We start from the raw sequence: 56824 nt of genomic DNA, 5'->3' as shown, positions 1-56824 counted from the left end.
GCGACGCGATGGCCTCCGTGCCGACATCACCGCTCTGGACGCCGACGAGCGTGCGATCCGCTGGGCCTCGGCGCACGACGACGGCGCGGGGATCCGCTATCGCCATGCGCTCTCCGGCGACCTCGTGGCGGCGGGCGACACCTATGACGTCGTGCTCTCCAACCACGTCCTCCATCACCTCGACGCCGCAGCACTGCGCGCGGTGCTCGACGACTCCCGTGCGCTGGTGGGTGACCGAGGACTCATCTCCCACCACGACATCGCCCGCAGCCGCCTGGCCTACGGGGCGTTCGCGGCAGGAACCTGGCCGTTCGCGCGGAACCTCCTCGCCGGGTCCTTCATCCGGGTCGACGGTCTCCTGAGCATCCGCCGCTCCTACACTCCGCAGGAGCTCGCGGCGGTGGCCCCGTCGGCCTGGGAGGTGCGGTCGCACCTGCCCGCACGGCTCGAGCTGCGCTGGGAGGGCGCAGATGGTCGACCATGACGTCCTCGTGGTGAGAGGCGGTCCGGTCGGGCTGCTCCTCGCCTGCCTCGTGGCGCAGGACGGCCGTCGGGTGCGCGTGTGCGAGCGTCGCACGGACCAGGGCACGCAGACGCGCGCGATCGGGATCCACCGTCCGGGGCTCGATGCCCTCGATGCGGCCGGGGTGGGCACCGCGGTGCGCTCCGAGGCGCTCCGCCTGTCCGGCGGGGAGGTCCGCAGTCGCGGGCGGCGGCTCGCCGCCCTGACCTTCCCGTCCGAACGCCCGATCCTCACGCTCGCGCAGCCGCGCACCGAGGAATTGCTGCGGGGCCGCCTCCGGGCGCTGCGACCCGATGCGCTGCAGTCCGGCTCCGTCGTCCGCTCGGTCCGCGACGAGGGGCCGTTCGTGCGGGTCGGGATCGACGGCGAGCACGGGTGCCGCGAGGAGACGGCGTCGATCGTCGTCGTCGCCGACGGCGTGCGGAGTCCTCTGCGGGCGGCGTTCGGTGCCGGCTGGGACCCGCGGTCGGGGAGCGCCGACTACGCGATGCTCGACGTCGACGCCCCGCAGACCGACGATCGTGCCGTGCTGTACTTCGAGCCGGACGGCCTCGTCGAGTCCTTCCCCTTGCCGGGTGGGCGGCACCGCTGGGTGGTGCGCGAAGACCGTGGCAGGACGGTGACCTCGGCCGCTGAGCTGGCAGGTCTCGTCGCGCAGCGGACGGGGCACGCCCTCGACGTGGACCCCGCCGCGCCCATGTCGTCGTTCCGCGCGGCCCAGCACGCCGCGCGACGGCTGCACCGCGGACGGATCGTCCTGCTCGGGGACGCCGCGCGCGAGGTGAGCCCCATCGGCGGTCAGGGCATGAACCTCGGCTGGGCGGATGCGCTCCGGCTGAGGGACGCGTTGCGCCGGACCGACCGGGGCGCCGTCCCCGTCCTGGACGGCTTCGCCCGAGAGGTCCGGAGGACCACGCGGAGGGCGCATCGCCGTTCCGCGTTCTTCATGGCGATGGGGGCTCCGGCGATCGCGCCGGTCGTCGCCGTCCGGGAGGGGCTGGTCGGCGTGCTCGGCTCTACGCCACTGCGCGGGTGGACGACCGGCCTCATCACGATGCGCGGCCTGTGACGCGAGAAGGCCCGGTCCGCGATGCGCGGACCGGGCCTTCTCGAGGCGTCGGATCAGAAGTTGATCATGTGGCCGGCCAGGCCGTGGAAGCCCTCCTGCAGCGCCTCCGACAGCGTCGGGTGCGTGTGCACGTTGCGGGCCAGCTCGAGAGCCGTGAGGTCCCACTTCTGCGCGAGCGTGAGCTCGGGCAGCAGCTCCGACACGTCGGGACCGATCATGTGCGCGCCGATGAGCTCCAGGTGCTCGGCATCGGCGATGAGCTTGACGAAGCCGACCGGCTCGCCGAGGCCATGCGCCTTGCCGTTGGCCATGAACGGGAAGGTCGCGACCTTGATCTCACGCCCCTCGTCCTTGGCCTGCTGCTCGGTGAGCCCGAACGATGCGACCTGCGGGGAGCAGAACGTGGCGCGCGGCATCATGCGGTAGTCGCCCAGCGTCTGGGTCTCAGCACCGCCGATGGTCTCGGCCGCCACGACGCCCTGGGCCTCGGCCACGTGGGCGAGCTGCAGCTTGGCGGTGACGTCGCCGATGGCGTAGATGCCCTCGACGTTGGTGCGCATGTGGTCGTCGATGTCGATCGCGCCGCGCTCCGTCAGCTTCACACCGGTCTTGTCGAGTCCGAAGCCCTCGACGTTCGGGGCGAACCCGACCGACATGAGCACCTTGTCGGCCTCGATCGACGCCTGCTGGCCGTCCTTGCCGGTGTAGGAGACGGTGACGGAGGAACCGTTATCGACGACCGACTCGACCTTGGTGGAGGTGAGGATGTCGACGCCGTAGTTCTTGTACTGCTTCGTGATCTCCTTCGACACGTCGGCGTCCTCGTTGGGGAGGGCGCGGTCGAGGAACTCGATGATCGTGACCTTCACGCCGTAGTTCGTCATCACGTAGGCGAACTCCATGCCGATGGCGCCGGCGCCGACGATCACGATGGACTTCGGCAACTCACGGGAGAGGATCTGCTCCTCGTAGGTCACGACGTTGTCGCTGAGCTGCACACCGGGAAGCAGGCGGACCTTCGATCCCGTCGCGATGATCGCGTTGTCGAACGTGACCTCCTCGGTGGAGCCGTCCGCCTTCGCGACCGAGATGGCCTTCGGGCCGGTGAAGGTGCCGCGGCCGTCGTACTCGGTCACCTTGTTCTTCTTCATGAGGAAGTGGATGCCCTTGACCCGGCCGTCCGCGACGACGCGGCTGCGGTCGAACGCCTTGCCGTAGTCGATCGTGAACTCTCCGGAGATCCCGAAGAAGTCGGCCTTGTGGTTCAGGGTGTGCGCGATCTCCGCGTTCTTCAGGAGCGCCTTGGAGGGGATGCAGCCGACGTTGAGGCAGACACCACCCCAGTACTTCTCCTCGATGATCGCGGTGGACAGGCCGAGCTGTGCGCTGCGAACCGCAGCGACGTATCCGCCAGGACCTGCACCAAGGATGACGACGTCGTAATGTGGCATGTCTTAAGCCTATCGCTCAGAGGGGGCGTCGGAATCGGTGGGGGCCGGTCCCCGAGGGCGGCGCACGATGAGCCAGACGACCGCGCTCAGCGCGGCGAGCACGCCCAGGATCACCAGCACCCAGATCCATGGGGAAGCGGCTCCGGCGTCGTCTCCCGCGTCCGGTGCCGTCGTCGCGGTCGCCTCGGGGGTAGCGGTCTGCTCCGTCGTCGGCGCCGCGGTCGGGGGAGCGGTGGTGGGCTCGCCCGTCGCGGCGCCCTCGTCGCCGACGGTGACGGTGAAGGAGAACTCTCCGGACGTCGGGTGGCCGTCGCTCGAGACGACCTTCCAGACGACGCGGTACTCCCCGGCGGGGCCCGAGCCGGTCAGGGGCTGGGTCACGATCGCCCCGTCGACCGTGGGGGCGCCGTCGATCACGGACTCGCCGGCCGGATCGGTGACGGTGAGCTCCGTCGCACCCTCCCCCTCGATGAGCTTGGCGCTGAAGGTGAGGGTCAGCTCCGCGGGCAGGGTCTCCACACTGCTGTCCGCCGCAGGCGACGACGACACGAGAGCGTCGTGGGCCGAAGCCGACAGCGGCGGGGAGAAGAGGACGAGGAACGCGGCGAGGAGGGTGGCTACGAGGGCGATCGGGGCCGCCGGGCGGCGCAGAGCTGTGGTCTTCACGAGTCCAGCCTATGAATCCCCGGTATGGGACCGCTGAGTGCGAAAGCGGCCTCCCGCGCACCCCTTCGTATCGGATAGTCTGGACAGCCAGGAGGGCACAGTGACAGACAGCGACAGCCGACCGGCCGGTGAAGCCGCCATCCATCGCTCCGGCGAGCCGAGACACGATGTGACGCAGACGTTCGGACACGATTCCGATCTGTCGTTCGTCCCGTTCGGCGTGGAGTTGACCGATGTCGAGCAGTCGGCCATCGCGGCGCTGCCCTCGGGCTCGGCTCTGCTGCTCGTCCGTTCCGGAGCGCTCGCCGGTGCGCGGTATCTCCTCGACACCGACGTGACCACCGTCGGCCGCCACCCGGAAGCCGACATCTTCTTCGACGACGTCACGGTGTCCCGCCGTCACGCGGAGATCACCCGGACCGGGACGACGTTCGAGATCATCGATCAGCGCTCCCTCAACGGCACCTATGTGAACGGGGAGCGCGTGGACCGTAGCCCCCTGGCGGACGGTTCCGAGCTGCGCGTCGGCAAGTTCCGTCTGAACTTCTTCGCGTCCCCGCTCGACCGCGCGGCGAACGCCTGATGGCGGCAACTCCCGCCCGCGAACGCTCGGCGTCCGCGGGCCTGCTGAGTATCGGTCAGGTGCTCGCACGCCTCACTCCGGAGTTCCCCGACCTGACCTCCAGCAAGCTGCGGTTTCTCGAGGTGCAGGGCATCGTCCGGCCCTCCCGCACCGAGTCCGGCTACCGGAAGTTCTCCTCCGCCGATATCGAGCGGCTCCGTCTGGGACTGACGCTGCAGCGGGATCACTACCTTCCGCTCAGCGTCATCCGTGAGCAGCTCGACGAGGCGGAGGCCTCGGGGGAGACGGCGGCCCTCACGCCGCCGCCCTCGATCGCCCCGGCCCCGCGCCGTTATCGCCGTGAGGAGTTGCTGGCTGCAGCCGGCGCGGGTCCCCAGCTGCTCAACGACGCCATCAGCACCGGGGTCATCACCGCGCAGGAGACCTACTCGGACTCCACCGTCGCGCTGCTCCGTGGGCTTGTCGCCCTCGACCGGCACGGCATCGAGCCGCGTCATCTCCGCTCCCTGCGACAGGGAGCGGAGCGTGAGGTGTCGCTCATCGAGTCGGCGCTCTCCACGTTGCTGCGCCGGACCGATGCCGCCTCGCGAGCGCGCGCCAACGAACTCGCGCCGGAACTGGCCACACGGATCGACGACGTCCGGACCTTGTTCGTGAAGGACGCACTCACGCGGATCCTTTCGTAACGAACTGATTGCGACACACCTTCGGCGTCGCACGGATGTCGTTGCCGGTGCCGGGACCCTGCTCTACCGTGGAGATAACCGTTCCAGGGAGGATTTCAGATGAATGCGGATGAGCTCGCAGGCGACCCGCGGTTCGTGACCGAACTCCTCTTCACCGACGGTCTGCCCGCGATGGACGATGAGGTCGGCTATCGCGGTGCCGTGGCGGCCCGCGCGGCCGGTATCACCTACCGTCAGCTCGACTACTGGGCACGCACCGAGCTCGTCGAGCCCACGGTGCGCGGTGCGAACGGCTCCGGTTCCCAGCGCCTCTACGGCTTCCGCGACATCCTCGTCCTGAAGCTCGTGAAGAGCCTCCTCGACACCGGGATCTCCCTGCAGCAGATCCGCACCGCGGTGGACGAGCTCCGCCGCGCCGGTATCCGCGACCTCGCAGGGACGACCCTCATGAGCGACGGGGCGTCGGTCTACCTCTGCACGTCGAACGACGAGGTGATCGACCTGGTCAGCCGCGGTCAGGGTGTCTTCGGTATCGCGGTCGGCAAGGTCCTGCGTGAGGTGGAGTCGACGCTCGTCGCCTTCGACGCCTCCGCTCCCGACCCCGTCGACGAGCTCTCCGCCCGTCGCGCCAAGCGCTCCGCCTGACGGCCCCCGCTCCACGAAGAACGGCCACCCTCGAAGAGGATGGCCGTTTCGTCGTTCCGGGGTCTCAGCTCTGCGGCCCGGTCTCCGGGACGGGGATCCGACCCGTGCGGATGATGCGGTCGAGGAGTTGGTCGAAGTCTGCGGCGAGTTCCTGCGCCGAGTCGCCGGGCCAGATGTGCAGCGGCTTCGCGGCGCCCTGCGCCTGCTGGAGGGAGGTGCGCTCCGGCAGCTGCGGCGAGAGGACGAGGGGGCCGAACATGTCCCGCAGCTCCTTGATGCGGAACTGATGCTCGATCGACTGCGGGCGCACGCGGTTGACGACGATGCCCAGCGGCTGGAGGCGCGGGGAGAGGCCGCGGCGGATCTCCTCGATCGCACGCAGGGCACGGTCCGCTGCCGCCACGGAGAAGAGTCCGGGCTCAGTGACGACCATGACGCGGTCGCTCGCCGCCCACGCGGTACGGGTGAGGGCGTTCAGCGAGGGCGCGCAGTCGATGAGCACGAGGTCGTAGTCCGCCTCGACCGCAGCGAGCGCCTCCTCGAGCTTCCACACATCGCGGACGCTCGGGTGCGGGCCGTCGAAGTTGATGGCGGACGGACTGCCGATCAGCACGTCGATCGTGCCGGGGTGGACCTTGGCCCAGCCGCTGGAGGTGATCGCCTGACGGACGGTCTTCTCCTTCGGGTTCGCCAGCACATCGGCGATGTTGAGTCGTCCCGCGACCTGGATGTCCATCCCGGTGGAGACGTCGGACTGCGGGTCGAGGTCGACGACGAGCGTCCGGACACCCCGGGCGAAAGCCGCGGAGGCCAGCCCGAGTGTCACGGTCGTCTTGCCGACGCCCCCCTTGAGAGAGCTGACGCTGAGTACGTGCACGGAGACCACGTTACCTTCCCCTAGGCTGGGGGAACACTCAGCCCCGCCCCATGTGCGTGCCTCGGCCGTGCATCGAGCTCTCAGAGGTGTGCATGTTCCAGAAGATCCTTGTGGCGAATCGTGGCGAGATCGCGATCCGGGCATTCCGGGCAGCGGTCGAGGTGGGGGCGCGCACCGTCGCCGTCTTCCCGCACGAGGACCGCGGCTCGGTCCACAGGCTCAAGGCCGACGAGGCGTACGAGATCGGCGAGCGCGGGCACCCGGTCCGCGCCTACCTGGATGTCGACGAGATCATCCGCGTGGCCACCGAGGCCGGCGCCGACGCCATCTACCCCGGATACGGCTTCCTCTCGGAGAATCCGGAACTGGCGGAGAAGGCCGCGGCGAACGGCATCGTCTTCATCGGGCCGCCGGCGAAGGTCCTCGAGATGGCCGGCAACAAGGTCGAGGCGAAGCGTCACGCCGTCGAGGCGGGCGTCCCCGTGCTCCGGTCCACCGAGGCTTCGGACGACGTCGATGCGCTCGTAGCCCAGGCGGAGGAGATCGGGTTCCCCCTCTTCGCCAAGGCGGTCGCCGGAGGAGGAGGCCGCGGCATGCGGCGCGTCGAGACGCTCGGCGATCTCGGACCGGCCCTCGCCGAGGCCATGCGGGAAGCCGGCAGCGCCTTCGGCGACCCCCGGATGTTCCTCGAGCAGGCCGTCGTGCGGCCGCGGCACATCGAGGTGCAGATCCTCGCGGACAAGACCGGTGAGACGGTGCACCTGTTCGAGCGCGACTGCTCCGTCCAGCGGCGGCATCAGAAGGTCGTCGAGATCGCTCCCGCCCCCAACCTCGATGACGACGTGCGCCAGGCCCTGCACGGCTACGCCGTGGCTTTCGCCCGCTCCATCGGCTACGAGAACGCGGGGACCGTCGAGTTCCTCCTGGAGACGGCGGGGGACCGCGCCGGCGAGGTCGTGTTCATCGAGATGAACCCGCGCATCCAGGTCGAGCACACGGTCACCGAGGAGGTGACCGACGTCGACCTCGTGCAGAGCCAGATGCGCATCGCCGCGGGGCAGACCCTCGCCGAGCTCGGACTGCAGCAGGAGAGCCTGCACCTGCGCGGCGCCGCACTGCAATGCCGCATCACCACGGAGGACCCGACGCAGGGCTTCCGACCCGACACCGGGAAGATCACCACCTACCGCTCGCCCGGCGGAGCGGGGATCCGTCTCGATGGCGGCACCGTTCACCAGGGTGCCCAGATCAGCCCGCACTTCGACTCGATGCTGGCGAAGCTGACCTGCCGCGGCCGCGATTTCCCGGCCGCCGTCGCCCGTGCGCGCCGTGCCCTCGCCGAGTTCCGCATCCGCGGTGTCTCCACGAACATCCCCTTCCTCCAGGCTCTGCTCGACGACGAGGCGTTCATCCGGGGCGACGTCAGCACGTCCTTCATCGACGAGCGGCCGGAACTGCTCCGCGGACGCGCCTCGAAGGACCGCGGTACCAAGATCCTCAACTGGCTCGTCGACGTCACGGTGAACAAGCCGCACGGCGCGCATCCCGGCGTCATCGACCCCGCGACCAAGCTGCCTCCCATCGACCTGGCGGTCGAACCGGCGCCCGGATCCCGGCAGCGGCTGCTCGAGGTCGGTCCCGAGGAGTTCGCTCGCGGCCTGCGTGCGCAGAGCGCCCTCGCGATCACCGACACGACCTTCCGCGACGCGCACCAGTCGCTGCTCGCGACCCGGGTCCGCACGAAGGACCTCGTCGCCGCCGCTCCGTACCTCGCCCGGCTCACACCGGAGCTGCTCTCTGTCGAGGCCTGGGGAGGAGCCACGTACGACGTCGCGCTCCGCTTCCTGGGAGAGGACCCGTGGGAGCGACTGGACAAGCTGCGGGCGGCCCTCCCGAACGTCGCCATCCAGATGCTCCTCCGCGGTCGGAACACGGTCGGCTACACGCCGTACCCGACGGCGGTGACCGAGGCTTTCGTCGCGGAGGCGGCGGCGAGCGGCGTCGACATCTTCCGCATCTTCGACGCGCTCAACGACGTGGAACAGATGCGCCCGGCGATCGAGGCGGTCCGCGCCACGGGGACCGCGGTCGCGGAGGTCGCGCTCTGCTACACCGGCGATCTGCTGGATCCGGCGGAGCAGCTCTACACGCTCGACTACTACCTCGGGCTCGCGGATCAGATCGTCGCCGCCGGCGCGCACATCCTCGCGATCAAGGACATGGCGGGCCTGCTCCGCCCCGCCGCGGCCGCGAAGCTCGTCACGGCGCTCCGGGAGCGCTTCGACCTGCCCGTGCATCTGCACACCCACGACACTCCGGGCGGACAGCTCGCCACCCTGCTCGCGGCCAGCGCCGCCGGCGTCGATGCGGTGGACGCTGCGTCGGCCCCGCTGTCCGGCACGACCAGTCAGCCGTCCCTGTCGTCTCTCGTCGCCGCCCTCGCCCACACGGAGCGGGACAGCGGGATCTCGCTCGCGGCCGTCTCGGACCTTGAGCCCTACTGGGAGGCGGTGCGTCGCCAATACGCACCGTTCGAGTCGGGGCTTCCGGGGCCCACCGGACGCGTGTACCACCACGAGATCCCCGGCGGTCAGCTGTCGAACCTCCGGCAGCAGGCCAAGGCTCTCGGCCTCGCCGACGACTTCGAACTCATCGAGGACATGTACGCCGCCGCGGACCGCATCCTCGGACGCGTGCCGAAGGTCACCCCGTCGTCGAAGGTCGTGGGCGACCTCGCTCTGCACCTCGCCGCGGTGAACGCCGATCCCGCGGACTTCGAGGCGAACCCCGGGAAGTACGACGTGCCGGACTCCGTGGTCGGGTTCATGGCGGGCGAGCTCGGCGACCTCCCCGGTGGCTGGCCCGAGCCCTTCCGCTCCAAGGTGCTCGCCGGCCGTTCCGTGCGAACCGGCCTCACGGCGCTGACGGACCAGGACGAGGCGGAGCTGGCCGGGACGAGCGCGCAGCGGCGCTCCCGCCTGAACACGCTGCTGTTCCCCGCGCCCACGGCCGAGTTCGCGGAGCGGCGCGAGCAGTACGGCGATCTCTCCGTGCTCGACACCAGCGACTATCTCTACGGGCTGGTCCCCGGCCAGGAGCACCTCATCGAGATCGATCGTGGGGTGCAGCTGTACGTGGGGCTCGAAGCCATCGGCGAGGCGGACGACAAGGGCATGCGGACCGTGATGACGACCCTGAACGGTCAACTCCGGCCCGTGTTCGTGCGGGATCGCTCCATCGCCGTGGATGCACACGAGGTGGAGAAGGCGGACACGTCCGTCCCCGGCCAGGTGGCGGCGCCGTTCTCCGGAGTGGTCACCCTCAAGGCCGAGGTGGGGGCGACGGTGCGGGCCGGTGAGCCGGTCGCGTCGATCGAGGCGATGAAGATGGAGGCTGCCATCACGGCCCCCGTGGACGGGGTCGTCGAGCGGCACGCCATCGCCGAGACCCAGCAGGTGGACGCGGGTGATCTTTTGGTCGTGATCCGACCGGCGCACTAATCTTGTCCGGGCGAGGCCGCGCACCCTGGGCGCATCCCGAGGCCCGCACAGGTTGGAGTGACACGTGACCGCGAAGAACAACGCCGATCCCGAGGACAGTCCGCTGGGGGTGCTCGACGACGCTGCGTCCGTCGACACCGCCGGCATCGGCATCCTCGGCGGGACCGCGCAGGTGCGGGTGACCCTGCCGGCGGAGGAGGACGACGATCTCGCCGACGACGGTGTGGTGGTGGGAGAGGTCGGCATCGATCTCGTCGTCGATGACCTCACGCTCCCCGCTGCGCCCAAGCCTGTCCTGGATCCGCCGCGCCTCGATGACGTGATCGATGCGGTCGTGGTGGAGGAGCCCGCGCCGACGGCGGATGCCGCACCGGATCGGGTCGCCGAGGAGGAGGCTGCGGCTCTCTTCCTCGCCAAGGCCGGTGCCGACCGTACGGAGATCCCGGCGGCGAAGCCGGTGCGCGCTCCGCAGCCACCCGTGCAGAAGGAGACCACGATGCCCGCATCCGACGACAAGCCCGTCGCCTCCGCGCCCGCGCGTCCGGCGCCGCGCACCGATGTGACGCTCACCGCGAAGCGCCTCGACGAGTTGGGGGAGTCCGCCCGCGAATCCGCGGACCTCCTCACCACCGATCGCCTCCTCGACCCGCATCGTGTGGCAAAGCCGGAACCCGAGGGCGGGTGGAGCCATCTGCTCTACACGTTGTCCGGACGCCGACTGAACCTCGGTGATGGACGACGTGCGCGTGAGCGCAAGGAGCTCACCGCGCGGATCGCCGCGCCGCTCGCCGGCGGGGCCCGTTTCGTGCCGGTGCTCTCGCGTAAGGGCGGTGTGGGCAAGACCACGGTCACCGCGCTCCTCGGTATGGCCCTTGCGGACGCGAGGGAGGACCGGGTCATCGCGGTGGACGCGAACCCCGATCGGGGAACTCTCGCCGACCGGGTGCAGCGCGCCGCGCACGGCAAGTCCGTGCGCGACCTCGTCCGCATCCGGGACGACGTGCGGGGCTACCACGATGTCTCCGCCATCGTCGCTCGGGATGCGACGCGCCTCGATGTGCTCGCGTCGGACGCCGATCCCCGCGTCGCCGAGGCCTTCAGCGACGACGACTATCGCGACGTCGCCGATGTGGCCGCTCATTACTACTCGCTCGTCCTCACCGACACCGGCACCGGAATCGTCCATTCGGTGATGTCGGCCACCCTCGACCTCGCCGACCAGATCGTCATCGTCTCCGGTCTCAGCGTCGACGAGGCGCGACTGGCCTCCGAGACGCTCACGTGGCTGGAGACCAACGGGCACGCGCAGCAGGCGCGGGATGCGATCGTGGTGCTCAACCAGTCCACGCCCGGCACGCCGCTCGTGCGTCTCGGGGAGCTCCAGGCGCACTTCGCGTCGCGGGCCCGCAGTGTCGTGCGTGTGCCGTACGACCCGCAGATCGCCGCGGGCGGGACGATCGTCTTCGCGAACCTCCTCCCTGAGACGCGGAAGGCGGCGCGGGAACTCGCGGCGCTCCTCGTCGAGGGTCTCCGGGCGAAGGCCGCCTGATGACGGTCCGAGAGATCCGCATCTTCGGCGATCCCGTCCTGCGGACCGTCTGCGCGCCCATCGAGGAGATCGACGACGGCGTGCGCGCCCTGGTCGCCGATCTCCTGGAGACGGTCGAGCTCCCCGGTCGTGCCGGCGTGGCGGCCCCGCAGATCGGCGTCGCGCTCCGCGCCTTCAGCTACAACGTCGACGGCGAGATCGGATACGTCCTCAACCCCGTGCTCACGGAGGTGCGCGGCGAGCCCGAGCCGACGGGGGAGGGGTGCCTCTCGGTGCCGGGACTCTGGCACGATGCGCAGCGCCACCCCTGGGCCCGCGTCGAGGGGATCGACCTCGACGGGCGGCCGGTGGTGCTCGAGGGGGACGGCTTGCTCGCGCAGGCCCTCCAGCATGAGACCGACCACCTCGACGGCACGCTCTTCCTCTCCCGGCTCGACCCCGAGACCCGGAAGATCGCGATGCGCGAGGTGCGCGAGAGCTCCTGGTTCTAAACCCGACCCACCCCCTTACGTACGAACCGGCCCCTTGCGCTCGCGCGCAAGGGGCCGGTTCGGTCAGAAGGGGGTGGGTCGACGAGGGGTGTCAGCCGCCGATCGCGACGTTGGTGGTGGCGACCGGCTCGTCGTAGATCGCGGAGATCTCGTCGGCGAAGTCGTTCATGATGATGTTCCGCTTGATCGACAGCTTCGGGGTGAGGTGGCCCGAGGCCTCCGTCCACTCCGAGTCGAGGATCGTGAACTTGCGGATGGACTCCGCGCGCGATACCCGCTCGTTCGCCGCGTCCACGGCGCGCTGCACCTCGGCGCGGACCTGCGCGTTGGTCGAGGCCTCGGCCAACGTCATCTTCTCGTCGAGGCCGTTGTTCGCGAGCCAGGTTGGCAGCATCTCCGGGTCGAGGGTGACGAGGGCCGAGATGAACGGACGCTGGTCGCCGACGACGACGACCTGCCCGACGATCGGGTTCGCGCGGATCGGGTCCTCGAGGGCGGCCGGAGCGACGTTCTTGCCGCCCGCCGTGACGATGATCTCCTTCTTGCGCCCGGTGATGGTGAGGAAGCCGTCGGCATCGAAGCTGCCGATGTCGCCGGTGTGGAACCAGCCGCCATCGCTGAACGCCTCGGCGGTGGCCTCCGGGTTGTTCCAGTACTCCTTGAAGACGTTGATCCCGCGCACCTCGATCTCGCCGTCGTCGGCGAGACGCAGGCCGACGCCGGGAAGGGCGGGACCGACGGTGCCGATCTTCGACTTGGTCGCGAGGTTGACGGTGGCGGGCGCCGTCGTCTCGGTGAGGCCGTAGCCCTCGAGGATCACGACGCCGAGGCTGTGGAAGAAGTGGCCGAGGCGGGCGCCGAGGGGCGCGGATCCGGAGACGGCGTAGACGACGTTCCCGCCCATCGCCTCGCGCAGCTTGGAGTACACGAGCTTGTTGAACAGCGCGAACTTGAGCTTCATCCCGAACGGGATCTTCTTCCCCTCCTCGAGGAGCCGGGAGTGCTCGATCGCCACGTCGGCGGCCGCCCGGAAGATCTTGCCCTTGCCGCCCGCCTCGGCCTTCTGCTCGGCGGAGTTGTACACCTTCTCGAACACGCGGGGGACGGCCAGGAGGTAGGTCGGCTTGAACGACCCGAGCGCGGGCAGCAGCTGACGGGTGTCCGGCTGGTGCCCGGTGCGGACGCCCGCGTGCACGTTGAGGATCGAGATGAACCGGGCGAAGACGTGCGCCGTGGTGATGAAGAGCAGGGTGGAGGAGCCGGGGGTCTGCACGACTTCGTCGAGGGCCTTCGCGGAGTTGCGGGAGAGCTCGACGAAGTTGCTGTGCGTGAGCACGCAGCCCTTGGGTCGTCCCGTGGAGCCCGAGGTGTAGATGAGGGTCGCGATGTCCGAGCCGACGGCGAGGTTCCGGCGCCGCTGGATCTCGTCGTCGGAGACCGAGGCCCCCTGCGCGGTGAGCGTGTCGATGGCGCCCAGATGCAGCTGCCAGACCTCCCGGAGCAGCGGCAGGTCGCCGCGCACCTCGTCGACGCGGGCGAAGTGCTCCGGCGACTCGACGAGGAGCGCGATCGCGCCCGAGTCCTCGAGGATCCACTGGATCTGCGACGGGGAGCTCGTCTCGTAGATCGGCACCATCACGGCGCCGGCGTAGAACAGAGCGAAGTCGACGAGGCTCCACTCGTACGTGGTGCGGGCGAGGAAGCCCACCTTCTCGCCGGGCTGGATGCCGGCGGCGGCGAAGCCCTTCGCGAGCGCGATCACGGCGGTCTCGAAATCGGCGGCGGAGATGTCGCGCCATCCGTCGCCCTGCGGGACAGAGAACAACGCCCGGTCGGGAGTCGCCTCGACGCGCTTCGCAAGCAGGTCGGCGACGTTCGCGTCGGGATCGGCGGGGACGATCGCGGGGACTTCAAACTGGACCACGGCAGCTCCTTCGGTACCGGTCGGGCACGGGCGTTGGTCCGAGTCTAGGGCATGGCACCGGGTCGCGGTCAGGGTGAAACTCAGTCGCTTCGGGCGTCGAGAGACGAGAAACGTGGGGCGATGTGCGACACGGCGCTAGACTTCACCTCGATGTTCTACTGGCTGATGAAGTACGTCGTGATCGGCCCCGTGGTCAAGGCCGTGTTCCGCCCCTGGATCGTGGGGCGGAAGAACGTGCCCGCGACCGGGGCGGCGATCCTCGCCAGCAACCATCTCTCCTTCGCGGACTCGATCTTCCTGCCTCTCGTGATCGATCGGCCGATGTCGTTCCTCGCGAAGAGCGACTACTTCACCGGACGGGGCCTGAAGGGGTGGTCCACCCGCTTCTTCATGAAGGCGACGGGCCAGATCCCCATCGATCGCTCCGGTGGCAAGGCCTCCGAGGCCTCCCTGAACACCGGCCTCCAGGTCCTCGGCGGGGGCGACCTGCTCGGCATCTATCCGGAGGGCACCCGCAGCCCCGATGGCAAGCTCTACCGAGGCCGCACCGGCATCGCCCGGATGGCGCTCGAAGCGAAGGTCCCCGTCATCCCGGTCATCATGGTCGACACCGACACGGCCATGCCCATCGGCCGCCGGATCCCGCGCGTCATGCGGGTCGGAATCGTCATCGGCGAGCCGCTCGACTTCTCCCGCTACGCCGGCATGGAGAACGACCGCTACATCCTCCGTTCCGTCACGGACGAGATCATGGTGGCGCTCCAGCGCCTCGGTCAGCAGGAGTACGAGGACGTCTACGCGTCGACGGTCAAGGACCGCCTCCCGGCGCGCGTCACATAGGCTCCGGGGCGCGTCTCGGCGGTGTCGCCGCCCACTAGGCTGGACGCATGCTCCCGCACCACATCGAAGCCCTTGATGCCTGGCGCTCGCTTCCCATCAAGCAGCAGCCGCAGTGGCCAGACGCCGACCGCGTCGCCGACGTCTCCCGGCAGATCTCGAGCCTTCCGCCGCTGGTCTTCGCCGGTGAGGTCGACAACCTCCGCGACCGTCTCGCCCGGGCAGCCTCGGGGCAGGCCTTCCTGCTGCAGGGCGGCGACTGCGCCGAGACGTTCGCCGGCGCGACGGCTGAGCAGATCCGGAACCGCATCAAGACGGTGCTGCAGATGGCCGTGGTGCTCACGTACGGTGCCTCCATGCCGGTCGTCAAGATGGGGCGCATGGCCGGGCAGTTCGCCAAGCCGCGCTCGAGCGACACGGAGACGCGCGGCGACGTCACGCTTCCGGCGTACCGCGGCGACATCGTCAACGGCTACGACTTCACCGAAGGCTCGCGTCAGGCCGACCCCGGTCGTCTGCTGCAGGGCTACCACACCGCGGCCTCGACGCTGAACCTCATCCGGGCTTTCACGCAGGGTGGATTCGCCGACCTCCGGGAGGTGCACTCCTGGAACAAGGGCTTCGCCCAGAACCCCGCCAACCAGCGCTACGAGCGCATGGCCGCCGAGATCGATCGTGCGATCAAGTTCATGGAGGCCGCCGGCGCGGACTTCGACGAGCTGAAGCGGGTCGAGTTCTTCACCGGCCACGAGGGCCTGCTCATGGACTACGAGCGCCCGATGACCCGCATCGACTCCCGGACGGACACGCCGTACAACACCTCGGCCCACTTCCTGTGGATCGGGGAGCGCACGCGCGAGCTCGACGGTGCGCACGTCGACTACTTCTCGAAGATCCGGAACCCGATCGGCGTGAAGCTGGGCCCCACCACGACGCCGGAGACGGCGCTGGCGCTCATCGACAAGCTCGACCCTGAGCGCGAGCCCGGCCGCCTGACGTTCATCACGCGCATGGGTGCCGGCCGGATCCGCGACGCGCTGCCCCCGCTGCTGGAGGCCGTCCGGGAATCCGGTGCGCAGCCGCTGTGGGTCACCGACCCCATGCACGGCAACGGCATCACGACGCCCACCGGATACAAGACGCGCCGTTTCGATGACGTCGTCGACGAGGTCCGCGGCTTCTTCGAGGCGCACCGCGCCGTGGGTACCTTCCCCGGCGGCATCCACGTCGAGCTGACCGGCGACGACGTCACCGAGTGCCTGGGTGGGTCGGAGCAGATCGACGAGGCGGCCCTCGCGACGCGCTACGAGAGCCTGTGCGACCCGCGCCTGAACCACATGCAGTCCCTGGAGCTGGCCTTCCTCGTTGCCGAGGAGCTCGAGAAGCGCTGATCCACGTGCGGGATGCACGAAGGGGCCGGAACGATGTTCCGGCCCCTTCGTCGTGTCGGCGTCAGCCGGCGAAGCTCATGGTGAGCGTGATGCTCGTGCCCTTCCGCTGCGGGTCGGACGGGCTGTACGACTCCACGCGCGTGTTCTCGTTCGCGAGGAGATCCCACACGGAGTCGGGCAGACCGGTGCTGCTCGTGTAGCTCCAGGTGAAACCGGCGTCGCGCAACGCGGCGGTGGCCTCATCGCGCGTCATCCCGGAGACATCGGGAACGTCGAACAGCGGCGGCCCCTGCGAGACGATCAGCTGGATCGTCTCGCCCGGGCGCCATGATCCTCTCTCGGCGCGGTCCGCGTAGCCGATGACGCGGTCCTTGCCGATGGAGTCGCTCGGGCGGTAGATGTTCTCCTCCGCCACCTTCAGTCCCTTGCCGGTGAGCGTCTCGGTGGCCTGCTTGACCGTCATGTCCGTGACATCCGGCACCGGGCCGCGCGACACCTGGATGGTCGCCGTGTCCTTCTCGTGGACCGTGCAGCCCTGGTCGCAGGCGAAGGCATCTCCGCCGGCTCGGGGGGTGATGCGGACATTGACGACCGACCCGTCCGCGGTGTCGGTGAAGTACTCCTCGTCGTCGGTGATCTCCAGATTCGCCGCCTGCAATGCGGCCCGCACATCGTCGGCCGGCTCCCCGGCGACGGGGGCGAGGTCGTGCGAGGCCGGGCCGGCGGAGACGACGACGGCGACCGTGGTGCCCTTGTCGATCCTGGTGCCCGTGCCGGGGTCCGTCTCGATGACGATCCCCTTCTCGACATCCACGGAGAACTCGTCGCGCTGGGCGGGTTCGAAGCCGGCTTCGGCGAGGTCCGCGGCGGCTTCGTCGTAGGTCTGGCCCGCTACATCAGGCACCGCGATCAGCGATCCGGGACCGGAGCCGAACCACCATCCGACGCCGCCGGCGAGGACGGCGAGCAGCAGAACGAGGGAGAGGAGGAAGGTACCGCGGGCGCGGCGCTTGGCGGCTCGCCGGCGGAGGATCGTGGCGTTGTCGATCCCCGGGGAGGTGGCCGTCGCCGGCTCGGGGAGGACCATGGTGCCCGGCATGACCTTGGTGAGGTCTCCGGAATCTGCCTGGCCGTGGGAAGCGCCGGTGGTGCGGGTCACGGCGGGAGCGACCCCGATCTCACGCTCGATCTCGCGCAGGCGCTCGAGCATCTGCTGGGCATCGTCCGGACGCTCGTCCGGAGACTTCTCGGTCGCCCACAGCACGAGCTCGTCGAGCTGCTCCGGCACCGCGGGATTGCGGACGCTGGGCCGGGGAACCGACTCCGTGGCGTGCTGGAACGCGATCTGCATCGGCTGCTCGCCCTTGTAGGGCTGCTCGCCGACGAGCATCTCGTAGAGCATGATGCCGAGCGCGTAGATGTCGCTGCGGGCGTCGGCGGTGCCGCGGGTGACGAGCTCGGGCGCGAGGTACGCGATCGTCCCGAGGAGCTGCTGCCCGGTCGCGGTGTTCGCGGTCGTCGCCCTGGCGAGTCCGAAGTCGCCGATCTTGATGCGGCCGTCCTCCGCGAGCAGGACGTTCTCCGGCTTCACGTCGCGATGGACGATGCCCGCCCGATGCGCGGCGGACAGCCCGGCGAGAACGGCGTCCATGATGGTGATCGTCTGAGCGACGGTGAGGCGCTTCTGCTCGCGGAGCAGCTCCCGCAGGGTGATGCCGGGCAGATACTCCATGACGAGGTAGGCGAGCTCGCCGTCCTGGCCCTGATCGAAAACGTTGACCACGTGCGGGTCGGCGAGCCGCGCCGCGGCGCGTGCCTCCTGGATGAACCGGCTCTGGAACGCGGAGTCGTCGCTGAGGTGGGCGTGCATGACCTTCAGGGCGATGCGACGCTCCAGTCGGAGGTCGGTGGCGACATAGACCGTGGCCATTCCGCCGCGGGCGATCCGCGCACGCACCCGGTACCGACCGTCGACAAGCCGCCCGATGAGGGGATCGGCTTGATGATTGGTCGTCACGACAGAAGTCTATGGACGATTGGCTGAAAGCCCCGGGAACGCCTCACCCCTCGAGGCATCCGGATTTCCGCAGGCGTCACCCGTGCTGGGCGAGCCATGCGTATGCCTGGTCCTCCCACTGCCCGTAGCGGTCCGGGTAGGCGGAGATCTGCACGGCCTGTGCCGCATCGGTGAACGCCATCGACTCCCAGCCCGGAATGTCGAGCAGCCCGCGGGTCAGATGCCCGTTCGGGTCGCCGGCGCCCCCATAGAAGACGCGGGTGCTCCGCTCTGCGTCCATGATCTGCGTCGGGGTGCCCCAGCCGGTGCTCGGGCGCTGTTGGAAGATCCCGAGCGAGTCGCGATCCCCCCAGTCCAGATTGCGGAGATCCGACTCCACCATCCCGGTGGCAAGGGCGATGGCGATCCCGCGGTCGGAGACTCCGAGCTCGCGGCCCACGCGGATGATGAGCGCGGCGTTGGCTGCCTGCTCCGCTGTCAGGGTGGCGCTGCGCTGTCCGGTGGGTGCGGTGGCGGGCTTCGGAGCAGGTGCCTGCACGGCGAGGCGCTGACCCGGGTAGATGATCGACGACGCGCCGAGGCCGTTCCAGGCGAAGAGGGACTGCGTGGTGGTCCCGTACCGCTGAGCGATCGAGAACAGCGTCTCACCCGCGGCCACGGTGTGTGTCGCGCCACTCGGCTGCGCGCGCGGTGCCGGTGCCGCCGCGGGCGCGGCTGCGGGCGCAGCAGTTCCGGACACGACGAGCTTCTGCCCGGGATAGATGATGGCGCCGGCGGAAAGGCCGTTGGCGGCGAGGATCGCGCTGACCGAGGTGGCGTATTTCCGGGCGATGCCGAAGACGGTATCGCCCGCCACGACCGTGTGGCTCTTCGTCGCTGCGGGAGTCGGCGTGGGTGACGGCGCGGGAGCCCCGGCGGCGGCGCGCAGCTGCAGGCTCTGCCCCGGATAGATGACCGATCTCCAGGTGAGGCCGTTCCAGCCGAGGACGTCGGTCGTTCGGAGCCCGTAGCGACCGGCGATGCCGGCGACCGTGTCGCCCGGTTGCACGACATGCGAGGGCGGGATGTTCTGCGTCGGTGAGACGCGCGCCGGAGCGATGCGATGCCGTTCGTGCGGCGCGACCGGCGGTGCAGGCGCGGCGGCGGGCGTCGCCGTCAGAGTGGCGGCGAGAGCGCCGGCCACGGCTGTCTGGAAGATCACGTCAGCCCCCTTTTCGAGCACTTCACGCTGACACGGATGTATAGAGATGTCAACAGAAGTGACGGGTGTGACGAATGTGACGGAAGTGCTGAACATGCGCTCCGGCTGGCGAGGTGAGATAGTGGCAACGTGTCTGAGAACGTCGCTGCAACCCCTGATTCCGCCCTCGAATGGCTGACCATGCCCGACCTCGTCGAGGTTCTCGGCGAGCCGCTCGGGCGCGTGCGTCGTCTGATCGACGAGCACTACCTCGTCGGTTCGCGGCGCAGCGGCGTCTTCGCGGTGCCGTCGGTGTTCATCGTGGACGGGCAGCCGCTGAGCTCGCTTCGCGGGACGATCATCGTCCTGCAGGATGCCGGCTTCTCGGACGACGAGCTGATCGACTGGCTGCTCGCCGAGGAGGAGACCCTCGGGCGTTCCCCGATCGCCTCCCTGCTCGCCGGACACAAGAGCGAGGTCCGTCGGCTCGCGCGCACGCTCGCCTGAGAGATTCGTTCAGGAGGAGCGCACGGTCGCTGCTCTGCCGAGGTCGCGGAGCTCTCCGACAGCGGCGTCGTCGAGCCGGGCTCCGGAAAGCGCGCGATCGGCCTCTCTGGCGTACTCCGCGATCATCGTCTCGACCCGTTCGAGGGCCCCGGTTCCGGCGATCGTCTCCTGCAGGAACGACACCTGCGCTGCGGTCAGATCGGGATCGCCGAGCATCTCGTCGAGCAGCCGTCGCGCAGGGGTGTCCAGCTTCTCCCTGGTGAGGGCGATGAGCACGGTGCGCTTGCCCTCGCGCAGGTCATCGCCCGCGGGCTTGCCGGTGACGGCGGCATCGCCGAAGACGCCGAGCACGTCGTCACGCAACTGGAACGCGAGGCCGAGCGGGTGCCCGAAGCGCCGCAGCGCCGAGGTCTGCTCCGCGTCCGCGCCGGCGAGGCTCGCACCCAGGATGAGGGGCTGCTCGATGCTGTACCGCGCCGACTTCAGGGAGGCCACACGGAGCGCCCGTTCTGCATGCTCGCGGTCGTCGCTGACGCTCCACGCCGACTCCTCGGCGATGTCGAGGAACTGTCCGATCGTGACGTCGCGCCGCATGCGCGCGTACTCGGCGCGCACGGTCCATGCCTCCCCGTGCCCATCGAGCGCAGACTCCAGGAGGTCATCGCTCCACGCGACGAGGAGATCGCCGAGCAGCACGGAGCCGGCGCGGCCGAAGGCAGCGGCGTCTCCCCACCAACCGGCGGAACGGTGGGACGCCTCGAGAGCTCGGTGAGCGGCGGGGCGGCCTCGACGGGTATCGGAGTTGTCGATCAGGTCGTCGTGCACGAGTGCGGCGGACTGGAAGATCTCCAGCGCTGCGCAGAGGTCCCACAGGGCGTCGTCCTCGGCGGCGAGACGGTCGCGGAAGCGGGAGACGGCGCGCCATCCTGCGTGGCAGAAACGGGCGCGCAGCCTCTTGCCTCCGGAGAGGGTGTCGGACGCCGCGTCGAGGAAGGCGGCGGCATCGTCGCCGTACTCCGCCGACTCCGTTCGCATGCGGTCGAGGAAGAGGTCCAGTCGCGCGGCCACGGCGTCGGGGACGGAGGGGGAGGGGGACGGCACGACTCCCAGCATACGTAAAGGATGAGACGCCCGAACTGCTAGCCCCGGACGCCGCTCGCGCGTAGACTGGAGGGCACGATACCCGAGGGGGATGAGATGCCACTCTCCGAACAGGAGCAACGTCTGCTCGACGAGATGGAACGCCATCTCCTGCACAATGACGCCGACGTGGTGAGCGCGCCGTCGGGTGATCGCACGCTCAGCTATCGCAACCTCGTCTACGGGGCCCTTCTCCTGCTCGCCGGCATCGGCGGACTCGTCGTCGGCGTCATCCTCGGGGATGTCTGGGGCATCGTCGTCGGCGTGATCGGATTCGCGGCCATGCTCGGCGGAGTGATGCTGGCTGTCACCCCGGTCCGGCGCAGCGGTCCGGCCGAGACCCGCACGCGCACCGCCCCGAAGCGGCAGGACTCCTCCTCCTTCATGGATCGCATGAACGACCGATGGGATCGGCGCCAGGACGGTCACTGACCCCTCCCTTTCTCTCCACCACGAAGCCCGGATGCTGAGCATCCGGGCTTTTTCGTGCGTGCTGCGCCGTCGGCCCTCCACCAGCCCTCCACTGTCCTCCACCCTCCCTCCACCCTTCTCAACCGCGGAATTCCAGGGCATGAGCGAATGTCCGCCCGGCGGTGGGTGACGATAGCCTGGATTCACCGTAGGAATGTGGAGGAAAGTGGAGTAAAGTGGGGCGCACCTCGAGTTGGCCGGACGGAGAGGGGGTGATGGCCGATGCTGCTGGGCACGCACTCACCGAAGCTGGACGACAAGGGACGGGTCATCCTTCCCGCGAAGTTCCGCGAGGACCTGGGCGGCGGCATCGTCGTCACCCGGGGCCAGGAGCGCTGCCTCTACGTCTTCAGCACGGCCGAGTTCGAGGCGATGCACGAGCGGATCCGTCAGGCACCGCTCGCCAACAAGCAGGCGCGTGACTTCATGCGCATGTTCCTCTCCGGCGCCAGCGCGGAGATGCCCGACAGCCAGAACCGCATCACCATCCCCGCCCACCTGCGTCAGTACGCGGGTCTTCAGAAGGAGCTCATCGTGACCGGAGTCGGCGCCCACGCCGAGATCTGGGACGCGGAGAGCTGGAACGCCTACCTCGCCGCCGGCGAGGAGTCCTACGCCGAGCTGGAGCAGGAGGTGATTCCCGGACTGTTCTGACCACGGCTGTGATGCCCCGCCGCTCCCGCCCCGACACACTTCCCCGGTGCCGGGTCGAGATGCGGAGGGGGATCAGAGCCGAAGGTCGGACCCGAGAGAGATCATGAACCTCCGCGACATCCACACTCCTGTCCTGCTCGACCGCTGCGTCGAGCTCCTCGCGCCCGCCCTCCAGGAGGACGGCGCCGTGCTCGTCGATGCCACCCTCGGCATGGGCGGCCATTCGGAGGCGCTGCTCGAGCGATTCCCCGGCATCCGCCTCATCGGGCTGGACCGGGACACCGACGCGTTGAAGATCGCGGGGGAGCGGCTCGCCCGGTTCCGGGATCGGGTCACGCTCGTCCACACGGTCTACGACGAGATCGGGCTGCACGCTCAGGGCGCCGCCGGGATCCTGTTCGACCTGGGTGTCTCGTCGCTGCAGCTGGACGAGGCCGAACGCGGCTTCGCGTACTCCAAGGATGCGCCGCTCGACATGCGGATGGATCAGACGAAGGGCATCACCGCCGCCGAGGTCATCGCCACCTACAGCGAGGGAAACCTGCGGCGCATCTTCGAGCGGTACGGGGAGGAGAAGCTCGCCGGCCGGTATGCGCGCTTCATCATCGACGCTCGTCAGAAGCAGCCGATCACGCGATCGGGGGAGCTCGTCGATATCCTCGTGGCCGCGACCCCCGCGGCCGCGCAGCGGTCAGGGCACCCGGCGAAGCGCGTGTTCCAGGCCCTCCGGATCGAGGTCAACGCCGAGCTGAACGTCCTCGCTGACGCGATCCCCGCCGCGATGGACGCCCTCGCGGTCGGGGGACGCATCGTGGTGATGTCGTACCAGTCCCTCGAGGACCGGTTGGTCAAGCAGGCCTTCGCCGCCGCCTCCTCCTCGACGGCGCCCGCCGGTTTGCCTGTCGAACTGCCCGAGCACGCCCCCCGATTCCGCATCCTGACCAAGGGTGCGGAACTCGCCGATGACGAAGAGCGCGCACGCAATCCGCGTGCGATACCGGTGCGCCTGCGCGCCGCCGAGAAGGTGCGGGAGAGCGCATGAGCATGAACGCAGTCCGCAAGCCGACCCTGCCGCTGCAGCCGGCCGTTCCGGAGACGGCGCCCGAGCGGCGCCTGCAGCCGGTGACGGCCCCGGCACGACGCCGCAAGCCCAAACTCGCCTACGCGCTCGTCGCGCTGGGGGGCGCCCTGGCCATCGGCGCGGGGCAGGTCGGGCTCTCGCTGGCCATCACCCAGGATTCGTTCACGCTCGCCGGGCTCACGTCCCAGCAGCGTGAACTCGACCTCCGGACCGATGCGCTGCAGGAAGAGCTCACGGGACTGAGCTCCCCGCAGGTGCTCGCCAGCAGCGCCGCCGACCTCGGCATGGTCGTCGCGGGCGCCCCGTCCTATCTCCGCCTCAGCGACGGTGCCGTCTTCGGGGCGGGTACCGGGGCGGAGGGGGTGTCCACGATCGATCCCAACGGGAAGGCGGCCGTCGGCAACGTCCTCGTCACGGAGGAGACGCCGCCGGCGACGGACACGGCGGATGAAGCGGCCGGCGGCACATCGCCGGCGCAGGACCTGCCCCCGGCCATCACCGACGGCCTGCCCAGCCCCACGACGCACTGACCATTCCGACCGACGGAGAGATCCCATGACGACACGAGCCACGCGCGGACCGCGGCGACGCACTGTCGTCGCCCTGGCGGTCATCCTTTCCATCCTGGTGGCGTTCGTCGTCCGCCTCATCGACATCCAGGTGGTGAGCGCCGACGAGCACGTCAGCCAATCCCTCGAGCACATCGGCGACGGCTCGACGATCCCCGGCCAGCGGGGATCCATCGTCGACTCCGAGGGCACGGTCCTCGCATCGAGTGTCATGGTCTACGACGCGCAGCTCAGCCCACAGGTCATCAGGCTCACCGAGGAGAAGGATCCGGCTCTGCCGTGGGCCGAGGCCTCCGAGAAGATCGCCGCGATCACGGGGGTGCCGGGGGAGGAGATCCGCAAGCGTGTCTCCGACGCCCTCGCCGAGAACCCGAACAGCCAGTACGCGCCACTGAAGACCGGGCTCAACACCGAGCAGTACATCGCGCTCCGCGACCTGGGCCTCGGATCGTATCTCGCGCTGAAGCCGCGCGAGACCCGGGTCTACCCCAACGGCGCCGTCGCAGGCAACGTGCTGGGCTTCCTTGACAACACGGGCGAGGCCAAAGCCGGTGTCGAGCAGCTCGAGGAGGCGTGTCTGGCGCCCGTGGACGGCGAGAAGACATACCGCAAGGGCAAGGACGGGGTCGTGATCCCGGGCAGCGAGTCCGTCACCGACGCCGTCGACGGCGGCACGGTGCAGCTCACCATCAACAGCGACCTGCAGTGGTACCTCCAGCAGATGGTCGGCGAAGAGGCGCAGAAGCAGGGCGCGAAGGGCGGGACCGTGACGGTGGTCGAGGTGGGCACCGGCAAGATCCGCGCCGCCGCCGAATGGCCGGCGATGGATCCGAACGACCTGGACTCCTCGACGCCGGAGACCCGGTACAGCCAGATCTTCCACCGCGACTTCGAGCCCGGCTCGACGTTCAAGGCGATCACCGCGGCCGCGGCGATGGAGGGTGCCGGTCTCACTCCGCTCAGCACGGTCACGGCGTCGTCGCGCGAGACCTTCCCCAACGGCGCCGTGGTCAACGACGCGTTCAGCCACCCCGCCTACAACTACACGCTGGCCGGCGGACTGATCGACTCGTCCAACACCGCGCTGTCGAAGTTCGGCACGATGGTCGCCCCCGAGGTCCGCTATGACTACCTGCAGCGCTTCGGAGTCGGGCAGAAGACGCTGGACTTCCCCTCCGAGGTGGGCGGCATCCTCCACCCGGTGAGCGACTGGGACAGCCAGTCGCTCTACACGACGACGTTCGGCCAGTACTTCACGGTCACGGCCCCCCAGCTCGCCGGCGCGTACCAGGCCATCGCCAACGGTGGGGAGAAGATCGACCTGTCGATGGTCGAGTCCTGCACCGCCCCCGACGGGACCGTGACGGAGACCCCGAAGCCGAAGCACGAGCAGATCGTGAAGGAGCAGACCGCGGCCGACCTGACCCGGATGCTGGAGAACGTCGCGGTGCAGGGCGGCAACGCCGATCGCATCCAGGTGCCCGGCTACCGGGTGACCAGCAAGACCGGTACCGCGCAGGTGTCGGACGGCAAGGGCGGTTACAAGGCGGGCGTCTACTACACCAGCATGGTGGGCTTCGCTCCCGTCGACGACCCCCAGTACGTCGTCGTGGTGACCCTCGACGAGCCGACTAAGGTTGTATCGTCCGCGGCCACGGCTTCCGCCTTCCAGAAGGCGATGACGCAGGTGATGAAGACCTATCGCGTGATGCCGTCCTCTGTCCCGATGGACGCGCTCCTCCCCAAGTTCGGATAGCCGGCGAGAGCCGCGCATGGAGATGACATGATCGCCCTGACGCTCGCTGAGATCACTGCCGCCATCGGTGGTGAACTGCGCGTGGCCGGAGAGCACACGCCGGAGACGGTGGTCGACGGGATCGTCGACACCGATTCGCGCACCATGGAGGCGGCGTCGATCTTCGTCGCCAAGCCCGGAGCCGAGACGGACGGGCACCGCTTCGTCGGTGCCGCCGTCGAAGCCGGTGCCGTGCTGGCGATCGTCGAGCACCCGGTCGACGTCGATGTCTCGCAGATCGTCGTGCCCGATGCCGTCGCGGCGCTCGGCGAGCTCGCCCGTGAGGTCGTGGCGCGCGTGCGGGCCGGCGGGAACCTGCGCATCGTCGGCATCACCGGCTCCAACGGCAAGACGACGACCAAGAACTTCCTCGCCCGCATCCTCGAGGACGAGGGCGAGACCGTCGCTCCGGTGAAGTCCTTCAACAACGAGGTCGGCGCCCCGGTGACGATGCTCCGCGTCACGCACGACACCCGCTTCCTGGTGAGCGAGTTCGGCGCCGCCGCGCCGGGCAGCATCGCGCGCCTCGCCGGCCTCGTCGAGCCCGACCTCGTCGTGGTGCTCATGGTCGGGATGGCCCACGCCGGGGGCTTCGGCGGCATCGAGGCCACGGCGAAGGCCAAGTCCGAGCTCGTCGCCGCGGCCCGCGTGCCCGGCACCGCCGTGCTCAACGCCGACGACCCCCGGGTCTGGGCGATGCGCGAGCTCGCGGAGAGCCGCGGCCTCCGCGTCGTCGGCTTCGGTCAGTCCGCCGCGGCCGCCGTGCACGCGCGGGACATCGAGGTGTCGGCCTCCGGCACCCAGTGCGTGATCGAGGCCGCGGGAGAGGACCTGCCGCTGCGGCTGCGCGTACTCGGGGCTCACCACGTCACGAACGCCCTCGCCGCGATCACCGCCGCCGTGGAGCTCGGCGTGGCCCCGTCCGATGCCGTCTCCCGGCTGGAGACCGTCGAGATCGCGGAGCGCTGGCGCATGCAGCCGCTGGGCAACGACCGCGTCCGGATCATCAACGACGCGTACAACGCCAGTCCCGATTCGATGGCGGCCGCGCTGCGGACCCTCGCCCAGATCACCGGCCCGGACGAGCGCACCGTCGCCGTGCTCGGCGCCATGAGCGAGCTCGGCGAGAGCGCCGGGGAGGAGCACGACCGCATCGGTCTGCTCGCCGTGCGCCTCAACATCCGGCGCATCGTCGTCGTCGGCCCGGAGGCCCGTCGGCTCTACCTCGCCGCCGTCGGCGAGGGGTCGTGGGACAGCGAAGCCGTGCATCTGCCGGACCAGGACGCCGCGTTCGAGTACCTCCGCACCGAGCTGCGCGACGGCGACCGCGTCCTGGTGAAGTCGTCCAATTCCGTGGGCCTCCGGCATCTCGGCGATCGTCTGGGAGAATTGTTCTCGTGAGGTCCCTCATCATGGCGGCGGCCATCTCGCTCGCCTTCACTCTCTTCCTGACTCCCGTCTTCCTCCGGCTCTTCCGCAAATGGGGCTGGGGGCAGGTCATCCGCACCCCGGAGGCCGCAGGCAACCCGAGCCACGAGGCCAAGCGCGGCACGCCCACGATGGGCGGGGTCATCTTCATCCTCGGCTCGATCGTGGGCTACTTCACCGGGGTCCTCGTCAGCGGGGAGACGCCGGCCCTGTCCGCGATCCTCGTCATCTGGCTCATGGTCGGCTTCGGCGTGGTTGGGTTCATCGACGACTACATGAAGGTACGCAGCCAGCGCAGCCTCGGGCTGTCGGGGTGGCGGAAGGTGATCGGTCAGCTCATCGTCGTGATCCCCTTCGGCATCGTGGCGCTCAACTTCCCGAACAAGTGGGGGCAGACGCCGGCCAGCGCGTCCATCTCCCTCTTCCGGGACATCACCTGGCTGAACCTCTTCGCGTTCGGCGTCATCCTCGGCTGGATCCTCTACCTCGCCTGGATCTCGATCATCGGGGTCGCGACCTCCAACAGCGTCAACCTCACCGACGGCCTCGACGGCCTCGCCGCCGGCGCGGGCGTGATCGTCGTCGGTGCATACAGCCTCATCGCGTTCTGGCAGTTCAAGCAGCCCTGCATCGGGGGAGACCCCGGTTCCCTCGGCGGTTGCTACGAGGTGCGCGACCCGTTCAACCTCGCCATCATCTCGGCCTCTTTCGCCGCGAGCCTCATCGGCTTCCTGTGGTGGAACGCCCCGAAGGCGAAGGTCTTCATGGGCGACGTGGGCTCGATGGCCATCGGCGGTGTCATCACCGCGATGGCGATCATGACCAGGACGGAGCTGCTGCTCCTCATCATCGCGGGCGTCTTCGTGCTCGCCTCCGGATCCGTGATCCTCCAGCGCGCCTACTTCAAGATCACCCGCGGCAAGCGGCTCTTCCTCATGAGCCCGTTCCACCACCACCTCGAGATGCGGGGATGGTCGGAGGTCACGATCGTGGTGCGGATGTGGATCATCGCGGGTCTGCTCGCCGTGTCCGCCGTCGGACTGTTCTACGTGGAGTGGCTGACCCGTGTCGGCTGAGCGCCTCGCCGGGCTGACGAGCTGGCACGCCGACTGGAGCGGCCTGCGCGTCGCCGTCCTCGGCCTCTCCATGACCGGCTTCTCCGTGGCCGACACCCTCGCCGAGCTCGGCGCCGACGTCCTCGTGCTGAGCGAGTCCGCGGAAGAGGAGTACGCCCGCCTCCTGCCCGTCATCGGCGCACGGCTGGAGCTCGGACCGCTCGACGCCGTCCCCGAGGCGCTGACGGCGTTCGCGCCTGAGGTCGTCATCGCGTCCCCGGGGTTCGCTCCGGCGCACCCGGTCATCCGCTGGGTCCAGGACGAGGGCATCGCCCTGTGGGGTGACGTCGAGCTCGCCTGGCGGGTGCGCGACAAGGTCCTCCGTGCGGACGGCACGCCGGCGGACTGGGTGCTCATCACCGGCACCAACGGCAAGACGACCACGACCCAGCTCACGGCGACGCTGCTCGTCTCCGGCGGACTCCGTGCCGCACCGTGCGGCAACATCGGCGTCCCCGTGCTGGACGCGGTCCGCGACCCCGTCGGGTTCGACGTGCTCGTCGTCGAACTCTCCAGCCACCAGCTCTGGTATCTCGGCCTGTCGCGCCCGGAGGGGGAGCTCTTCCCGCACGCCGCGGTCTGCCTCAACCTCGCCGACGATCATCTCGTCTGGCACGGCAGCGCGCAGGCCTACCGGGACGCGAAGGCCCTGGTCTATCGGAACACCCGCGTCGCCTGCGTCTACAACAAGGCCGACGAGGCCACGCGGCGGATGGTCGAGGAGGCCGAGGTCGTCGAGGGCGCTCGTGCCATCGGCTTCGACCTCGGCATCCCCGGGCCGAGCGATCTCGGCGTCGTGGAGGGGCTGCTCGTCGATCGGGCGTTCCTCGACGACCGCGCGCGCAGCGCCCTGGAGCTGACCACGGTCGCCGACCTGGAGGCCGCCGGCCTGTCGGCCCCGCACATCGTGCAGAACATCCTCGCCGCCAGTGCTCTCGCCCGGTCCCTCGGGGTCGAGCCCGAGGCCATCCACGGGGCGCTGCAGAGCTTCCGGCTGGATGCGCACCGCATCGAGGTCGTCGCGCGCCACGCCGGCATCACCTGGGTCGATGACTCCAAGGCGACGAACCCGCATGCGGCCGCGTCGTCACTGCGCGCGTACCCCGGTGCGGTGTGGGTCGTGGGTGGCGATCTCAAGGGCGTCGACATCGCCGATCTCGTCGCGGACGCGGGCGCGACCGCGCGCGCGGCTGTCGTCATCGGAGTGGACCGCACGGCCGTCATCGCGGCATTCGAGCGACACGCGCCGACGGTGCCGGTCTTCGAGGTCGATGCTGGCGACACTGGACAGGTCATGAACCGCGTCGTGGAGATCGCGGCGGGGATCGTCGACGGGGAGGGCACCGTGCTCCTCGCTCCCGCCGCCGCATCCTTCGACCAGTTCTCCAGCTACGCGGATCGCGGCCACCGCTTCGCCGAAGCGGTGCGGGAATGGATCGATCGGGGGAGCGCCGATGACGCAGGTGGCTCGCCCTCCGCGGTCTGAGTCGGGAGGCCTCGCGGCGCGGGTCTCGCTCGGACGCCGGTTCACGCCGGTGTCCACCGAGTTCCTGCTGATCGCGTCGACCGCCCTGCTCCTGACGATCTTCGGCCTCGTGATGGTGCTGTCGGCGACGAGCGCGACAGCGGTGGCGAAGGCCCAGAACCCGCTGGACGGTGCTCTCCGCCAAGGCGTCTTCGCTCTGCTCGGCATCCCGTTGATGTTCCTCATCAGCCGCTTCCCCGTGGCGTTCCTCAAGCGCATGGCGTGGCCGGCGCTGTTCGGCGCCGTGGCCCTGCAGCTCCTGGTGTTCACGCCACTCGGCGTCGCCGACGGCGGAAACCGGAACTGGATCCAGGTAGCGGGCTTCCAGATGCAACCGTCCGAGTTCCTCAAGCTGGCGCTCGCCCTGTGGATCGCCGCGGTCCTGCTGCGCAAGCAGACCATGCTCGGCACCTGGCACCACGTCTTCATCCCCGTCGTACCCGTCGGCGCGCTGGCGATCGGCACCGTGCTCGCGGGTAAGGACCTCGGCACCGCGATGGTGCTGGTCCTCATCCTCCTCGGCTGCCTCTTCTTCTCGGGCGTGAAGCTGCGGCTGTTCATCATCCCGATGATCCTGGGCGTGGCTGCTGTCCTCGCTTATGCGCTCTCCAGCAAGGACCGCATGCGGCGCATCACCGCCACCTGCGACGACATGACGCTCTACTACAACGACTGCTACCAGTCGATCCACGGCATCTGGGGCATGGCCTCCGGCGGTGTCTTCGGGCTCGGCCTCGGCAACTCCCAGGAGAAGTACGGGTGGCTCCCGGCGGCAGGAAACGACTTCATCTTCGCGATCGTCGGCGAGGAGCTGGGGCTGATCGGCTGCATCGTCGTGCTCGCCCTCTTCACGTTCTTCACCGTGGGTGTCTTCCATGTCATCCGCAAGACCTCGGACCCGTTCATCCGCGTCGCGGCCGGGGGGATCACGGTGTGGATCGTGGGTCAGGCCGTGCTGAACGTCGGCGTCGTCATCGGGGTCTTCCCCGTGATGGGTGTGCCCCTTCCCTTCATGTCCCAGGGGGGGACGGCGCTCTTGGCCGTGCTCATCGCCTGCGGTGTCCTGCTGGCTTTCGCGCGGACCATCCCGGTCGCCGAGAAGCAGTCAGCCGAGCGGGGTAGGGTCGCGAGGTGACTTCGTACCTCCTCGCCGGCGGTGGCACCGCCGGCCATGTGAACCCGCTGCTCGCCGTCGCCGACGCGTTGCGTGAGCGCGACTCCACGGCGACGATCCTGGTGCTCGGCACCGCGGAGGGGCTGGAGTCCCGTCTCGTCCCCGAGCGCGGCTACGAGCTGCTCATCGTCGACAAGGTGCCGTTCCCGCGGCGCCCGAACGCGCAGGCCGCCGCGTTCCCCGCGCGGTTCCGCCGGGCGATCGCCCAGGTGCGTGCGCACATCCGGCAGCACGGGATCGACGTCGTGGTGGGCTTCGGCGGCTACGCCTCCGCACCCGCCTACGTCGCCGCGCGTCGCGAGCGCGTGCCCTTCGTCGTGCACGAGGCCAATGCGAAGCCCGGGCTGGCGAATGTGCTCGGTGCCCGGGCAGCGGCGGGGGTCGGCGTGGCCTTCGCCGGGACGCCGCTCCGCGGGAGCGAGGTGGTCGGCATGCCGCTGCGGCGCGAGGTCATCACGCTCGACCGGGCGGCACGGCGGGCCGAGGCCGCGGAGTACTTCGGGCTCGACCCCGATCGCCCCGTGCTGCTCGTCTTCGGCGGCTCGCTCGGAGCGCAGCGCTTGAACGACGCTCTGGCGGATTCCTGGCGCGACATCCTCGCCGCGGGCTGGCAACTGCTGCACGTGACGGGGGAGCGCAGCGACCTCGCCGACCCGGGAGTGCCCGGCTATGCCCTCCGCCGGTACGTCGACCGCATGGATCTCGCGTTCGCCCTGGCCGACCTCATCGTGTCGCGTTCGGGATCGGCCACGGTGAGCGAGATCAGCGCGCTCGGTATCCCCGCGCTGTACGTGCCGTACTCGGTGGGCAACGGGGAGCAGCGTCTGAACGCCGGCTCGGCCGTGGCCGCCGGTGCCGCGCAGCTCCTTGACGATGCGACGTTCGACGGCGACGCCGTCCGGCGGATCGTCGTGCCGCTGCTCGGCGATCCTGACCGCATCGGGCGCATGGCGGAGGCGGCGGAGACCGCGGGCACCCGGACAGGGACCGAGAACGTCGTGGCGATGATCGATCGTGCCCTCGGTGCGGTGTGACGCCGCCGCCCGGACGAGAACGAAAAGTAGACTGAAGCGGACATGATCAGACCCGACCTCTCCCTCCCCATCCCCGAGACGATCACCTCCGCGCACTTCATCGGCATCGGTGGATCCGGGATGAGCGGACTCGCCAAGATGTTCCTCGACGCGGGCATCCGCGTCTCCGGCAGCGACCGCGCCGACAGCGACAACCTGCGGGCGCTGGCCGCCGCGGGGGCGACGGTCCACGTCGGTCATGATGCCGCTCACCTCGGCGACGCCGACACGGTCGTGCACACCGGCGCCATCTGGCCGGAGAACCCCGAGTTCGTCACCGCCAAGGAGCGGGGCCTCCACGTCATCCACCGGTCCCAGGCGCTGCACTGGCTGATCGGCACGCGGCGCCTCGTCTCGGTGGCGGGCGCGCACGGAAAGACCACATCGACGGGCATGATCGTCACCGCCTTGCGTGACCTCGGCGCCGATCCGCACTTCGTCAACGGCGGCGTGATCGAGCAGCTCGGCACGTCCAGCGCGACCGGGAGCGGCGACCTCTTCGTCATCGAGGCGGACGAGTCCGACGGCACCTTCCTCCTCTACGACACGGCTGTCGCGCTCATCACGAACGTCGACCCCGATCACCTCGACCACTACGGCTCCGACGAAGCCTTCCACGACGCCTTCGTGCGGTTCGCGGACGCCGCGTCGGAGGCGGTCGTCATCTCGAGCGACGACCCCGGCGCGCTCCGGGTCCTGGCAGGGCTGTCCCACCCGCGTGTCCTGACGTTCGGGCAGGCCGAGGAGGCCGACGTCCGCGTCAGCGAGATCGTCACCGCGGGCCCCGTCGCCGCCGTCGTCTCGCACGGAGGGGAGACGGAGCGCATGCAGCTCGCGGTCCCCGGCGTGCACAACGCGATCAACGCGACGGGGGCGGTCGCCGTCCTCCTCGCGCTCGGCCACCCGCTCCGCGACGCCGTGCGCGCCGTCGAGGGCTTCGCGGGAACCGTCCGTCGTCTCGAGCGCCACGGTGAGGAGCGCGGGGTCACGGTCTACGACGACTACTCCCATCACCCCACCGAGGTGCGCGCCGCGTTGGAGGCCATGCGCAGTCTGGCGGGTTCCGGCCGGCTTATCGCGATCCAGCAGCCGCACACGTACTCCCGGACGCAGCACATGTACCAGGAGTTCGCGGACGTCCTGGAGGAGCTCGCCGACCACACCGTGATGCTGGACGTCTACGGCGCCAGGGAAGACCCGGTGCCTGGCGTTACCGGTGAGCTGGTGAGCGGCGCGTTCCAGGACCCCTCCCGCGTGCACTTCGTCGCCGACTGGCAGGAAGCGGCCGACTACACGGCATCGGTTGCGGAGGAGGGTGACTTCGTCGTGACCCTCGGCTGCGGTAACGTCTACCAGCTCATCCCGCAGGTGCTGGAGTCACTTCGCCGGACCGACGGGGCGTAGCCCATGCGCCGGCCGCCCCCACTCCCGAGCGCTCCGGATACCCCGGGGGAGACGGACGACGCGTCCGAACGGCCCCTCCGCCGGCGTCCCGCCCCGCTGCGGTCGCCGGAGGAGGGGGGAGGCGCCTCGCCGGTCGAGTCCGCCGCAGTGATGCCCGAGGAGCGACCGATCCCGCGTTCGTCCATGGATGTCTGGCGCGCCGCACGCGCCCGCCGCAGGGCGCTCAGGGCGGAGATCCGTCGGTTCACCCAGCGATCCCGGCGGCGTCGTCTCGTCTGGCTGAGTGCCCTCGGAGCCGTGGTGCTGCTGATCGGAGGGAGTGTCGCCGCCGCCTACAGTCCGCTCTTCGCTGTGCAGCGCATCACGGTCACCGGCACCACGACGATCGATCCCGCGGTGATCGAAGGTGCCCTCGCGGACCAGCTCGGCACGCCGCTCGCCCTGGTCGATACGAGCGAGGTCAAGGCGGCATTGCTGACGTTTCCGCTCATCGAGACGTATGCCCTGGAAGCACGTCCGCCGCACGACCTGACCGTGCGCATCGTCGAGCGTACGCCGATCGGGGTGGTCGAGTCGGGTGCCGGGTTCACGCTCGTCGACGCAGCGGGCGTCGCTCTCTCGACGACAGCCCAGCGCCCCGCGGGTCAGCCGCTGGTGGAGGTGGAGGGTGGGGTCGACTCGGCTGCCTTCCGCAGTGCCGGGCTCGTCGTCCGGGCGCTTCCGTCGGACATCCGCAAGACGCTCACCGGTGTGCGGGCCTCGACGGCGGACGACGTGACCTTGACCCTTGAGTCAGGACTCACGGTCGTGTGGGGGAGCCAGGAGGACTCGGGGTTGAAGGCGCTCGCACTCTCCGCCGCGCTCGTGAAGAACCCCGATGCCTCGTCGATCGACGTCACGTCTCCCGACGTGGCGGTCGTCGGCTGATCACTTTCGGCGGGAATGGCGCGACACGCCCATGTCGCTGCGCGTGCGGGGCCGGGCGGCGCATACCTTCGATCTGAGAGAACGCAATACCGGGAAATACTTTACACCTCTAGTTGAGGTTTAAGGTTCACCCCCTTCCAGGCTCTACTAATCGGAGGCCGGCCATGAGCCAGAACCAGAACTACCTCGCCGTGATCAAGGTCGTCGGCGTCGGCGGTGGCGGCGTCAACGCCGTCAACCGCATGATCGAGCTCGGTCTCCGCGGAGTCGAGTTCATCGCCGTCAACACCGACGCCCAGGCGCTGCTCATGAGCGACGCCGACGTCAAGCTGGACGTGGGCCGCGAGCTCACCCGCGGTCTCGGCGCTGGTGCCGACCCCGAGGTGGGTCGTCGCGCCGCAGAGGACCACGCGGAGGAGATCGAGCAGGCCCTGACCGGTGCCGACATGGTCTTCGTCACCGCCGGAGAGGGTGGCGGCACCGGAACGGGTGGTGCCCCCGTCGTCGCCCGCATCGCGAAGTCGATCGGCGCGCTGACCATCGGTGTCGTCACGAAGCCGTTCTCCTTCGAGGGGCGTCGCCGCCAGAGCCAGGCCGAGGCGGGCGTCGCGAAGCTGAAGGAAGAGGTCGACACCCTCATCGTCGTCCCGAACGACCGTCTTCTCGAGATCAGCGACCGCGGCATCTCGATGATCGAGGCGTTCGCGACTGCCGACCAGGTCCTCCTCGCCGGTGTGCAGGGCATCACCGACCTCATCACGACCCCCGGTCTGATCAACCTGGACTTCGCCGACGTGAAGTCGGTCATGCAGGGAGCGGGATCCGCCCTGATGGGCATCGGTTCGGCCCGTGGCGCAGACCGTGCGATCAAGGCGGCGGAGCTCGCCGTCGAGTCGCCGCTGCTCGAGGCCTCGATCGAAGGTGCGCACGGTGTGCTGCTGTCGATCCAGGGTGGCTCGAACCTCGGCATCTTCGAGATCCACGACGCGGCGGATCTCGTCAAGGAGGCCGCGCACCCCGAGGCCAACATCATCTTCGGTACGGTCATCGACGACACGCTCGGCGACGAGGTGCGGGTGACCGTGATCGCCGCGGGCTTCGACGGCGGCGAGCCCTCGCTGCGGCTGGACCCGATGGTCGTCTCGCGTCCCTCGACCGCGTCTCTTCCCGAGGTGGCGCTGTCGGAGACCTCCGAGCCTGCGGCAGAGAAGAGCACGCCCGAGCCCGCCCCGGCGCCGACGGCACCGCGCACGCCGACGACGAGCATCGAGCCGGCCTTCGCCGACGACGACATCGACATCCCCGAATTCCTGAAGTGACGACACCGGTCGGCGCTTCGGCGCCATCGGACCTGGCCGCGCGGCTGTCGGCGATCGACGAGAAGATCGCCGACGCCGCGCGTGCCGCCGGGCGTTCCCCCGAGGGGATCACCCGGATCGTCGTCACCAAGTTCCACCCTGCCTCCTTGGTGCGCGATCTGCACGCTCTCGGAGTGCACGCGGTGGGGGAGAACCGGCAGCAGGAGCTCACCGCCAAGGCGGGCGAACTCTCCGCCCTCGACCTCGAGTGGCATTTCATCGGGCAGGGGCAGACGAACAAGGCCGCGGCGATCAGGCGGAGCGCCGACGTCGTGCATTCGGTGGACCGTGGCCGGTTCGCCGATGCCCTGCACCGTGCAGCCGAGACCGACGAGGTGCTCGACGTGCTCGTCCAGGTGAATCTCACCGAGGATGAGGGCAGAGGAGGCGTGGCGCCGGCGTCGGCGGTGGCGCTGGCCGAGCACGTGCTCGGTCTGTCCTCGCTGCGGCTCCGAGGCGTGATGGCCGTCGCGCCCCTCGACGAGGATCCCGCGAGCGCCTTCGCCCGTCTGCACCACATCGCCGCCGACGTGCGGACCGTCGCTCCCGAGGCGACCTGGATCTCCGCCGGGATGACCGGCGATTTCGCCGAGGCCATCGCCGCCGGCGCGACACACCTGCGGATCGGTTCCGCAATCACGGGACCGCGCCCCGCCCGGGGCTAACCTGTGACAAGACCAGCCCGAAACGTTCGAACCGGAGGACACGATGGGTAACCCGCTGAAGAAGACCATGGTGTATCTCGGCCTCGCCGACGAGGAAGAGGTCTACGAAGAGGAGACGCCGGCACCCGCCCGCGCCCAGCGTGAGCGTGAGCGTGAAGAGCCGGCTCCGGCTCCCGTCACACCGCTCCGTCGTCCCGTCGCCGTCCGCCAGCCTGCAGCAGGAGCCGTGAACGAGATCCTCACCGTCCACCCGAAGCAGTACCGCGACGCCCAGCTGATCGCGGAGAGCTTCCGCGAGGGCGTCCCGGTCATCATCAACCTCTCCCAGATGAGCGACGCCGACGCGCGCCGCCTCATCGACTTCGCGAGCGGTCTCTCCCTCGGCCTCTACGGCCGGATCGAGCGGGTGACCTCCAAGGTCTTCCTGCTCTCGCCGGAGAACATCGCGGTGTCCGGCCACGGGGGTATCGCGCACGCAGACGCCGAGTCTGCGGGCTTCGACCACTCGTAGACCGTGCAGCTGGTCTCGGTCCTCGCCAGCATCGTCCACCTGGTGCTGCTGGTCTACATCCTCGTGCTCTTCGCGAGGCTCATCCTGGACTACATCCCGATGTTCAATCGGGAGTGGCGTCCCAAGGGCTTCGGTCTCGTGGCCGCGGAGGCGGTGTACACGGTCACCGATCCGCCCATCCGGTTCTTCCGGCGGATCATCCCGCCGCTGCGTATCGGTCAGCTCTCGCTGGACTTCGGCTTCGCGCTGACCCTTCTGGTCGTCCTGATCCTGATGAACATCGTCCGGTTGTTCATCCGCTGACCACCCCGCGTGTCGCGCCCGGGGACGGCGGCGAGTTCGCCGAGCCTGGGTGTCGTGGCATCGCGACCCCAAGGCTCGGGGGCTATGCTGGCACCCAGGTGCGCGCCCCGGGTTCGCGCCACATCACGAACACGCCATACATCGGTACTGGCAATCGAACTCATCGAAAGAGGAGCCACCCATGGCACTTACCCCGGATGACGTCGTCACCAAGCAGTTCCAGCACGTCCGCTTCAAGGACGGCTTCGACCCGGACGAGGTCGACGACTTCCTCGACGAGATCGTCATCGAGTGGCGCAAGGCCCTCGAGGAGAACGCCGAGCTGAAGGCGAAGCTTGCCGCGTACGAGTCGGGCTCCACGCCTGCTCCCGCTGCGGCCGCCGAGCCGGCCGCCGCTGCTCCTGCCCCGGCGGCTGCCGCCGAGGCTCCCGCCGCCGACGCCGCACCGACCGGCTCCGCGACCGCGACCGCCGGCATCATCGAGCTCGCACAGCGTCTGCACGACGAGCACGTGGCCGAGGGTGAGGCCAAGCGCAACCAGCTCATCTCCGAGGCCGAGGCCGAGGTCGCCCGCATCCGCACGGAGGCCGAGGCGAAGCAGCGCGAGGAGACCGCGCGCCTGGAGCGCGAGCGCAACACGCTGGAGGCCCGCATCACGGAGCTGCGCAACTTCGAGCGCGACTACCGCTCGCAGCTCCGTGGCTACATCGAGGGCCAGCTCCGCGAGCTCGACGAGAAGTCGGCGTCGACGGACTCCACGCCGGTCTCCGCGATCGGCCTGTAAGGCGCCCTCTTGTCAGGACGTCGTCCCCTTCGTCGGTCGGCGGCCGGTGCGATCGTTGCGATTCTCGCAGCGGTCGTGCTGGCCGCCGATCAGTATGTGAAGTACCTCACGATCGAGAACCTGCCGCTGCATGAGGTTGTCCCGGTCCTCGGAGAGTTCCTCCAGCTCTACTACGTGCGCAATCCCGGCGCGGCGTTCTCCCTCGGCTCGGGGGTGACCTGGATCTTCACCATCGCGCTCGCAGTCGTCGCGGGCGTGATCGTCTGGAAGGCGTTCGGGCTCCGGTCTCGCCTCTGGGCGGTCGTCCTCGGCTGCCTGCTTGGGGGCGTGCTCGGCAACCTGTCGGACCGCCTCTTCCGCGAGCCAGGATTCCCCGTCGGCCACGTGGTCGACATGATCTCGATGCCGTGGATGATGCCGGCCATCTTCAACGTCGCCGACATCTTCATCGTCACCGGGATGATCTCGGTCGCCCTGCTCGTCGTGTTCGGACTGCGCTTCGACGGCACGCGGGAGAAGGACCACGCCCCGGTCGAGACCGACGAGGACGCCGAGGCCGCTGCCGCGTCCGAGGGGCGCTGAGCGTGGAGTCCCGGTCGCTGCCCGTCCCGGACGGGCTCGACGGCACACGCGTGGACGCCGCCCTCGCCAAGCTTCTCGGGTTCTCGCGGACCTTCGCGGCGGAGGTGGCCGCTTCCGGCGGCGTGCGTCTGGACGGCGTCACCCTCGACAAGTCGGACCGGCTGCGGGGTGGTGCCTGGCTCGATGTCGAGTGGCAGCCGAAGGAAGGGCCGAAGATCGTGCCCATCGCGGTGCCCGAACTCGGCATCGTCTACGACGACGAGGACATCGTCGTGGTGGACAAGCCGACCGGCGTCGCCGCCCACCCCTCGCTCGGGTGGGAGGGGCCCACGGTCGTCGGTGCTCTCGCCGCCGCCGGGTTCCGCGTCGCGACCAGCGGCGCCCCCGAGCGTCAAGGCGTCGTGCACCGTCTCGACGTCGGCACGAGCGGTCTCATGGTGGTCGCCAAGAGCGAAGCGGCGTACACCGCTCTCAAGCGGGCGTTCAAGGAGCGCACGGTCGAGAAGATCTACCACGCAGTGGTGCAGGGGCATCCGGACCCGCTCGTGGGCACGATCGATGCGCCGATCGGTCGGCACCCGAACCACTCCTGGAAGTTCGCGGTCGTCCCGGACGGCAAGCCTTCCGTGACGCATTATGAGACCCTCGAGGCGTTTCCGGGGGCCTCGCTGCTGGAGATCCACCTGGAGACGGGCCGCACGCACCAGATCCGCGTGCACATGGCGGCACATCGGCACCCGTGCGTCGGGGATCCGCTCTACGGCGCCGACCCGACGCTCTCCGCCCGCCTCGGACTCACGCGCCAGTGGCTGCACGCGCATCAGCTGGCCTTCGCGCATCCGACGACGGGGGAGTGGGTCCAGTTCGCCTCGCCCTATCCGGAGGACTTCCAGCATGCGTTGGACGTGCTGCGCGGGGAATAGTCCATCCGCCGGGGCGGCGGGGCGCCGGTGTCCGTGGTCTCCGCCACACTGACCGCATGAGCATCGTGGTGCGCCCGGCGACGGTCTTCGATGACGTCGCCGCGGTCGTGGGACCGAAGAAACCGACGTCGAACGTCTGCTTCTGCCTGAGCTATCGGATCGGCAACAAGGAGAACGTCTCCCTTCGCGGTCCCGCACGGGCCGAGCGGGTGCGTGAGCTCTGCCACCAGGATCCTCCTCCCGGCGTGCTCGCCTACCTCGACGACGAGCCGATCGGCTGGGCGGCGTTGCACCCTCGACGCGATACGAGCTTCGCGCGCAATCGCCTCATCCCGCACGTCGACGACCTCGACGTGTGGTCCCTGTGGTGCTTCCGGGTCCGCCCTGGGCACCGCAAACAGGGTGTCTCCCACGCCCTCATCGCGGGCGCGGTCGCCTACGCGCGCGAACGGGGCGCACCCGCGATCGAGGGGTATCCGGTCGACAACGCCGGTGCGAAGGTGAACCTCACGATGGCGTACGTCGGGACGCGGCGTCTCTTCGAGAGCGCGGGGTTCGCGAAGGCGGCGGACACGGGCTCCGTCCTCGACGGCTTCCCCCGCGTGCTCATGCGGCTGGACCTCCGCGAGAAAGCGTGAACCGTCTTCCGCTACCGGGGCAATACAGAGTGTGAACACAGACAGCGAGGTCATCGCTCGGTCGCTCGACGAGCCGCGGGCGTTCTCCGCCATCTTCGAGCGGCATGTGCGTCCGGTCGGCGGGTACATCCGGCGGCGTGTCGGCGAGGATGCGGTCGACGACGTGCTCAGTGAGACGTTCCTGGTCGCCTTCCGCCGTCGAGCTTCTTTCGATCTCGATGTCGCGTCGGCGCTGCCGTGGCTCCTGGGCATCGCCACGAGGATGATCAAGCGGCACCGCGCGGCCGAAGTACGGCAGTGGCGGGCTTTCGAGGCCACTTCGGGCACCGAGGGGCCCGCGGAGCACCCGTACGCGGCGTCCGACGCGCGGCTCGACGCCGATGCCGCCCTGCGAGCACTCGCGCCCCGCATCGCCGGGCTCCCGGCCAGGGACCGCGACGTGCTGCTCCTGCATGCCTGGGGTGATCTCACCTACGAGCAGATCGCCGTCGCCCTCGGCATCCCGGTCGGGACGGTGCGGTCGCGGCTCAACCGGGTCAGACGACGGCTCGCCCCGCCGGGTTCGCGCGGGCAGACCCGACTCACATGGATGGCGAAGGAGGAGAGCGATGCTGCTTATGGAACGAGTGCGTGACCTCGGCGCGGATCAGGCGGAAGCCTCGGACGAGAGCATCCGTCGTGCCCGCGCCACTCTGGCTGCCGTGGTGTCAGCCGCGCGTGCTCCGCGGGGCGGACGACGACGGGAGCGGGTGTGGACCGGCCTCGGCATCGCGGGGCTGACGGCCGGGGCCGCGGTGGTGGCGCTGGGCGCCGGAGGTCTCCTGTTCCCGGTGATGCCCGATGCCGCCGCTGCGGCGGTCCTCGAGCAGGCGGCGAGCGTCACCGTCGATGCCCAGGATCTGACCCCGGAGGAGGGACAGTACATCCGGATCGAGACCGTCGATGAGTTCGTCCAGTTCTGGGATGGAGACGCCGCCGACGACGGCGACGACGACACCTTCGCCTTCAACGCCTCCCGGGAGACGGGGGACGCGGCCGTCCTGGTGAGGGACACACGGGTGCTGTACATCCCTGCAGACCGCTCGGCCGACTGGTTCTACGACTGGGGGAACGCCAAAGTGGTGCGGTCGTTCGGCGCGCAGGGCACGCGGGCCGCACAGGAGTGGCCCTCGTCACCCGGTGCGGCGATCCGCGAGCGCGGCACGGTGCAGGTCCTCCCCGGGGGCGCCTGGCCGGTCGGCGAGGGCGATCCGCCGCCCGTTCCGCAGTTGGCGGACGGCTATCGCCCCTACTACGCCGAGATGCCGCGGGAACCGGCGGCGCTACGGGACTGGCTGCGCGACCGGTCCGGGCTGGCCGACGAGGAGGGTGATCGGTGGGTGGTGGCGAGCCTCTCCGACCCCTCCGCGATCAACCTCATGCCGGCCGAGCTGAGAGCGGCCTTCTTCCGCGCGATCGCCTTGATCCCGGGCTTCGAGCTGGTCGACGAGGGCGACGGCACGGCCACGCTGCGCTATGCGGTTCCCGGCCACCGGACGACGACCATCGTGGTCGACACGACGCACGGACTCGTGGACTCGATCGCGGAGGGCTACGGGTCCGGAGGGGTCATCGGAGACACGCCGGAGTCGACGACGAGCGTCGTCACCGAGGTGGTGGACGAGGTGCCGTGAGGCCGGCCGATGTCGATGGCCGAACGTAGACTCGAAGCATGGCATCCGACTCCTTCGTCCACCTGCACGTGCACAGCGAGTACTCGATGCTCGACGGGGCTGCGAAGATCAATGCGATGACGCAGGCTGCGGCCGATTACGGCATGCCGGCGATCGCGGTGACGGACCACGGGAACACCTTCGCGGCGTTCGAGTTCTACAACGCCGCCCGCAATGCCGGCATCAAGCCGATCGTGGGTCTCGAGGCGTACGTCACCCCGGGCACGCACCGCAGCGACAAGACCCGCGTGCAGTGGGGCTCGGCGGACCAGCGCAGCGACGACGTGTCCGGCTCGGGCGCGTACACCCACATGACCATGTGGAGTCAGAGCACGGAGGGCATGCACAACCTCTTCCGGCTGAGCTCGCTGTCGAGCATGGAGGGGTACTACTTCAAGCCGCGTATGGACCGCGAGCTGCTCCAGACGTACGGCAAGGGGCTCATCGCCACGACGGGGTGCCCGTCGGGAGAGGTGCAGACGCGGTTGCGGCTCGGTCAGTACGACGCCGCCCGCGCGGCCGCAGCGGAGTTCCAGGACATCTTCGGCAAGGAGAACTACTTCGCCGAGATCATGGACCACGGCCTGTCGATCGAGCGCCGGGTCATGACGGATCTGCTGCGTCTCGCGAAAGACCTCGGCATCCCGCTCGTGGCCACCAACGACTCGCATTACACCCACCAGCACGAGGCTGACGCCCACGCAGCCCTGCTGTGCGTGCAGTCCGGCTCCACGCTCGACGACCCGAACCGCTTCAAGTTCGACGGCGACGGGTACTACATCAAGACCGCCGCTGAGATGAGGCAGCTCTTCCGGGACCACCCGGAGGCCTGCGACAACACGCTCCTGATCGCCGAGCGGTGCGAGGTCGAGTTCAACACCTCGGCGAACTACATGCCGCGGTTCCCCGTGCCTGAGGGTGAGACCGAGGACAGCTGGCTCATCAAGGAGGTCGAGAAGGGCCTCCACTACCGGTACCCGAACGGCATCCCGGACAAGGTGCGCAAGCAGGCCGAGTACGAGACCGGCATCATCCTCCAGATGGGCTTCCCCGGCTACTTCCTCGTCGTCGCCGACTTCATCAACTGGGCCAAGGACAACGGCATCCGCGTCGGTCCGGGGCGTGGCTCCGGTGCGGGTTCGATGGTCGCCTATGCGATGAAGATCACCGACCTCGACCCTCTCGAGCACGGTCTGATCTTCGAGCGGTTCCTCAACCCGGACCGCGTGTCGATGCCCGACTTCGACGTCGACTTCGACGACCGCCGCCGGGGCGAGGTCATCGAGTACGTGACCCGGAAGTACGGATCCGAGCGGGTCGCACAGATCGTCACGTACGGCACGATCAAGTCGAAGCAGGCCCTCAAGGACGCCGGGCGCGTCCTCGGCTTCCCGTTCAGCATGGGCGAGCGGCTCACCAAGGCGATGCCGCCGGCCGTGATGGGCAAGGACATGCCCCTCGACGGCATGTTCGACTCCGCGCACCCGCGCTACAAGGAGGCCAGCGAGTTCCGGGCTCTCATCGAGACCGACCCCGAGGCGAAGACGGTCTTCGACCGGGCACTCGGCCTCGAGGGGCTGAAGCGGCAGTGGGGCGTGCATGCTGCCGGCGTCATCATGTCGTCGGAGCCCCTGCTCGACATCATCCCGATCATGCGCCGCGAGCAGGACGGCCAGATCGTCACGCAGTTCGACTATCCGTCGTGCGAGTCCCTCGGCCTCATCAAGATGGACTTCCTCGGCCTCCGGAACCTCACGATCATCTCGGACGCGCTCGACAACATCCGCATGAACCGGGGCGAAGAGCTCGATCTCGAGCACCTCGGTCTCGACGACCCCGCCGTCTACGAGCTGCTGGCCCGCGGCGACACGCTCGGCGTGTTCCAGCTCGACAGTCCGCCGCTGCGTTCACTCATGCGGCTCATGAAGCCGGACAACTTCGGTGACATCTCCGCCCTCATCGCGCTGTACCGTCCGGGGCCGATGGGAGCGAACTCCCACACCAACTACGCGCTGCGCAAAAACGGGCAGCAGGAGATCACCCCGATCCATCCCGAACTCGCGGAGCCGCTCGCCGAGATCCTGGAGGAGTCCTACGGGCTCATCATCTACCAGGAGCAGGTCATGGCGATCGCGCAGAAGGTGGCCGGGTTCAGCCTCGGTCAGGCCGACATCCTGCGCCGAGCGATGGGAAAGAAGAAGAAGTCCGAGCTGGACAAGCAGTACGCCGGGTTCGCGGCGGGAATGACCGAGCGCGGCTTCGGGGAAGGAGCGGTCAAGGCGCTGTGGGACATCCTCCTGCCGTTCTCGGATTACGCCTTCAACAAAGCGCACTCCGCCGCGTACGGTCTCGTGTCCTATTGGACCGCCTATCTCAAGGCGCACTACCCGGCCGAGTACATGGCCGCCCTCCTCACGAGCGTCGGCGACTCGAAGGACAAGATGGCGCTCTACCTGAACGAGTGTCGCCGGATGGGGATCAAGGTGCTCCCGCCGGACGTCTCGGAGTCGATCAACTTCTTCGCGGCCGTCGGCGACGACATCCGCTTCGGTCTCGGCGCCGTCCGCAACGTCGGCACGAACGTCGTCGACGGCATCGTGCAATCCCGCAAGGATGAGCGGTTCACCTCGTTCCACCACTTCCTCGACAAGGTGCCGCTGCACGTCGCCAACAAGCGCACGGTCGAGTCGCTCATCAAAGCCGGGGCCTTCGACTCCATGGGGGACACCCGTCGGGCCCTCCTCGAGATCCATGAAGACGCCGTGGAGGCGGCGGTGGACCGGAAGCGCAACGAGGCTCAGGGCGCCATCGGCTTCGACTTCGACAGTCTCTACGACGGCATGGAGGAGGCGGCCCCCGCGAAGGTGCCTCCTCGTCCCGAGTGGATCAAGAAGGACAAACTCGCCTTCGAGCGGGAGATGCTCGGCCTCTACGTCTCCGACCACCCGTTGGCTGGCCTCGAGGTCCCGCTCGCGAAGCATGCCTCGATCTCCATCCACGACCTCAACAACTCCGAGGACCTGCAGGACGGCGATCAGGTCACTGTGGCCGGCCTCGTCACGAGTGTCCAACATCGTGTGGCGAAGGCGAGCGGAAACCCCTACGGCATGATCACCGTGGAGGACTTCAACGGCGAGGTCACCGTGATGTTCATGGGCAAGACGTACCTCGAGTTCCAGCACACTCTGCAGCAGGATGCGATCCTCGCCGTGCGCGGTCGGGTGTCGCGCCGCGACGACGGGCTCAATCTGCATGCGCAGTCGGCGTTCGCGCCCGACGTCGGCTCCTTCGACGCGGCGGGTCCGCTCTCGCTCGTCCTCGCGGAGCAGCGCGCCACTGAGCGGGTCATGACGGAGCTGGCGGAGGTACTCCGGCGGCACAGCGGGGACACCGAGGTGCTGCTGCGCGTGCACCGCGCGGGCACGGCGAAGGTGTTCGAGGTGCCCATGCCGGTGAAGGTCTCCGCCGACCTCTTCGGTGACCTCAAGTCACTGCTCGGACCAACCTGTCTGGGGTGAGCGGGTAGGATCGGGAGCCGTCGAGAGCACCGGAAAGACGTGGTGCGCCGACGAGGAAAGGACGACTATGAGCACGGATCTTCCCGAGCCGGACACCGAAGCGGTGTTCAGCGATGAGGACGGCGTCCTCTACGACGACGAGGTCACGCCGGAGTACGGCATCCTCGGTTTCACGCTGCGCGAGCTGCTGATCGTGGGCGTATGGGCGGTCTCCTTCCTCGTCTCCTTCTTCCCCCTCAGCGGGGGCATCTCGCTGTGGGGCATCGGCATCCAGTGGATCCTGCCGATCGGCGTGCCCACCGTGGCCGTCTTCCTCCTTGTCCTCCGGCGTTTCTCGCCGGACGGGATCCGGAGAGTCGGGTCGCTCGGAATCGACCAGTTCGCCTCCGTGGCGTTCTCGGTGTCGGCCTGTGTGTGGGCAGGGAATCTGTGGCTCGCTTTCTCCGCCGTCATCTCCACCGGCAATTGGGGTCTGCCCTGGAACGCCGTCGTGCAGGTCATCACCTCGACCGCGCTCGTCGTGCTCACCGTCTTCGCGCCGCTCATCCCGGGGCTCAAGGAGGACTTCCAGGGGCGTCTCGTCACGCTGGCGCACCGCAACGCCAATCCGGTGCGCCCGGTGATCGCACGGCCGCGTCCCGAGGCGACGTCGAGCGGATCCGCCGCCGAGTCCCCTGCGGCCGCCGAGTCTCCCGCTGCGGCAGCCGAGGGCGAGACAGCCGTCATCTCCGACGCCGACGCCGATGCCGAGCAGGGCACCGCCGACGCGGACGCCGCCGATCTCCGCGACACCGACACCGACACGAGCGATGTGTCGGCGAGCGGCGCAGATCGCGTCCCTCTCACCGCGCATGCCTCGGGTGGGGGAACCGGAACCGTGCCGGTCTCCGCGGAGGACGAGTACACACCGGTCTACTCACGGCGCTCCCGCGGAGAGCAGCCGGAGATCGTTTCCGACACCGGCAGCATCGAGTCGCTGCTGGGCGCCAAGGCGCTCTCCGAGGAGGAACTCGCGGCCGCGCAGGAACCGGCATCGGATGATGCGACGGCGGTGCAATCCGTCATCGACGATCACCAGGCAGCCGCCCCGCGTCGGAACGCGCCCGAGGCGCAGCCCTTCTGGATCCTCGCCCCGACGGAGCGCGACGTGCACGACGAACGCGGAGAGCCGATCTTCCGCATCGGTCCGACCGCCTGGGCGCTGGTCATCGAGGATCGGGGCGGGGCGTTCGTCGTGCGCCACGATGACGGGCGCATCGGCTACCTCCACGACATCGCAGGCATCACGAAGGGCTGACATGCGCACGATCGATCTGCGGGGGCGCGAGCTCTCGCCCGCTGACATGCTCGCAGCCGTTCCGCGCGCGACCCAGGCGCGAGCCGAGGCGCTCGACACCGCCGCGCGTCTTGTCGACGACGTTCAGGATCGCGGCGAGGACGCGCTGCGGGAACAGGCGGAGCGGTTCGACCGGGTCACCGGGCACGCCGTGCGGGTGCCGGAAGCACACCTCGCGGAGGCGCTGTCGAACCTGGCTCCGACGGTCCGCGCTTCCCTCGAGGAGGCCATCCGACGTGTGCGCCTGGCCTCGGCCGCGCAGGTTCCCGCACCGCAGGTGACGAGGATCGGCGAGGGAGCGACCATCACGCAGCGCTGGCAGCCGGTGGCCCGTGTCGGGGTCTACATCCCCGGGGGCAAGGCCGTCTACCCGTCGAGCGTCGTCATGAACGTCGTTCCCGCGCAGGTCGCGGGGGTGCAGCAGATCGCCCTCGCCTCGCCGCCGCAGGCGGACCAGGACGGTCGCGTCCACCCGACCATTCTGGCCGCCGCGGCGCTGCTCGGGGTCTCCGAGGTCTATGCGATGGGCGGAGCTGGAGCCATCGGTGCGCTCGCCCACGGTGTCGCGAGCCTGGGGCTCGATCCCGTCGATGTCGTGTCGGGACCGGGAAACAACTACGTCGCGTCGGCGAAGCGGGCCGTCGCCGGGGTGGTCGGCACGGACTCCGAGGCCGGCGCGACCGAGATCCTCGTCGTCGCCGACGCCGACGCCGACCCTCGTCTCATCGCCGCCGACCTCGTCAGCCAGGCCGAGCACGACGAGCAGGCCTCGGCCGTCCTCGTGACGGATGACCTGGAGATCGCGGAGCAGGTCCGCGCAGAGGTCGAGCAGCAGGCCGCGCGCACCCGGCACAGCGAACGCGTCAGGGCCGCGCTGTCCGGCCCGCAGTCGGCGATCGTGCTGGTGGACGACCGAGCGACGGCGGCCGCGTTCAGCAACGCCTACGCCCCGGAGCACCTGGAGCTGCACCTCGCGGATGCGGAGGAGGCGGCAGCCGCCTTCACGAGCGCCGGTGCCGTGTTCGTCGGCGACCAGACGCCCGTCAGCCTCGGTGACTACATGGCCGGAAGCAACCACGTGCTGCCCACCGGTGGTCAGGCTCGCTATGCACCGGGCCTGGGCGCCTATACGTTCCTCCGCCCACAGCAGGTCGTCTCCTACGACCGCTCGGCCCTGGCCGCTGTTCGGGAGGGTGTGGTCGCGCTGGCCGAGACCGAGGTGCTCCCGGCCCACGGCGAGGCGATCGAGGCCCGCTTCACCGCGTAGGATCTGTCAGATGCACTGCCCCTTCTGCCGTCACCCCGACTCCCGGGTCATCGACTCCCGCACCAGCGACGACGGGCTCTCGATCCGTCGGCGCCGTCAGTGTCCGGAATGTGGAGGACGGTTCTCCACGACGGAGACGGCGAGCCTCAACGTCATCAAGCGCTCCGGCGTCATGGAGCCCTTCAGCAGGGAGAAGGTCATCTCCGGTGTGCGCAAGGCCTGCCAGGGGCGTCCCGTGACGGAGGCGGACCTCGCGATCCTGGCGCAGCGGGTGGAGGAGGCGGTCCGGCAGACCGGCGTCTCCCAGCTCGACACGAACGAGATCGGCCTCGCCATCCTGGGGCCGCTCCGTGAGCTCGACGAGGTCGCCTTCCTCCGCTTCGCGAGCGTCTACCAGGCGTTCGACTCGCTCGAGGACTTCGAGTCCGCGATCAGCGACCTCCGGGCCGACCACGCGAAGGCGGAGGCGGCGGACCGGTAATCTGGCAGGGATGTATCCGCTGCTCTTCCGCGCCGTCCTGTCGCGCTTCGACCCCGAGTTCGCCCACCACGCCGGCATGGCGGTGATCCGCGTCCTCGGTGTGCCGCCGCTCTCGTGGGCCACCCGCGCGATGACCCGCCCCGACCCTTCGCTTCGCGTCGAGGCCCTGGGGCTGACGTTCCCGTCGCCGTTCGGCATCGCGGCCGGGTTCGACAAGAACGCCGTCGGCGTCCGCGGCCTCGCCGCGCTCGGCTTCGGGCACGTCGAGGTCGGGACGGTCACCGCCGTCCCGCAGGAGGGCAACCCGAAGCCGCGCCTGTTCCGACTGGTCGCGGATCGCGCGGTCATCAACCGCATGGGCTTCAACAACCAGGGCGCGGACGCTGCCGCCCGCCGCCTCGCCCGCCTCCGCCGTGGCGCCCCCGACACGGTGATCGGCGTGAACATCGGCAAGAGCCGCGTGGTGGATGTGGAAGACGCCGTCGACGACTACGTCGCCTCGGCCACCCGCCTGGCTCCGCTGGCCGACTATCTCGCGGTCAACGTCTCATCGCCGAACACTCCGGGGCTGCGGGGCCTGCAGGCGGTGGAGACCCTGGCGCCGTTGCTGCGCGCCGTCCGTGACGCGGCCGGGTCCACCCCGCTGCTCGTGAAGATCGCCCCCGATCTGTCGGACGATGAGATCACCGCGATCGCGCGGCTCGCCGTCGAGGAAGGGCTCGCGGGCATCATCGCTCACAACACGACGATCAGCCGTGACGGACTGCGCACCGATGCCGCCGTCGTCGAGGCGGCGGGCGCGGGCGGTCTGTCCGGCGCGCCACTCAAGCAGCGGTCGCTGGAAGTCCTCCGGGTCGTGCGCGCCGCGGTCCCCGAGGACTTCTGCGTGATCGCGGTGGGCGGCGTCGAGACGGCCGCCGACGTGCAGGAGCGTCTGGATGCCGGGGCCACCCTGGTCCAGGGCTACACGGCGTTCCTCTATCGCGGCCCGTTCTGGGGTCGCGAGATCAACCGAGGACTGGTCAGTCCGGGTACTGCCCGCGCTTGACCTGCGGCTTGGGCAGGCGCATGAAGCGCATCTGCAGGGCTCGCATGCCGGCGTACCAGCCGAGACCCTTCTCGACGCGGTCCTTGCCGAACTTCGCGGCCGCCTTGCGCTTGACCCGCATGCCGAGGAGGATCATGCCGCCGATCGCGATCACGAGGTACGCCATCATGAACAGGTACGCGTAGAACGAGATCATCATGTTCGTCGGCAGCAGCGAGGCCAGGATGACGAGCACCATGACACCCATCACGAACTCGGCGGGGTGCCAGCCGGCGTCGACGTAGTCGCGTACCCATCGGCGCTGCGGGCCCTTGTCACGCGCGGGGAGGTACTTCTCCTCGCCGGCGGCCATGCCGGCCTGCGCCTTCGCGCGGCGCTCGTTCAGCTCGGCGCGAGCCGCGGCCTTCGCCTCCTTGGTGTTCGCCACGAGGGGGCGGCGACGCGCAGCCTCCTGCTCGGCGCGGGTCGGCGTCGCGCGTCCCTTGCCGACGGCAGGCGTCTGGGGGGCGTCGTCGTTCGTCGAAGGGGAGGCGGGGGTAGTGGCCACGAGGTTCCTCGGTTCGCTGGGGTGGGTCGCCTTAAGATTACTCGCATGACCTCACCTGCACTTCCCAGCGAGTCCGACGCCGCCGTCCTCGAAGCCGTCGCCACCGGCATCCCCTCCGCGCTGTCGGACCTCGGAAGCCTCGTGCGTATTCCCGGCATGGCCTGGCCCGCCTTCGACCAGGCTCAGCTCGAGCGCAGCGCCGACGCCGTCGCCACGCTCGCGCGCGGCACCGGGGTGTTCGACGAGGTGAGGGTGCTCCGTGCTGACATCCCCGGCACAGACGAGCAGGGCCAGCCGGCCGTCCTGGCGACCCGCGCCGCGCGGAACGGCAAGCCGACGATCCTCCTCTACGCCCACCACGATGTGCAGCCTCCGGGGGATGACGCCCTGTGGGAGACGCCGCCGTTCGAGCCGACCGTGCGCGACGGGCGCCTCTACGGCCGCGGAGCCGCGGACGACAAGGCGGGCATCATGGCGCACATCGGCGCGATCCGAGCGGTCGCCGACGTGCTCGGCGACGACCTCGACCTCGGGATCGCGATGTTCGTCGAGGGGGAGGAGGAGTACGGCTCGCGGTCGTTCGCGCAGTTCCTCTCCGACAACAAGGACGCCCTCCGCGCCGATGCGATCGTCGTCGCGGATTCCGGCAACTGGGATTCCGTCACGCCGGGCCTGACCGTGTCTCTCCGCGGCAACGCCCGCTTCACCCTGAAGGTGCGCACGCTCGACCACGCCTCGCACTCCGGGATGTTCGGCGGCGCCGTGCCCGACGCGATGATGGCGACGGTGCGACTCCTCGCCACGCTGTGGAACGAGGACGGCTCCGTCGCGGTCGACGGGATGACCGCTCGGGATGCCGAGACGCCCGAGTACACCGAGGAGACGCTGCGCGACGAGGCCGGGCTCCTCCCGGGGACGACGCCCATCGGCGACGGCACGATCCTCAGCCGCATCTGGAACAAGCCCTCCATCACGGTCATCGGCATCGACGCGACGAGTGTCGCTGCCGCGTCGAACACGCTGCTCCCGGAGGTGACCGTGGTGATCAGCGCCCGTGTCGCGCCCGGGCAGTCCGGCCAGGATGCCTACGAGGCTCTGGAGCGTCACCTCCGTGCACACGCGCCCTTCGGCGCCGAGCTGACCTTCTCCGATGTGGACCTCGGCAACCCCTTCCTCGTGGACACCAGCGGGTGGGCCGTCGCGCTGACCCGGGAAGCCATGCGTGACGGGTACGGGGTGCCCCCGGTGGATCTCGGTGTGGGCGGGTCCATCCCGTTCATCGCGGATCTCGTGCGGGAGTTCCCGCAGGCGCAGATCCTCGTCACCGGTGTGGAGGATCCGCACTCCCGCGCGCACAGCCCCAACGAGTCGCTGCATCTGGACACCTTCCGGCACGCCGTAGCGACCGAGGCACTGCTGCTCGCCCGTATGAACGCGCGGGAGATCTGAGCCTTCCGTCCGCACCGGCGGTAGAATCGTCGGAGAGCCCGTACCCGGCCCGTCCTGAGGAGCGACATGAGCGACACCACCCTGTCCGCAGAGACCACGAGCGCACACGGCGTCACGCTGACGGACGCCGCCGCCACGAAGGTGAAGAACCTCCTGGAGCAGGAGGGACGCGACGACCTGCGTCTGCGCGTCGCCGTGCAGCCGGGCGGCTGCTCGGGCCTGATCTACCAGCTGTACTTCGACGAGCGCTACCTCGAAGGCGACGAGACGGTCGACTTCGACGGTGTCGAGGTCATCGTCGACAACATGAGCGTTCCCTACCTCGACGGTGCCTCGATCGACTTCAAGGACACCATCTCCGAGCAGGGCTTCACGATCGACAACCCGAATGCGGCGGGCAGCTGCGCCTGCGGCGACAGCTTCCACTGACACGTTCTTCCCGCGAACGGCCGTCGTCACCTCGTGTGACGGCGGCCGTTCGGCGTCTCAACCTGCATGGTTGGCATGAATCAGGTGTGAGGTTGCTCTAGACTTGAACATGCCTTGTCCGCGATCTGAAAGGTGCATCGTGCCCTCGAAACGCCGCCTTCGTTGGGCCGCACTCCCTGTGGGAGTTGTGGCAGCTGTGGCTCTGGCGGGATGTACTCCCACCGAGCTGAACGGCTTTCTACCGGGCTTCGTGGACGGTGGTCCGGCAGCAACCAACCAGACGGAGCGTGTCTCGTCCCTCTGGGTGAACTCCTGGATCGTTCTCCTCGCGGTCGGCGTCGTCACCTGGAGCCTCATGGCCTGGGCTGCGATCGCGTACCGCCGGCGCAAGGGCCAGACCGGCCTGCCGGTGCAGATGCGCTACAACATGCCGATCGAGATCTTCTACACGATCGTGCCGCTCATCCTCGTGCTGGGCATGTTCTTCTTCACGGCTCGCGATCAGACCGAGATCGAGGCGAAGTGGGACGACCCCGACGTGGAGATCACCGCGATCGCCAAGCAGTGGGCGTGGGACTTCCAGTACGACGGTGAAACCGATGAGGACACCGTCTGGACGATGGGCATCCAGGCCCAGCCGGACGCCGAGGGCAACATCGACCAGGCCGAACTGCCGACGCTGGTGCTCCCCGTCGACCAGAAGGTCACGATCAACCTGCAGTCCCGAGACGTCATCCATTCCTTCTGGATCATCGACTTCCTCTACAAGAAGGACATGTTCATCGGGAAGGACAACTCCTGGTCCTTCATCCCCACTCGTGAGGGCGAGTACGCCGGCAAGTGCGCCGAGCTCTGCGGCGAGTACCACTCGATGATGCTCTTCAACGTGAAGGTCGTCTCGCAGGACGAGTACGACGCTTACCTGCAGTCCCTCGAGGAAGAGGGCAACACGGGAGACATCACCGACGCGTACGACCGTCTCTCGAACCTCCCCGGCACCTCCGGGAAGACCGACACCGAGGAAGGAGAGGAGTAAGTCATGTCGACCACTGAAGCTCCTCGCACCGACGAGGCACCCCGCTCCCGTCCCACCACCCTGCCCGCGCGCCAGGCCGCTCTGATGAGCTCGTCGCGCGTCGAGCAGAAGGGCAACATCGTCGTCAAGTGGATCACCTCCACGGACCACAAGACGATCGGGTACATGTACCTCATCGCCTCGGTGATGTTCTTCCTCCTCGGCGGCGTGATGGCCCTCGTCATCCGCGCCGAGCTGTTCGCGCCGGGCATGCAGATCATCCCGACGAAGGAGCAGTACAACCAGCTGTTCACGATGCACGGCACGATCATGCTGCTGATGTTCGCGACGCCGCTGTTCGCGGGCTTCGCGAACGCGATCCTGCCGCTGCAGATCGGTGCTCCGGACGTCGCGTTCCCGCGTCTTAACGCCTTCGCCTTCTGGCTGTTCCTGTTCGGTTCGACCATCGCCGTCGCCGGCTTCCTCACCCCGCAGGGTGCCGCCTCGTTCGGGTGGTTCGCGTATCAGCCGCTGGCCAACGCCTCGTTCTCGCCGGGTGCCGGTGGAAACCTCTGGATGCTCGGTCTGGGCATCTCGGGCTTCGGAACCATCCTCGGTGCGGTGAACTTCATCACGACGATCATCACGATGCGTGCTCCCGGCATGACGATGTGGCGCATGCCGATCTTCAGCTGGAACACGCTCATCACCAGCCTGCTGATCCTGATGGCCTTCCCGGTCCTCGCCGCGGCGATCTTCGCTGCCGCGGCCGACCGCGTCCTCGGCGCCCACATCTACGACCCGGCCAACGGCGGTGTCCTGCTCTGGCAGCACCTGTTCTGGTTCTTCGGCCACCCCGAGGTCTACATCATCGCGCTGCCGTTCTTCGGCATCGTCTCGGAGATCTTCCCGGTGTTCAGCCGGAAGCCGATCTTCGGGTACAAGACCCTGGTCTACGCGACGATCGCGATCGCGGCCCTGTCCGTCGCCGTGTGGGCGCACCACATGTACGTCACCGGCTCCGTGCTGCTGCCGTTCTTCGCCCTGATGACGATGCTCATCGCGGTGCCCACGGGTGTGAAGATCTTCAACTGGATCGGAACGCTCTGGCGAGGGTCGGTGACTTTCGAGACTCCGATGGTGTTCTCGCTCGGCTTCCTCGTGTCGTTCGTCTTCGGTGGTCTCACCGGCGTGATCCTCGCGGCCCCGCCGCTGGACTTCCACCTCAGCGACTCGTACTTCGTCGTGGCGCACTTCCACTACGTGGTGTTCGGCACCGTCGTCTTCGCGATGTTCGCCGGCTTCTACTTCTGGTGGCCGAAGTGGACGGGACGCATGCTCAACGAGCGCCTCGGCTACGTGCACTTCTGGATGCTGTTCGTCGGCTTCCACATGACCTTCCTCATCCAGCACTGGCTCGGTGTCGACGGCATGGTGCGTCGCTACGCGGACTACTCCGCGGCGGACGGCTGGACCTGGCAGAACCAGGTCTCCACGATCGGTGCGATCATCCTCGGTGCGTCGATGCTGCCGTTCTTCCTGAATGTCTGGATCACCGCCCGCAAGGCTCCGAAGGTGACCGTGAACGACCCCTGGGGTTACGGTGCCTCGCTGGAGTGGGCGACCTCGTGCCCGCCGCCGCGGCACAACTTCACGTCGATCCCGCGCATCCGCAGCGAGCGTCCGGCCTTCGATCTGAACCACCCGGAGGCCGCGGAGTTCGCGACCACCGCACCCGGCGAGCGAGAGGGCCACTGAGCCATGCGCGACAACGTCATCATCTGGTGGGTCCTCACCGCGTTCTTCGCCCTTGTCGGCGTCGTCTACACGGGCTGGAACATCCTGGCTCACCCGGGGCTTCCGCTGGTGAACCAGATCGAGTGGGTCGGCACGGTCGCCCTATTCTTCTCGGCCTTCATGGGCGCGATGGTCGCTTTCTACCTCGACCGGACGCACAAGGCGCAGAACGGCGAGCTGCCCGAGGACATCCTCACGTCGGACATCGACGACGGTGACCCCGAGCTCGGCGAGTTCAGCCCGTGGTCCTGGTGGCCGCTGGTGCTCGCAGCTTCGGCGGGTGTCTTCGTCGTGGGTCTTGCGGTCGGTCACTTCCTGCTCCCGATCGGCCTCGCGATCTTCGTGGTCGCGATCGTCGGCTGGGTCTACGAGTACTACCGCGGCAACTTCGCCCGCTGAGTCATCTCGCACCACGAAGGCCCCCGGATCACTCCGGGGGCCTTCGTCGTTCCTGTGACCTGTTCATACGCGGGTGCGGATGCGGGGGATTCCGGTCAGCGGGTCGACGGGACGGTGGTGCACACCCTCGGCGTCTTCGACGGGATATCCCTCGCGGGCCCAGTACTCGAAGCCGCCGATCATCTCGCGCACTCGATAGCCCAGACGAGCGAACTCGAGCGCGCCGCGGACACCGCCGTTGCATCCGGGGCTCCAGCAGTAGACGACGACCTCGGCATCCGCCGGGATTTCCTCCGGGGCGCGGTGAGCGATCTCGCTGTGAGGCATGTGGAGCGCGCCGGACACGCGCCCCTGGGCGAATGCCTCGCTCGAGCGGACGTCGATCACGACCAGCGCGCGGCCGGTGGCACGGTCGGCGTGCACGTCGCTGGGGTCGGTCTCGAAGGCGAGTCGGGCGGCGAAGTAGTCGAGAGGATCGATCATGAGCCCAGACTAGGGATGCGCGGGCGCCGACGACCGAGGGATTCCGTCGTGCGTCGCGCGAATCCTGCCGTCGTAGCCGGTCAGAGCGCCGCGGTCATCTGGATCCGCCGTCCGTACCGGGTCAGGCCCAGACGCTCTTCGACGGCGACGAGCTCACGGAGGAAGTCGGTGTCCGGCGTGGACTCCGCGAAGCCGCAGCGGGAGTAGAAAGGGGCGTTCCAGGGGACATCCGCGTAGGTGCGCAGCGTGAGCTGCGAGCGGCCCCGACGGCGGGACTCGTCCTGGGCCGCCAGAACGAGGGCGCGACCGATCCCGCGGCGACCGGAAGCGGGGTGGACGGACAACTGCTCCAGATGGGCGTACCCGGGTCCCTCCAGCACCTGAACGAACCCGACCGGCATGTCACCTCCGCCGGCAGCTTCCGTCGCAGGGGAGCAGGTGGCCACCAGGACGAATCCCTCCGCGCGCTGACGGTCGTCGGCTGTCGATGGCGGGGGCCAGTCCTCGGCACCGAAGCGATCGGTCAGAAGGCTGTCAGCGGCGCGCTCGATCTCCTCCAGGACGGCATGGTCCTGATCCGTCGCGTGTCGGATGAGGGTGATCATGCACGATCCGCGGGCAGAGCGGCGACCGCCTCGATCTCGACGAGCTGGTCGTCATAGCCGAGCACCGTGACCCCGAGAAGGGTGCTGGGCACGTCGTGAGCGCCGAACGCGGCGTGGATGACGTCCCAGGCCGTGACGAGGTCCCGCTGCGCGGAGGAAGCCACCAGGACGCGCGTGCTGATGACATCCGTCAGAGTGGCGCCGGCAGCCTTGAGTGCGAGCTCCAGCGTCTCGACACACCGTGCCGCCTGAGCGGCGTAGTCACCGGGGGCGGTGGTCGTCCCATCGTCCTCCAACGGGCAGGCTCCGGCCAGGAAGACCAGACGCGCGTCAGCGGGGGCGGTGGCGGCGTACGCGTACGGGGCATCGGCGAGGACGGGAGCACGGAGGAGGCGGACGACCGAAGACATGAGACGATCCTCTCATCAGGGGAGAACGATGAAGGCCCCGTCCGAGCGGACGGGGCCTTCGCGAGGGGGAGTGACGACTACGCGTCGTCCTCCGACTTCTTCTTCCGAGGCTTCTTGACCGGCTCGGTCGAGATCACCGTGCTGGGCGTGTTCGGCGTCTCGTCGACGTGCGTCTCGTCGACGGTGAGCGGCGCATCCGGGAACCCGGCGCGCTCGTGAGCGCCCTGGATCTCGGCAGCCTCCGCCTCTTCGTTACCCGCAGTGACGTGGTGCTGGTGCGCGTCGGCGGCATCGATCTCGGCCTGCGTGAGC

At 69.1% G+C, this 56824-nt stretch carries 54 protein-coding genes and 1 pseudogene (1 of these 55 cut by a window edge); 43 read left to right on the top strand and 12 right to left on the bottom strand.

Features of this window, described 5'->3' with window-relative positions:
* Window positions 1-484, top strand: the 3' portion of a protein-coding gene (locus BK819_RS15145) for a methyltransferase domain-containing protein (RefSeq protein WP_071329860.1). Its footprint begins 242 nt before the window's first position; only the last 484 of its 726 coding nucleotides appear in the window; its start codon lies off the left edge, out of view; it ends in the stop codon at window positions 482-484.
* Entirely contained in the window at window positions 471-1592 is a 1122-nt protein-coding gene (locus tag BK819_RS15140; RefSeq protein ID WP_071329859.1) for an NAD(P)/FAD-dependent oxidoreductase, read from the top strand. The genes BK819_RS15145 and BK819_RS15140 overlap by 14 nt, the downstream gene beginning before the upstream one ends.
* 53 nt (window positions 1593-1645) lie before the next feature.
* Here the strand turns inward: BK819_RS15140 and lpdA are convergent, their stop codons facing one another.
* Together lpdA and BK819_RS15130 are read right to left on the bottom strand one after the other, a co-directional pair.
* Entirely contained in the window at window positions 1646-3043 is a 1398-nt protein-coding gene (gene lpdA / locus BK819_RS15135) for a dihydrolipoyl dehydrogenase (protein ID WP_071329858.1), read from the bottom strand.
* Window positions 3044-3052: 9 nt separating this feature from the next.
* Window positions 3053-3709 carry a copper resistance CopC family protein gene (locus BK819_RS15130; RefSeq protein ID WP_071329857.1) on the bottom strand — a complete coding sequence of 219 codons (657 nt, stop codon included), beginning with the start codon at window positions 3707-3709 and terminating at the stop codon, window positions 3053-3055.
* Between the two features lie 100 nt (window positions 3710-3809).
* On the opposite strand from BK819_RS15130, the gene BK819_RS15125 reads away from it, so the two are divergent.
* The 3 genes from BK819_RS15125 (at window position 3810) to BK819_RS15115 (ending at window position 5623) form a co-directional block, all read left to right on the top strand.
* Complete coding sequence (locus BK819_RS15125) at window positions 3810-4292, top strand: FHA domain-containing protein (RefSeq protein ID WP_060921153.1); 483 nt, start codon at window positions 3810-3812, stop codon at window positions 4290-4292.
* Window positions 4292-4978, top strand: a complete 687-nt coding sequence (locus BK819_RS15120) for a MerR family transcriptional regulator (protein ID WP_071329856.1) — start codon at window positions 4292-4294, stop codon at window positions 4976-4978. Before BK819_RS15125 ends, BK819_RS15120 begins: the two co-directional genes overlap by 1 nt.
* Window positions 4979-5077: 99 nt before the next feature.
* Window positions 5078-5623, top strand: a complete 546-nt coding sequence (locus BK819_RS15115; RefSeq protein ID WP_060921155.1) for a MerR family transcriptional regulator — start codon at window positions 5078-5080, stop codon at window positions 5621-5623.
* Between the two features lie 64 nt (window positions 5624-5687).
* On the opposite strand, the gene BK819_RS15110 is transcribed toward BK819_RS15115, so the two are convergent.
* The gene (locus BK819_RS15110) at window positions 5688-6500 is read right to left on the bottom strand and encodes a ParA family protein (RefSeq protein WP_060921164.1); all 813 of its coding nucleotides are present in this window, start codon (window positions 6498-6500) and stop codon (window positions 5688-5690) included.
* A 92-nt stretch (window positions 6501-6592) separates the two neighbouring features.
* On the opposite strand from BK819_RS15110, the gene BK819_RS15105 reads away from it, so the two are divergent.
* The 3 genes from BK819_RS15105 (at window position 6593) to def (ending at window position 12040) form a co-directional block, all read left to right on the top strand.
* Window positions 6593-10000, top strand: a complete 3408-nt coding sequence (locus tag BK819_RS15105) for a pyruvate carboxylase (protein ID WP_071329855.1) — start codon at window positions 6593-6595, stop codon at window positions 9998-10000.
* 64 nt (window positions 10001-10064) lie between these two features.
* Complete coding sequence (locus BK819_RS15100) at window positions 10065-11549, top strand: MinD/ParA family protein (RefSeq protein ID WP_071329854.1); 1485 nt, start codon at window positions 10065-10067, stop codon at window positions 11547-11549.
* Window positions 11549-12040, top strand: a complete 492-nt coding sequence (def, locus tag BK819_RS15095) for a peptide deformylase (protein WP_071329853.1) — start codon at window positions 11549-11551, stop codon at window positions 12038-12040. The genes BK819_RS15100 and def overlap by 1 nt, the downstream gene beginning before the upstream one ends.
* 91 nt (window positions 12041-12131) lie before the next feature.
* On the opposite strand, the gene BK819_RS15090 is transcribed toward def, so the two are convergent.
* Window positions 12132-13964, bottom strand: coding sequence for a long-chain fatty acid--CoA ligase (locus tag BK819_RS15090; RefSeq protein WP_071329852.1), 1833 nt, complete (start codon window positions 13962-13964; stop codon window positions 12132-12134).
* 150 nt (window positions 13965-14114) lie between these two features.
* On the opposite strand from BK819_RS15090, the gene BK819_RS15085 reads away from it, so the two are divergent.
* Entirely contained in the window at window positions 14115-14804 is a 690-nt protein-coding gene (locus BK819_RS15085; protein ID WP_071329902.1) for a 1-acyl-sn-glycerol-3-phosphate acyltransferase, read from the top strand.
* Between the two features lie 47 nt (window positions 14805-14851).
* Entirely contained in the window at window positions 14852-16192 is a 1341-nt protein-coding gene (locus BK819_RS15080; protein ID WP_071329851.1) for a class II 3-deoxy-7-phosphoheptulonate synthase, read from the top strand.
* Window positions 16193-16253: 61 nt separating this feature from the next.
* Here the strand turns inward: BK819_RS15080 and pknB are convergent, their stop codons facing one another.
* Entirely contained in the window at window positions 16254-18209 is a 1956-nt protein-coding gene (gene pknB, locus BK819_RS15075; RefSeq protein ID WP_071329850.1) for a Stk1 family PASTA domain-containing Ser/Thr kinase, read from the bottom strand.
* 76 nt (window positions 18210-18285) lie between these two features.
* On the bottom strand, window positions 18286-19410 hold the full coding sequence (locus BK819_RS15070; protein WP_256209487.1) for a LysM peptidoglycan-binding domain-containing protein: 1125 nt from the start codon (window positions 19408-19410) through the stop codon (window positions 18286-18288).
* Window positions 19411-19539: 129 nt separating this feature from the next.
* Here BK819_RS15070 and BK819_RS15065 point away from each other — a divergent pair, with 129 nt between their 5' ends.
* Window positions 19540-19896, top strand: coding sequence for an Rv2175c family DNA-binding protein (locus tag BK819_RS15065; protein WP_336642938.1), 357 nt, complete (start codon window positions 19540-19542; stop codon window positions 19894-19896).
* Between the two features lie 9 nt (window positions 19897-19905).
* Here BK819_RS15065 and BK819_RS15060 read toward each other — a convergent pair whose 3' ends face one another.
* Window positions 19906-21009, bottom strand: coding sequence for a polyprenyl synthetase family protein (locus BK819_RS15060; RefSeq protein WP_071329848.1), 1104 nt, complete (start codon window positions 21007-21009; stop codon window positions 19906-19908).
* An 84-nt stretch (window positions 21010-21093) separates the two neighbouring features.
* Between BK819_RS15060 and BK819_RS15055 the strand changes: the two genes are divergently transcribed.
* The 27 genes from BK819_RS15055 (at window position 21094) to BK819_RS14925 (ending at window position 49378) form a co-directional block, all read left to right on the top strand.
* The gene (locus BK819_RS15055) at window positions 21094-21468 is read left to right on the top strand and encodes a DUF3040 domain-containing protein (protein WP_025105096.1); all 375 of its coding nucleotides are present in this window, start codon (window positions 21094-21096) and stop codon (window positions 21466-21468) included.
* A 261-nt stretch (window positions 21469-21729) separates the two neighbouring features.
* Complete coding sequence (gene mraZ, locus BK819_RS15050) at window positions 21730-22161, top strand: division/cell wall cluster transcriptional repressor MraZ (RefSeq protein ID WP_025105095.1); 432 nt, start codon at window positions 21730-21732, stop codon at window positions 22159-22161.
* A gap of 103 nt (window positions 22162-22264) precedes the next feature.
* Window positions 22265-23203 carry a 16S rRNA (cytosine(1402)-N(4))-methyltransferase RsmH gene (gene rsmH / locus BK819_RS15045; protein ID WP_071329847.1) on the top strand — a complete coding sequence of 313 codons (939 nt, stop codon included), beginning with the start codon at window positions 22265-22267 and terminating at the stop codon, window positions 23201-23203.
* On the top strand, window positions 23200-23772 hold the full coding sequence (locus BK819_RS15040; RefSeq protein WP_071329846.1) for a hypothetical protein: 573 nt from the start codon (window positions 23200-23202) through the stop codon (window positions 23770-23772). Before rsmH ends, BK819_RS15040 begins: the two co-directional genes overlap by 4 nt.
* A gap of 25 nt (window positions 23773-23797) precedes the next feature.
* Complete coding sequence (locus BK819_RS15035; protein ID WP_071329845.1) at window positions 23798-25567, top strand: penicillin-binding protein 2; 1770 nt, start codon at window positions 23798-23800, stop codon at window positions 25565-25567.
* A gap of 27 nt (window positions 25568-25594) precedes the next feature.
* Window positions 25595-27007 carry a UDP-N-acetylmuramoyl-tripeptide--D-alanyl-D-alanine ligase gene (murF, locus tag BK819_RS15030; RefSeq protein ID WP_071329844.1) on the top strand — a complete coding sequence of 471 codons (1413 nt, stop codon included), beginning with the start codon at window positions 25595-25597 and terminating at the stop codon, window positions 27005-27007.
* A complete protein-coding gene (gene mraY, locus BK819_RS15025) occupies window positions 27004-28110 on the top strand; it encodes a phospho-N-acetylmuramoyl-pentapeptide-transferase (protein ID WP_071329843.1) in 1107 nt (368 codons plus the stop codon). Before murF ends, mraY begins: the two co-directional genes overlap by 4 nt.
* Complete coding sequence (gene murD, locus BK819_RS15020; protein WP_071329842.1) at window positions 28100-29635, top strand: UDP-N-acetylmuramoyl-L-alanine--D-glutamate ligase; 1536 nt, start codon at window positions 28100-28102, stop codon at window positions 29633-29635. Before mraY ends, murD begins: the two co-directional genes overlap by 11 nt.
* Complete coding sequence (ftsW, locus tag BK819_RS15015) at window positions 29604-30809, top strand: putative lipid II flippase FtsW (protein WP_071329841.1); 1206 nt, start codon at window positions 29604-29606, stop codon at window positions 30807-30809. Before murD ends, ftsW begins: the two co-directional genes overlap by 32 nt.
* A complete protein-coding gene (locus BK819_RS15010) occupies window positions 30806-31882 on the top strand; it encodes a glycosyltransferase (RefSeq protein ID WP_071329840.1) in 1077 nt (358 codons plus the stop codon). The genes ftsW and BK819_RS15010 overlap by 4 nt, the downstream gene beginning before the upstream one ends.
* Before the next feature lie 42 nt (window positions 31883-31924).
* The gene (gene murC / locus BK819_RS15005) at window positions 31925-33325 is read left to right on the top strand and encodes a UDP-N-acetylmuramate--L-alanine ligase (protein WP_071329839.1); all 1401 of its coding nucleotides are present in this window, start codon (window positions 31925-31927) and stop codon (window positions 33323-33325) included.
* A gap of 183 nt (window positions 33326-33508) precedes the next feature.
* On the top strand, window positions 33509-34252 hold the full coding sequence (locus BK819_RS15000; protein WP_256209486.1) for an FtsQ-type POTRA domain-containing protein: 744 nt from the start codon (window positions 33509-33511) through the stop codon (window positions 34250-34252).
* Between the two features lie 164 nt (window positions 34253-34416).
* Complete coding sequence (ftsZ, locus tag BK819_RS14995; RefSeq protein WP_060922670.1) at window positions 34417-35571, top strand: cell division protein FtsZ; 1155 nt, start codon at window positions 34417-34419, stop codon at window positions 35569-35571.
* Window positions 35568-36275, top strand: coding sequence for a YggS family pyridoxal phosphate-dependent enzyme (locus tag BK819_RS14990; RefSeq protein ID WP_071329838.1), 708 nt, complete (start codon window positions 35568-35570; stop codon window positions 36273-36275). Before ftsZ ends, BK819_RS14990 begins: the two co-directional genes overlap by 4 nt.
* A 43-nt stretch (window positions 36276-36318) precedes the next feature.
* Entirely contained in the window at window positions 36319-36786 is a 468-nt protein-coding gene (locus tag BK819_RS14985; protein WP_071329837.1) for a cell division protein SepF, read from the top strand.
* Between the two features lie 3 nt (window positions 36787-36789).
* Window positions 36790-37089, top strand: coding sequence for a YggT family protein (locus BK819_RS14980; RefSeq protein WP_025105081.1), 300 nt, complete (start codon window positions 36790-36792; stop codon window positions 37087-37089).
* 181 nt (window positions 37090-37270) lie between these two features.
* The gene (locus tag BK819_RS14975) at window positions 37271-37873 is read left to right on the top strand and encodes a DivIVA domain-containing protein (protein ID WP_071329836.1); all 603 of its coding nucleotides are present in this window, start codon (window positions 37271-37273) and stop codon (window positions 37871-37873) included.
* 9 nt (window positions 37874-37882) lie between these two features.
* Complete coding sequence (gene lspA / locus BK819_RS14970) at window positions 37883-38455, top strand: signal peptidase II (protein WP_371259857.1); 573 nt, start codon at window positions 37883-37885, stop codon at window positions 38453-38455.
* Window positions 38456-38457: 2 nt separating this feature from the next.
* On the top strand, window positions 38458-39378 hold the full coding sequence (locus BK819_RS14965; protein ID WP_071329835.1) for an RluA family pseudouridine synthase: 921 nt from the start codon (window positions 38458-38460) through the stop codon (window positions 39376-39378).
* 56 nt (window positions 39379-39434) lie between these two features.
* A complete protein-coding gene (locus BK819_RS14960; RefSeq protein WP_071329834.1) occupies window positions 39435-40016 on the top strand; it encodes a GNAT family N-acetyltransferase in 582 nt (193 codons plus the stop codon).
* 31 nt (window positions 40017-40047) lie between these two features.
* The gene (locus BK819_RS14955; protein ID WP_071329833.1) at window positions 40048-40650 is read left to right on the top strand and encodes an RNA polymerase sigma factor; all 603 of its coding nucleotides are present in this window, start codon (window positions 40048-40050) and stop codon (window positions 40648-40650) included.
* Entirely contained in the window at window positions 40625-41689 is a 1065-nt protein-coding gene (locus BK819_RS14950) for a hypothetical protein (RefSeq protein ID WP_143049327.1), read from the top strand. Before BK819_RS14955 ends, BK819_RS14950 begins: the two co-directional genes overlap by 26 nt.
* A gap of 38 nt (window positions 41690-41727) precedes the next feature.
* Window positions 41728-45246: a DNA polymerase III subunit alpha gene (gene dnaE, locus BK819_RS14945; protein WP_071329831.1), complete on the top strand. Its 3519-nt coding sequence runs from the start codon at window positions 41728-41730 to the stop codon at window positions 45244-45246.
* Window positions 45247-45313: 67 nt separating this feature from the next.
* Window positions 45314-46543, top strand: a complete 1230-nt coding sequence (locus tag BK819_RS14940) for a hypothetical protein (RefSeq protein ID WP_071329830.1) — start codon at window positions 45314-45316, stop codon at window positions 46541-46543.
* Between the two features lies 1 nt (window position 46544).
* Window positions 46545-47849, top strand: a complete 1305-nt coding sequence (gene hisD / locus BK819_RS14935; protein WP_071329829.1) for a histidinol dehydrogenase — start codon at window positions 46545-46547, stop codon at window positions 47847-47849.
* Between the two features lie 10 nt (window positions 47850-47859).
* Window positions 47860-48330, top strand: coding sequence for a transcriptional regulator NrdR (gene nrdR / locus BK819_RS14930; protein WP_025105071.1), 471 nt, complete (start codon window positions 47860-47862; stop codon window positions 48328-48330).
* Between the two features lie 10 nt (window positions 48331-48340).
* Window positions 48341-49378 carry a quinone-dependent dihydroorotate dehydrogenase gene (locus BK819_RS14925; protein WP_071329828.1) on the top strand — a complete coding sequence of 346 codons (1038 nt, stop codon included), beginning with the start codon at window positions 48341-48343 and terminating at the stop codon, window positions 49376-49378.
* Here the strand turns inward: BK819_RS14925 and BK819_RS14920 are convergent.
* Window positions 49353-49925, bottom strand: a complete 573-nt coding sequence (locus tag BK819_RS14920) for a DUF3043 domain-containing protein (RefSeq protein WP_060921218.1) — start codon at window positions 49923-49925, stop codon at window positions 49353-49355. The genes BK819_RS14925 and BK819_RS14920 overlap by 26 nt on opposite strands.
* Window positions 49926-49970: 45 nt before the next feature.
* Here BK819_RS14920 and BK819_RS14915 point away from each other — a divergent pair, with 45 nt between their 5' ends.
* From BK819_RS14915 to BK819_RS14895, 5 genes are all read left to right on the top strand, one after another.
* Window positions 49971-51374: a dipeptidase gene (locus BK819_RS14915; protein WP_071329827.1), complete on the top strand. Its 1404-nt coding sequence runs from the start codon at window positions 49971-49973 to the stop codon at window positions 51372-51374.
* A gap of 66 nt (window positions 51375-51440) precedes the next feature.
* On the top strand, window positions 51441-51803 hold the full coding sequence (erpA, locus tag BK819_RS14910) for an iron-sulfur cluster insertion protein ErpA (RefSeq protein WP_071329826.1): 363 nt from the start codon (window positions 51441-51443) through the stop codon (window positions 51801-51803).
* Between the two features lie 109 nt (window positions 51804-51912).
* Window positions 51913-52839 carry a cytochrome c oxidase subunit II gene (gene coxB / locus BK819_RS14905; protein ID WP_071329825.1) on the top strand — a complete coding sequence of 309 codons (927 nt, stop codon included), beginning with the start codon at window positions 51913-51915 and terminating at the stop codon, window positions 52837-52839.
* Between the two features lie 3 nt (window positions 52840-52842).
* On the top strand, window positions 52843-54576 hold the full coding sequence (gene ctaD, locus BK819_RS14900) for a cytochrome c oxidase subunit I (RefSeq protein WP_071329824.1): 1734 nt from the start codon (window positions 52843-52845) through the stop codon (window positions 54574-54576).
* A 3-nt stretch (window positions 54577-54579) separates the two neighbouring features.
* Entirely contained in the window at window positions 54580-55014 is a 435-nt protein-coding gene (locus tag BK819_RS14895) for a cytochrome c oxidase subunit 4 (RefSeq protein WP_025105064.1), read from the top strand.
* Between the two features lie 63 nt (window positions 55015-55077).
* Here the strand turns inward: BK819_RS14895 and BK819_RS14890 are convergent, their stop codons facing one another.
* The 4 genes and pseudogenes from BK819_RS14890 to BK819_RS14875 all read right to left on the bottom strand — a co-directional run.
* Entirely contained in the window at window positions 55078-55497 is a 420-nt protein-coding gene (locus BK819_RS14890) for a rhodanese-like domain-containing protein (RefSeq protein WP_071329823.1), read from the bottom strand.
* 80 nt (window positions 55498-55577) lie between these two features.
* Window positions 55578-56102 (bottom strand): GNAT family N-acetyltransferase, encoded by a 525-nt coding sequence (locus BK819_RS14885; RefSeq protein ID WP_071329822.1) that lies wholly within the window; start codon window positions 56100-56102, stop codon window positions 55578-55580.
* Entirely contained in the window at window positions 56099-56512 is a 414-nt protein-coding gene (locus BK819_RS14880; protein WP_071329821.1) for a RidA family protein, read from the bottom strand. The genes BK819_RS14885 and BK819_RS14880 overlap by 4 nt, the downstream gene beginning before the upstream one ends.
* Before the next feature lie 77 nt (window positions 56513-56589).
* A pseudogene (locus BK819_RS14875) lies at window positions 56590-56824 on the bottom strand (ubiquinol-cytochrome c reductase cytochrome b subunit); the annotation flags it as partial.

Source organism: Microbacterium sp. LCT-H2, from assembly GCF_001866135.1.
Taxonomy (GTDB): Bacteria; Actinomycetota; Actinomycetes; order Actinomycetales; family Microbacteriaceae; genus Microbacterium.
This window is presented reverse-complemented; position numbering and strand designations above follow the sequence as displayed.

Excerpts from the sequence above, each read along its gene's own strand:
- BK819_RS15115 (WP_060921155.1), top strand. The coding sequence starts at position 5,078 with ATGAATGCGGATGAGCTCGCAGGCGACCCGCGGTTCGTGACCGAACTC.
- BK819_RS14940 (WP_071329830.1), top strand. The coding sequence starts at position 45,314 with ATGAGCACGGATCTTCCCGAGCCGGACACCGAAGCGGTGTTCAGCGAT.
- BK819_RS15140 (WP_071329859.1), top strand. The coding sequence starts at position 471 with ATGGTCGACCATGACGTCCTCGTGGTGAGAGGCGGTCCGGTCGGGCTG.
- ftsZ (WP_060922670.1), top strand. The coding sequence starts at position 34,417 with ATGAGCCAGAACCAGAACTACCTCGCCGTGATCAAGGTCGTCGGCGTC.
- mraZ (WP_025105095.1), top strand. The coding sequence starts at position 21,730 with ATGCTGCTGGGCACGCACTCACCGAAGCTGGACGACAAGGGACGGGTC.
- BK819_RS14975 (WP_071329836.1), top strand. The coding sequence starts at position 37,271 with ATGGCACTTACCCCGGATGACGTCGTCACCAAGCAGTTCCAGCACGTC.
- BK819_RS15000 (WP_256209486.1), top strand. The coding sequence starts at position 33,509 with ATGGATGTCTGGCGCGCCGCACGCGCCCGCCGCAGGGCGCTCAGGGCG.
- dnaE (WP_071329831.1), top strand. The coding sequence starts at position 41,728 with ATGGCATCCGACTCCTTCGTCCACCTGCACGTGCACAGCGAGTACTCG.
- BK819_RS14890 (WP_071329823.1), bottom strand. The coding sequence starts at position 55,497 with ATGATCGATCCTCTCGACTACTTCGCCGCCCGACTCGCCTTCGAGACC.
- BK819_RS15085 (WP_071329902.1), top strand. The coding sequence starts at position 14,115 with ATGTTCTACTGGCTGATGAAGTACGTCGTGATCGGCCCCGTGGTCAAG.
- BK819_RS15105 (WP_071329855.1), top strand. The coding sequence starts at position 6,593 with ATGTTCCAGAAGATCCTTGTGGCGAATCGTGGCGAGATCGCGATCCGG.
- lpdA (WP_071329858.1), bottom strand. The coding sequence starts at position 3,043 with ATGCCACATTACGACGTCGTCATCCTTGGTGCAGGTCCTGGCGGATAC.
- hisD (WP_071329829.1), top strand. The coding sequence starts at position 46,545 with ATGCGCACGATCGATCTGCGGGGGCGCGAGCTCTCGCCCGCTGACATG.
- BK819_RS15060 (WP_071329848.1), bottom strand. The coding sequence starts at position 21,009 with ATGCTGGGAGTCGTGCCGTCCCCCTCCCCCTCCGTCCCCGACGCCGTG.
- BK819_RS14925 (WP_071329828.1), top strand. The coding sequence starts at position 48,341 with ATGTATCCGCTGCTCTTCCGCGCCGTCCTGTCGCGCTTCGACCCCGAG.
- BK819_RS15120 (WP_071329856.1), top strand. The coding sequence starts at position 4,292 with ATGGCGGCAACTCCCGCCCGCGAACGCTCGGCGTCCGCGGGCCTGCTG.
- BK819_RS14895 (WP_025105064.1), top strand. The coding sequence starts at position 54,580 with ATGCGCGACAACGTCATCATCTGGTGGGTCCTCACCGCGTTCTTCGCC.
- BK819_RS15055 (WP_025105096.1), top strand. The coding sequence starts at position 21,094 with ATGCCACTCTCCGAACAGGAGCAACGTCTGCTCGACGAGATGGAACGC.
- BK819_RS15080 (WP_071329851.1), top strand. The coding sequence starts at position 14,852 with ATGCTCCCGCACCACATCGAAGCCCTTGATGCCTGGCGCTCGCTTCCC.
- murC (WP_071329839.1), top strand. The coding sequence starts at position 31,925 with ATGATCAGACCCGACCTCTCCCTCCCCATCCCCGAGACGATCACCTCC.
- erpA (WP_071329826.1), top strand. The coding sequence starts at position 51,441 with ATGAGCGACACCACCCTGTCCGCAGAGACCACGAGCGCACACGGCGTC.
- BK819_RS14960 (WP_071329834.1), top strand. The coding sequence starts at position 39,435 with ATGAGCATCGTGGTGCGCCCGGCGACGGTCTTCGATGACGTCGCCGCG.
- coxB (WP_071329825.1), top strand. The coding sequence starts at position 51,913 with ATGCCTTGTCCGCGATCTGAAAGGTGCATCGTGCCCTCGAAACGCCGC.
- murF (WP_071329844.1), top strand. The coding sequence starts at position 25,595 with ATGATCGCCCTGACGCTCGCTGAGATCACTGCCGCCATCGGTGGTGAA.
- rsmH (WP_071329847.1), top strand. The coding sequence starts at position 22,265 with ATGAACCTCCGCGACATCCACACTCCTGTCCTGCTCGACCGCTGCGTC.
- nrdR (WP_025105071.1), top strand. The coding sequence starts at position 47,860 with ATGCACTGCCCCTTCTGCCGTCACCCCGACTCCCGGGTCATCGACTCC.
- ftsW (WP_071329841.1), top strand. The coding sequence starts at position 29,604 with ATGACGCAGGTGGCTCGCCCTCCGCGGTCTGAGTCGGGAGGCCTCGCG.
- BK819_RS15040 (WP_071329846.1), top strand. The coding sequence starts at position 23,200 with ATGAGCATGAACGCAGTCCGCAAGCCGACCCTGCCGCTGCAGCCGGCC.
- BK819_RS14880 (WP_071329821.1), bottom strand. The coding sequence starts at position 56,512 with ATGTCTTCGGTCGTCCGCCTCCTCCGTGCTCCCGTCCTCGCCGATGCC.
- BK819_RS14985 (WP_071329837.1), top strand. The coding sequence starts at position 36,319 with ATGGGTAACCCGCTGAAGAAGACCATGGTGTATCTCGGCCTCGCCGAC.
- BK819_RS14885 (WP_071329822.1), bottom strand. The coding sequence starts at position 56,102 with ATGATCACCCTCATCCGACACGCGACGGATCAGGACCATGCCGTCCTG.
- BK819_RS14915 (WP_071329827.1), top strand. The coding sequence starts at position 49,971 with ATGACCTCACCTGCACTTCCCAGCGAGTCCGACGCCGCCGTCCTCGAA.
- BK819_RS15035 (WP_071329845.1), top strand. The coding sequence starts at position 23,798 with ATGACGACACGAGCCACGCGCGGACCGCGGCGACGCACTGTCGTCGCC.
- BK819_RS14950 (WP_143049327.1), top strand. The coding sequence starts at position 40,625 with ATGCTGCTTATGGAACGAGTGCGTGACCTCGGCGCGGATCAGGCGGAA.
- def (WP_071329853.1), top strand. The coding sequence starts at position 11,549 with ATGACGGTCCGAGAGATCCGCATCTTCGGCGATCCCGTCCTGCGGACC.
- ctaD (WP_071329824.1), top strand. The coding sequence starts at position 52,843 with ATGTCGACCACTGAAGCTCCTCGCACCGACGAGGCACCCCGCTCCCGT.